Raw genomic sequence first — 57671 nt, 5'->3', positions numbered from 1 at the left:
GGCTCAGAAACCAGTCCGAGGGCGCTTCATGCAGGCGGCTCAGCGCGTTATCGCGGATCTGGCGATCCAGGCGACGCAGGGCGATGGCGGGCGTTCGCGGGTCGGCGAACAGCGGCCCCACCGAGGCCAGTTGACCGTCGGCCAGGCGCAATCTTCCCAGTGCCTCGACACCAGCGATACGGCCGGTGGCGGTATCGATGAATGGTTGAAAACAGGCGAGCGGTTGCCCGTCGATCACGAGGCCTCCTTGGTCAGGTCTTGTTATTGGATAAAACCTGTTCACCGGGTAGGCACGCAGGATTGAACCCCTCGATAAAGAGGTCCAATCCCGATGTTGCAAGAATGCAGCCAGATAACGGCCTTAGTGGTTACGCGAAGAGCCTTGCATGACCAGCTTGATCAATGGCCCCAGCGTGGCGCCCAGACGAACCAGTCGAGTGAGGCTGCTGACGCCACCGCTCTTGGCGCCCCTACCCGTCAGAAAGCCCAGCAAGGTAACGGCTGCCACGCCCCAGAGTGGAGCGTGCTTGATGCCGAAGCCATCCTGCAGGTTTTGCGTCATCCCGCGCACGCGCTGCAAGGGTTGCAGCAGTTGCGCGGATTCGTGGCGGATTTCCTGGCGATGCATTTCCATGCGCAGGCGAATCAGCGCCTTGCGCATTTCGGTGCGTGAGCTGTTGTGAGGCAGTTCAGGCAGGCTCATGGCAGCAGGCGCTCCCGATCGTTGGCCAACTCTTCCAAGGTGCCGTGGAAGGGCGAGGATTCATCGAAAATCGCCGCGCTCAAGCGCATCGCACAGAAAATGGCCGCGAGTGTGTAGAAAACACAGAGCCCGATGATGGCCGCCAGGCGATAGGTGTCCCAAAACAGGATCAACACCAGCGTCGACAACCCCACCAGCAACAGCAAGGCAAAAACCAGCGCCAGGCCTGCGAATAGCAACAGGCTTACCGTGCGGGCTTTTTGTTCCTGCAATTCGATGCCGAACAGTTCGACATGGCTGTGCAACAGTCCAAGAAAAGCGGCACCCAGGCGCCGCGGTGAGGAGCTTGGGCCCGTCGCGGACGAGCCGGATTCGCCGATCGCCATATCAGCGCCGAGTGGCCAGCAAGCCAAGCAGGAAACCCACGCCGGCCGCGATCCCGACCGATTGCCATGGGTTGGCCTGGACGTAGTCTTCGGTGGCGGTAACGGCGGCCTTGCTGCGTTCGCGCAGGGAGTCTTCGGTCAATTTCAAGGTTTCGCGGGCACGCAGCAGACTGTCGTGGATTTGCTCGCGCAACTCATCAGCCTGATCGCCGGCCAACGTTGCGGTGTGTTCCAGCAAGCGTTCGGTGTCGCTGACCAGAGTCTGAAAATCGTTCATCAGAATTTCTTGAGCAGTCTTTGCCTTGATACTGGCCATGGGTGGATCTCCGTAAGTGGCTTCTGAAACGTTCGAGTATGAGCCTTGCGCGAAGGTTCAGTACAAATGACTGGTACAACTTTTGCTACGTCGTGGTGCGCCTGCCTGCGCCGTTGCGCTGTTGCTGGGCAGGATTCGAGCAAAACCTTATCTCAAATAATGAAAACTCGCGCAAAGGTTCCAACCTTGTGCGCCAAAGCGGCTCACCGGGATCAATCTGCGGATCCCGGCAAGTCGCAACTTGGTGCATGAATTGTCTGCGCGAACTGCTTTGGTGCTTTTTTAGCCTTCAGGTCTGCCAACCCCATGGATAATCTGCAAAGCGCTGTGGACAGTCTGGTCCATAGCTCCAATACGTTGTTCATTTTGATCGGCGCGGTCATGGTGCTGGCGATGCACGCCGGTTTCGCCTTTCTTGAAGTCGGCACGGTTCGACAAAAGAACCAGGTCAATGCCTTGTCGAAGATCCTCAGCGATTTCGCCATTTCGACCCTGGCCTACTTCTTTATAGGCTATTGGATTTCCTATGGGGTGACCTTCATGCAACCGGCGGCCGTGATCAATGCGGATCATGGCTATGGGCTGGTGAAGTTTTTCTTCCTGCTGACGTTTGCTGCGGCGATACCCGCGATCATTTCCGGTGGCATCGCCGAGCGTGCCCGCTTCGTCCCGCAGTTGTGTGCAACGGCACTGATCGTGGCGTTCATCTATCCGTTCTTCGAGGGCATGATCTGGAACGGCAACTTTGGCCTGCAAGCCTGGTTGCTGGAGCGCTTTGGCGCCAGCTTCCATGATTTCGCCGGCTCGGTAGTGGTTCACGCCATGGGCGGTTGGCTGGCCCTGGGGGCGGTGTTGTTGCTCGGGCCGCGCAATGGTCGTTATCGCGAAGGGCGACTGGTGGCGTTCGCGCCCTCGAGTATTCCCTTTTTGGCGCTGGGGTCGTGGATCCTGATCGTTGGCTGGTTCGGTTTCAACGTGATGAGCGCGCAAACCCTGCAAGGTGTCAGCGGACTGGTGGCGGTGAACTCGCTGATGGCCATGGTCGGCGGTACCGTGTCGGCGCTGATCGTCGGGCGTAATGACCCGGGCTTTCTGCATAACGGCCCGCTGGCCGGACTGGTGGCGATCTGTGCCGGTTCCGATCTGATGCACCCGGTGGGCGCGCTGATCACTGGCGTCATCGCCGGCGCATTGTTTGTCTGGTGCTTCACTGCGGCTCAAGTCAAATGGCGCATCGACGATGTGCTGGGGGTTTGGCCGTTGCATGGTTTGTGTGGCGTCTGGGGCGGAATCGCCTGCGGCATTTTCGGCCAAAGCGCGTTGGGTGGGCTGGGCGGCGTGAGTCTGATCAGCCAGTTGATCGGCACTGCGTTGGGGGTGGTTGTGGCGCTGGCTGGTGGCTTTGCCGTGTATGGCACGATCAAGGCGTTCCATGGTCTGCGTCTGAGTCAGGAAGAAGAGTATTACGGCGCTGACTTGTCGGTGCACAAGATTGGGGCTGTGAGCCACGACTAGGTCTCTTCGTCGTCAGCGCCTGGATAGAAACCGTGCAGCAGACGATAGCGGTCGTGCCGTATCTGGTCAGCCCGCTCCTGCACTTGATGCGCAGGTAATCCCAGCATGATCAGCGCATGGGAGGCGAGCATCAGGCTCGACTCCAGCAGTTCAGGCACGACTTCGCTGGCGCCGGCTGCCTTCAACTCGGCCAACTGGCTGTCGTCGCGCGTGCGCACCAGAATCGGCACGGCCGCGTTGAGTCGCCGCGCTTCCTTGAGGATCAGCAACGCGATGTCGGCCTGATCCACGGCGATCACCAACAGCCTGGCGCGCTCCAGCCCTATCGCGACCAGCAGTTCACCGCGACGTGAGTCGCCATAATGCACACAGGTTTCACCAGCGGCGGCTTCGTGCACACGCACTGGATCAGTATCCAGTGCGATGTAGGGTTGCTGCGCGTTGCGTAGTGCGCGTCCGATTGACTGACCTACACGACCGTAGCCACATATAACGACATGGTTGTGTAACCCGGCATTGAGCGCGCTGATTTCTTCAAGTTTTGCTTCTTCGTTGGGTTTGCGATGCAGGCGTGTAGCGATGTGGGGGGCGGCGCGCAGCAACAACGGCGTAACGAGCATCGAAAAAAAGGTCGCCGCCAGCAACAGGCCGCCAAAATCCGCGGGCATCAGTTTGTTCTGCTGCATCTGTGCCATCAGCGCAAAGCAGAACTCGCCGCCCTGGGCCAATGCCAGGCCGCTGCGCCAGGCGGTTTCGCCATCGCTGCCACGCCATTTGACCAGCAGTGCAACGACGCTGCCCTTGAGCAGCAGCAACCCCAGGGTCAGGCCGAGAATCAGCAGGCCGTGGCTGACGAACAACTGCAAGTCGATCAGCATGCCGATACTGACGAAGAACAGCCCGAGCAGGATGTCGCGGAACGGGCGGATGTCGGCCTCGATCTGGTGCCGGTAATGGCTTTCCCCCAGCAGCATGCCGGCGAGAAACGCACCCAGGGCAGGGGAGAGACCGAGCAGGTGCGTCAGCCACGCCGTCAGCAGAACAATGACCAGCGCCAGTAGCACGAATAGTTCCGGGGAACGGGCAGCCGCCACTTCATGGAACAGCCGCGGCAGCAACCAGCGACTGGCCAGCAGCAGGCCGACGAACAATACGACGGTTTTACCCAGCGTCAGTGGCAGCGCCCAATACCAGGCCTGGTCGCTGCTGCCAGCGAACACCGGCACCAGGGTCAGCAGCAATACCGCCACGACGTCCTGGAACAGCAACACGGCGATGGCATTCTGGCCGTGGCTGCTGAAAATCTCGCCGAGACTGCTCAGCTCTTTACTGACAATGGCCGTGGAAGACAGCGACAGGCCGGCGCCGAGTAACAGCGCAGGCGTGATCGGCATACCGAGCAGTATCAGCAAACCACCTAGCAGCATCCCGGAGCACAGCACCTGCAGACTGCCAAGCCCAAACACCACTCGGCGCAACACGAGCATTTTCGACAGGGAAAATTCCAGTCCAAGGGAGAACAGCAGAAACACCACGCCCAACTCGGCGAGGTCCGGCAGCTCTTCGCTTTCATCCACCCAGTTGAATGCTGTCGGCCCGATCATCAGTCCCACGCACAGGTAACCCAGCACCGGTGGCAATCGCAGGCGCTGGAACAGTGCAATCATCACCAGGGAGGAGGCGAGGATGATCAGCAGGTTGGCGAACACAAAAAAACTCCGGTGATGGGCGCGGGCAATTCAAGCGTAGAGGCAAATAATCCGTGAGCATCGCGCAATGGGTATTGAAGACGAATGATGTGCGTCAGCGTATTGCCGCGATCCGTTGCCGTTATGGCTCAAGGGTAGAGTATTCAATGGCTCGACGGCTTTTCGGGGCAGGCCTAGAATGATGACTTAATTTTTTCGGTTGAGCGCTCATGCTTCCTGAATGTCAGCTGTTCGGCACCCTTGGGTGTCATCTCTGTGAAGTCGCCGAAGCCATGCTGATGGAATTTGTCGAGCGCGGTCTGCTGGTGGAACTGGTGGATATCGCGGACGACGAAACATGGTTCGAAGCTTACAGTCTGCGTATTCCGGTATTGCGGCGGGTCGATACTGGTGCTGAGCTGGGCTGGCCGTTCAGTGCCGATCAGGTAGTAGCGTTCCTGCGTTAAGCGGTTGTTGCGGTGGCGATGTTCCGCCTGTCGAACTTTGCGATGGATCCCCTTGGCTTTACCGGTGCTGATCGGATACTGTATGCGTATACAGTTATTCGTGATGCCTGCCTTGCTCCTCTGGTTCTCGGGTTTGGGCAGGCGGTCCGGGCGTGAGAGGGATGAATCGTGGTCAATGTCGAACAATTGAAGAACAGCGTGAACCGGATGTCGGCCGACGTGGTACGCGAGGCTGTCCTCGAATTGCGTCTGGATGGTCTGGTGACAGAAGGAAAAACTCCCTTCAATAAACTGCATTTCAATACCTGTTTCGCCGAAATCGAAGCCTTGTTCCAGCGTGCGGGCTATCACCGGCAGCTAGATGTCGTGGGCTATCAGGGTTTGTTGTATGCGCTTTATGACCCTGGTCGCTGGGAGGCAGTCGATGTGCTGCGCTGGCTCAAGGAGTTCACCGAAGCGGCAGCGCGCACGCAGATACCGGCTTGAGGATTCTCTTCTAGGTTCGTTCCGGCCGCTGTTGGATAATGCTGCCCTGTATTGAGGGTTAGAGCTTTCGTATGTCCACTTCATCTTTTTCTGCTGCACACAACCAGGCCAGCACGCTCTACTTGCCGCCTGGTCCGTGGCAGACCGTACTCGATTGTCTGTGCGAACACTTCAGCGCCATCGGTCGTGAACAATGGCTGGACAGAATCGCTCGCGGTCGTGTCCTCGACGGTCACGGCATGCCGATCGCCCTTGATCTGCCTTATAAGGAAGGCTTGCGGATTCATTATTTCCGTGAGGTGCCGGACGAAAAGCCGATCCCGGTGGTTGAGTCGATTCTGTACGCGGATGAGCATTTGGTCGTGGCGGATAAGCCGCATTTTCTGCCAGTGACTCCGGCGGGTGAATACGTGGAGCAGACCCTGTTGCGACGGCTGATCCGTCGACTCGATAACCCGCATCTGGTGCCTTTGCATCGCATTGACCGGCACACAGCGGGGCTGGTGCTGTTTTCCGCCAACCCTCAGAGCCGTTCTGCCTATCAGTCGTTGTTTCCTACGCGGCAGATCGAAAAGCGCTACGAAGCAATTGCCCGAGCGTTGCCTGAACTCTCTTTTCCATTGGTCCATAAGAGCCGGCTCATTGATGGTGAGCCTTTCTTCCGCATGCAGGAAGGTCCGGGCGTCAGCAATACCGAGACGGCAGTCGAGGTCAGGGAGAAGAACTGTGACCTCTGGCGTTATGCGCTTTACCCAGTGACGGGCAAGAAACATCAGTTGCGGGTGCACATGACCGCCTTGGGCGCCAGTATCTGCAACGATCCGTTTTATCCGCAGGTACTCAAGGATGTTGAGGATGACTACGCCAACCCTTTGAAACTGCTCGCTCAGGGGCTACGGTTTGTGGATCCGGTCACCGGCCAGGAAAGAGTATTCGAAAGTACCATTACTCTGCAGTGGTGATCTCGAGTTCAGCAAATCTGCTGATATTCAGCCACGAAAAAGCCCGCATAAAGCGGGCTTTTCCATATCCGGTTGTCACCGCAAAAATTACAGCTCTTTAACGGTACGAACCTGATCCTTGTTGATGCGGGTCTGCTTGCCATCCAGTTGTTCGAATTCGTAGAAACCCGAATCTTTATCGAACTGTGGTGCGTCGACAGCCTGGATTTCTCGACCGTCATTCAAGGTGATCACTGTAGGCGATGCGCAACCGGCGAGGGTAGCGAGGCCCAGTGCGAGCATGAAAGTGGCGAGGGTCCGTTGAGTCATGAGTGTGTCTCCGAATATGAATTCTTTTGGTTACTGAGCTTGAGACGTGTGCAGCGCGCGCAAGTTCCTTCTCCTGTCAGTCTGACACAGTGTTGTGTGCACTTAATAGTTCTGGTGTGTTGAGGTTGGCCAGGCGCGGGTCATTGTCGGGGCATTGCAGGGCAGTAGCGCCCAGTTTGCGCATGAGGCGACCCGGGCTGCGTTCGCCTTCGTTCCAGGCACTGTCGAAATCTGCCAAGAGTGCCACGGGGATAATGCACAACAAGGGTTCCCAGTGTTGACCATGGCGCAGCATCAACGGTAGGTCCGGGTGCTGGCTGGCTGCTTCGCGCATGTTATCGAGCAGCGCGGCATCGATGCGCGGTACATCACAAGGCAGCACCAGCAGATGCGTATGGCGGGCGGCTTTCAGGCCTGCGCGAATACCGGCCAGGGGGCCAGGAAAGTCGCCTTCATCGTCATGAACCAGCTGGTCGGCGTAGGGCGCGTATTTTTCCAGGTTTCTGTTGCAGGAGATGATCAGGTCATCGCTCAGTGAACGGGTCTTGCGGTGCAAGTGGGCAATCAATGGCTCGCCGTGCCATTCCAGCAGCCCTTTGTCCTGACCGCCCATGCGTTGGCCACGACCACCTGCCAGGAGCAGAATGGAGCAGGGCGGCAAATGTGTATTCGAGGTCATGGCAGGTCTCCATGGGGGCGGCGAAAAAATGAGGCGCTGTGATATAACACCGGGCTGTTTCTCCTACAACTGGATGAGCCTATGAAAGCCAAGGCTGATGTACCTTTCGCACCGCTCAACATCGCGGTGCTGACGGTCAGCGACACCCGTACCCTGGAAACCGATACCTCAGGCCAGGTCTTCGTCGACCGTTTGAGCGCTGCCGGCCATAACCTGGCGGCCCGGGTTCTGCTCAAAGATGATCTCTACAAAATTCGCGCGCAAGTCGCCAACTGGATTGCCGACGATGTCGTGCAGGTGGTGCTGATCACTGGCGGTACCGGTTTCACGGGACGCGACAGCACTCCGGAAGCGGTGAGTTGCCTGCTGGATAAACAGGTCGACGGTTTTGGTGAGCTGTTCAGGCAGATATCGGTGGCGGATATTGGCACTTCTACTGTTCAGTCCCGTGCCCTGGCCGGCTTGTCCAATAGCACGCTGGTCTGCTGTTTACCGGGTTCGACCAACGCCGTGCGCACCGGTTGGGATGGCATTCTTGCCGAGCAACTGGATTCGCGGCACCGCCCGTGCAACTTCGTCGCTCATCTCAAACAGGCGGCACCCTGTGAATCCCGCGGGTAAGCCAGGCAAGACTGGCAGTCTGATGGCTGTCGAAGTGGCACTGGCACGCTTGCTGGCAATGGCCGAAGCCTCACCGATTCGTGAGCGTGAACGCTTGTCATTGGGGCAGGTTCATGGCCGGGTGCTGGCCGATGATCTGATCTCGACGCTTGATCTGCCACCTTGGCCCAACAGTGCCATGGATGGTTATGCCTTGCACGTGGCCGACTGGACTGGAGAGCCACTGGTGGTCAGCCAGAAGATTTTTGCCGGTCAGGCTCCAGAGCCCTTGAAGCCTGGCACCTGTGCACGAATCTTCACCGGTGCGCCAGTGCCCGCTGGTGCAGATTGCGTCGAGATGCAGGAAAACACCGAGGTTCAGGCGGATGAGCGAGTACGTTTCACCGAAACCATGGCCCCAGGACAAAACATTCGTCCTCAAGGCCAGGAAGCTACTGTTGGTGAATTGATTCTGCCAGCCGGCACGCGCCTCGGGCCGATCGAACAGGGGCTGGCCGCATCGCTGGGATGTGCAGAGCTGGACGTGATTCGCAAGGTTCGTGTTGCTGTTCTGTCCACCGGGGATGAACTGATTGAACCAGGTCAGCCTCTGGGGCCGGGACAGATCTACAACAGCAATCGAGTGTTGCTGTGCAGTTGGTTGCAGCGCCTGGGCTGTGAGGTGATCGATGCCGGAATTCTTCCGGATGATTTAGCGACCACCCGCACTCGCCTTAGTGAATTGAAAGATGTCGACCTGATCCTTTCCACCGGTGGTGTCTCGGTGGGAGAGGCTGACTTTCTGGGCATTGCCTTGCGTGAAGAGGGCGAGTTGACGTTGTGGAAACTCGCCATCAAACCCGGAAAACCGCTGACATTTGGGCATTTTCGCGGCGTACCTGTGATTGGTTTGCCTGGCAATCCGGCTTCAACGCTGGTGACCTTCGCTTTGTTGGCAAGGCCCTATCTCCTGCGCCGACAGGGTGTAAAAGAGGTTGAGCCCCTGAAGTTTCAGGTGCCTGCAGGGTTTGCATGGCCAAAAGCAGGCAATCGACGCGAGTACTTGCGCGGTCGTCTGGAGAATGGCCGGGCAATTATCTACAGGAATCAGAGCTCGGGTGTACTGCGTAGCGCTGCCTGGGCTGATGGTCTGGTTGAGGTGATGGAGGATCGCACGCTGATCGAAGGTGACTACGTGGGCTTCATCCCGCTGAGCGAAGTCCTGAGCTGACTCCTGTCGCTGGCTTACTGCGCAAACCCGGTTGATCGAACCGGGTTTTGCGTTCATGGCTTACCCTTAGTGAGCCAGGAGTGTTACGACCTGGTCGAAACGGCTATTGGCGATCCAGGCCAGAACCCCGATGACGACGGCTGTTCCGATAGCCGAATAGGCAAGCCTGTGTTTTATGGATTTGACGTCACTACGGACTTCATCCATGTCTCGTCGGATGTATTTGAGGTGTGTCTCCAATTCAACGACGCGAGATTCCATAGCAGCTTCTCCAATGGGCTTTGCGCTGTTTTTGAATTCAGCTTGATGATTGGCGCGTTTTTCTGCGAACGGTACAACCGGAATGACCGGTGACCTGATCTCTTGGCTTTGCATGGCACGTCCCTGTGTAGTTCCTGCTGATGTTTGGTAACTGCAGGCGCCAAGGTGTACCAATCGCATGGGTCGGTCAATTGAGCCGATTCCTCACATCTTGTAAGAAAAAGTCCCGCCTTGTAGGACGCCATGCTGCTCGACTTCAAATAATTCAAATTTTTGCGACTTTTATGTGGCGAGATGAGGTCAACATCTCCCATACGGAATTCAATCATGGGAGTGACAACTAATGAGCGAACGCAAAGCGCTGTTGATTCTGCATGGCAAGCAAGCGCTCAATGAGGCGGTTCGTTCTGCCGTTGCGGACAAGCGCAAACAGGGGTGGGAGCTGGCCGTTCGAGTGACCTGGGAAGCGGGTGACGCACAGCGGCTGGTAGATGAAGCACTGGCGGCAGGCTACATGCAGATCATCGCCGGTGGCGGTGACGGTACTTTGCGCGATATTGCCGAAGCCATGGCGGCGCATTCGACGCAGGCCAGTCTGGTACTGATGCCGTTGGGGACCGCCAATGATTTTGCGCGTGCCGCCGGCGTGCCTCTGGAGCCCGCGCAGGCGCTGGAGCTTCTCGACATTGCACCGTGCGCCATTGATCTGGGGGAGGTCGGCGGGCAGGTGTTCCTGAATATGGCCACGGGCGGTTTTGGCAGTCAGGTCACGGCAAACACCTCGGAGGACTTGAAAAAAATCCTTGGGGGCGCGGCTTACCTGTTCACCGGTTTATCACGCTTCAGTGAATTGCACGCAGCCTATGGCGAGTTGCAGGGGCCTGATTTCCAGTGGAGTGGCGAGCTGTTGGCATTGGGCATCGGCAATGGCCGGCAGGCAGGCGGTGGACATGTGTTGTGTCCAGAAGCGCTGGCTGACGACGGTCTGCTGGATATCAGTATTCTGCCTGCGCCGCAGGAAGTCGTCGGCACCTTGAAAACCCTGCTCGCCGATGGCTTCGGCATCGACAACATGTTTGTGCGAGTCCGGTTGCCATGGGTCGAAATCAAGGTCTCGGAAGGCCTCTACATCAACCTCGATGGCGAACCTCTGGAAGGTGACAACATGCGTTTCTCGACACGTCCAGCGGCACTGCGCGTGCATTTACCTGAAAACTCGCCGCTGCTGGGGTCATCGCAATTGATCAATCATCCAGGCTGATGATCTGCTCGCGCACGGCGAACAGCACCAGACCCGCCACATCGTAAATCTGCAAGCGCTTCATGATCTGCGAGCGGTGGGTTTCAACGGTCTTGATGCTGAGGCCCAGGCCATTGGCAATTTCCCGGGTGGATTTTCCGCGAACGATCAGCCGAAGGATTTCCAGCTGACGCGCTGTCAGGTTGTGCGAGTCTGCAGGTTCCGGTTGGTTTTTCTGAGTTCGGGTCAGCGCCTGGTTGATGACGGTGTGGGCGATGGCCGGGCTCAGGTAGCGTTCGTTGTTACGCAAGGCATCCAGGGCATGTTCGAGCTCGGTAGCCGTGGTGTCCTTGAGCAGGTAGCCATGTGCACCGGATTCCAGTGCTTGCATGATGAGTGCTGGATCGGTGTGCATAGACAGGATCAGCACCTTGCTCTGCGGGCGTACTCGCTTGAGTCGCTGCAATGCGTCAAGGCCACTGGTTTCCTTCATGGAAATATCCAGCAGGATAATGTCGGGGGACAGCTGCTCGACCATCTCGAGCAACTGCGAGCCGTCATTGGCCTCACCGATTACCGCGTAGCCGGAAATATCCAGCACCAGAGCGCGCACGCCTGCCCTGATAAGCGAGTGGTCATCCACCAGAAGTAAGTTACAAGTCAACGCATAACCTTATTCGTACTGGCCCGTTCGAGCGCACGAGGCGCCCAGGGGAAGAGTGCTTCGATTTGAGTGCCTTTGCCCGGCTCGCTGGTCACGCTCAGTGTGCCGCCCAACTGATTGATCCGTTCCGACATCCCCGCCATTCCGCGTTGCCCCTCACGACCTGGATCGGTCGCTGGCGCGAATCCCTGGCCATCGTCACTGATCAACAGTGTCAGGCCCTGAGGCAGACGTTGCAGGCGGACCAACAGATTTTTCGCTTCGGCATGGCGCAACATATTGGTCACCGCTTCCTGGGTGATTCGAAAGGCGGCCAGCGTCATTTCCTCCGGTATACCGGCCAAACGCTGCTGGCATTCCAGGCTCCAGTGCACTGGCGTGTTGGCCAGCGTCTTGAGTAAATGGGCCCGCAGACTGGCTTCCAGCCCGAGACTGGTCAGTTGCCTCGGATTGAGAATGGCCGATACGTCTCGCACTTTGGCCAGGGTTTCTTCCAGCGTGTCGCAGAGCACCGCACACTGGCCCTGAAGTTCTTCGGGCATTCGGCGTTTGAGCCAGTCGCTTTGAAGTTTTGCCGCGGTCAGCAATTGGCCTATGTCGTCATGCAGTTCCCGACTGAGCCGGCGACGTTCGTTTTCCTGAACCTCCAGCAGCCGGTCAGCCAACTCCTGTGGTTGAAACTTTATCGACGTGCGCGAAAGACAATACTGCACCCAGACGCAGGTCAATGCCGCAGTATTGAGTACCAGAAGACTCAGCGGCAGGGGAGTGGACAGGCTATAAATCAGCAGGCAGCCAAGCGCCGAACAGGTACACAACACAAGCGTGACCAGACGCGCGTTTTTTCGGGAGGGTGGCTTTAGGGTGATCGACTTGAGGCTGGCGTACATAGCGGATGGAGCCAATGGATGTTCGCTGCGGGAAGACCGGGCATCGTGGATGACGGGTCTCTGTCTGGAGTCACTCTGCCATTAATTGACGTCAACTAATGGGCGGCATAATACCACTTAAGATACCGTTGGTCGCAATTGGTATATAGGTCTGCCGAGTCAGCAAATAAGTGTTTATGGACAGCAGTTCCATAATGGAAAAAGTTGGGTGGCAAGAGTGGTTTATTTGTTTTGAGTTGTCGTAAGCAGGTATGGAATATTCAAATGCGACATGAACCCGCTAAAGTTAGAAGGGCAGTCATGGCAATAAAAATTCCCAGCACGGCATAGGGGCCCGATAATTCAGGCTTGCCGACCTGCAAAGGAAACGAGTGTGAGCGGTTTGGAATTAGCGGGGGGCTGAAACTGACTTTGTCCGACCTGAAAGGCGAAGGCTTCGATCAGGGATGTCTGTTCGCTGTCATCAAGGCTGAGTTGGCCGGTCTTCTGATCGATAAGCTCGAGTTGCCAGGCGATCAACGTCAGGCAGTCTTTCAGCGCGCTCAGGGCGTGGTCGTGTAAATCCATGTGATTCTGAGCATGGCTCAGCAAACCATGAATGTGCAACGAAAACTCCGAAACGGCTGCCAGAGCGAGGGCATCAGCCTTGTTGGCCAGTTTGAGCAGGGTGCTCAGCATGCAGTCGATGGCATCCTTGTCATTGCTGATCAGTTGCAAATGACTCAGGCATTCCTCGGTTTTAACCAGGAGTGTCTCTGCTTCGACGAGAAACTCCGGGAGCCGTTGAGCCCACTCTTTACGATCGTTCGGCATGCTTATCTCCAAAACGTCATGTCAAATGCGGGAATGTCGTGTGTGTCGACGGGGACGATCAGAGTCCCCGCATTGCCATGCTGTCGTGAGATCGCGCGCCGGCCTGTCTGGCTGCAGGCTGGGGAACTCGATAGGGTGGATGGCCACTTACCTGCGATCGCACACAAAAGCCTGACTCCGTTCATGCAATGAGAATGGCGTCACATTAATGGCTATTGGATATTGCGAATATCAGGTTGGGCCTGATTGCTACTAGGGGAATCCCTTACACGGGGGAGCCAACCGAACGAAACGAGGTCTCGCGGCAGGCAATGATGCAGATGAAATCACCTGGCCAGTAAAGCATGATGTTAATGTGACATCAATGTTTGGTCATGGCATTTTACAGGGGGTCAAGGTCCGGCGAAAACAGCCGATAACCCCCTTTAGTGAATTCATCAGAACAAGCCCAGGAGTCATTGATGGCCGGCATTCTCGACACGGTAGACCAACGCACGCAACTGGTGGGTGAGAATCGCCTGGAAATTCTCATGTTCCGGCTGGCCGGACGGCAATTGTTCGCGATCAACGTCTTCAAAGTGCAGGAAGTGCTGCAACTGCCGAAGCTGACCCTGATGCCCCAGCGTCATCCGTTTGTCTGCGGTGTGGTTAATTTGCGTGGCCAGACCCTGCCGGTGATCGACCTGTCCCAGGCCATCGGTATGCGTCCGCTGGTGCCAAGCCCGACCAGTACGATCATCGTTACCGAGTACAACCGTTCGGTGCAGGCGTTCCTGGTCGGTGGTGTGGACCGTATTGTCAACATGAACTGGGAAGCCATTCTGCCGCCACCGGCCAGCGCCGGTCGTCAGCATTACCTGACGGCCATCAGCAAGGTCGACGACCAGTTGGTGGAAATTATCGACGTCGAAAAAGTCCTCGCGGAAATCGTCCCGTACAACGCCAAGGTCTCGCGCGACAAACTCGACGATCCGGTTCTGGAACGTGCCCGTGGCCGTGAAGTGCTGCTGGTGGACGACTCGAATGTGGCGCTGTCGCAATTGCGTGACACCCTGGGTCAGCTGGGCGTGAAGATGCACATCGCCAGCGATGGCTTGAAGGCACTGAATATGCTCAAGGCCTGGGCCGATACCGGTGTGAACATGACCGACAAACTGCTGATGATCTTCACCGACGCGGAAATGCCGGAAATGGACGGCTATCGCCTGACCACCGAAATCCGTAACGACCCGCGTCTGCGTGGCCTTTATGTGGTTCTGCATACCTCGTTGTCCGGCAGCTTCAACGACTCGATGGTGAAGAAGGTCGGCTGCGACAACTTCCTCTCCAAATTCCAGCCGGACAAACTCGTCGATGTGGTGCGCCAGCGCTTGATGCTCGATGAAGTGCCTGCCTGATAACGGTGCAAGAGGCTGGCCTGAAGTCAGCCTTTGATTCGGCGATCAAGCTCGTATAGGGTGGCGTTTTTTGCCCACCAGGGAGCTGGCCATGTTGCGTCTGAGCGCGCTTTATCGTTATCCGTTGAAATCCGGCAAGGGCGAGATCCTGCAGCAGGTCAGCCTCGACAAGCTGGGCCTGGACGGTGATCGACGCTGGATGCTGGTGGACGAGGCCAGCGGGCGCTTTCTGACTCAACGTGCAGTGGCGCAGATGAGTCAGCTGTCGGCGTTGTGGAATGCCGACGGTGCCTTGACCCTCAGTGCGCCGGGCCGCTCACCGATCGATATCGCCTTGCCCGCCAGCGACGCGGAACTGCGTGGCGTGACCATCTGGCGCGACACACTGCGTGTGCCGGATGCCGGCGACGAGGCGGGTGCCTGGGTCAGTGAATTCATGGGCAAACCGACTCGCCTGGTGCAAGTCCCTCTTGATCGTGCACGCACCACCCAGGCCGGCTACGGCAAGGACGACGATCAGGTGGCCTTCGCCGATGGCTTTCCGCTGTTGCTGATCGGACAGGCCTCACTGGAGGACTTGTCGCAAAAAGTCGGCCGCCCGCTGGAAATGCTGCGCTTTCGGCCGAATCTGGTGATCGAGGGAAGCGAAGCGTATGCCGAAGATGGCTGGAAGCGTATCCGCATCGGCGATGTCGAGTTCCGCGTGGTCAAGTCGTGCTCACGCTGCATTCTGACCACTATCGATCCGCAAACCGGTGAGCGCAGCGAAGATCGCGAACCTCTGGCTACGTTGCAGAAATACCGTACCGAGGCCGATGGTGCGATGTTCGGACAGAACCTGGTCAACGACAGCAATGGCCAGCTTGAAGTCGGTATGCCGGTGACGGTTCTGGAATAAGGCAATCTGAATGACTGCCCTTGAACAAAAAGTGCCCGTGTCCAAGGACGCGGGCAATTTTTTGTCGCTGTGAAAACCCAGGGTTTTAGCCGCGGTATTCGCACAGGTAAGCGGTGTCGACGGCCACTTTCAGCTGGAACTTGCTGTTGGCGGGCACGTTGAACTGGCTGCCGGCGGCGAAGGTTTCCCAGCCGCCGCTGTCCGGCAGTTTGACGGTCAGGGCGCCGGACACCACGTGCATGATTTCACGCTGGCTGGTACCGAATTCGTATTCGCCCGGTGCCATGACGCCGATGGTCGCAGGACCTTCAGCGGTGCCAAAGGCGATCGACTTGACGGTGCCGTCGAAGTACTCGTTGACTTTAAACATGGGCGATTCCTCGAAAAGGGCTAAAAAGGGCTCGCCAGTATGCACAAGGCCCTTGGCGCCGTCACCTCTCTAGACGGGGAGAACCAGTGGTAACAGACGCGCTGTATTGCGCGCGTCTTCCAGCGCCCGGTGTTGCTGCCCGGTAAACTGCATGCCCGCAAGTTGCAGAGCGCCATTGAGCCCCAGCGGGCGTTCCAGCCGACGAGCCTTGGCAAAGCGCTGCTTGAGGTTCATGTGCGGCACTCGGCTCAGGGCGCTGTCGAGTTGCAGTTTCTGCCATTCCTGAAGCAGCTGTTTACGATCGTAATCGCCCCAACTGGCCCAGCCTTCGAGGCGCGAGTGATGCTGGCCGAGCCAGCATTCGAACGATGCCCAGACCTCGCTCAGAGGCTGCGCAGTATCGATGTTGGCCTGGGTGATGTGGGTCAGTTCCCGGCAAAACGGCGTCAGCAAAGGTCGACGCGTCGGGCGCACGAAGCACTGATAGCTATCCAGTTCTCGACCTTTTCGGTCCACCAGGGTGGCGCCGATTTCGATAATTTCCATTTCAGTTACTGGCCAACCACCTTCATCGGTGGTGGCTTCGAGATCAATGACCAGCCAGTGAGGCATCGCAGGGTTCCTGGTATCCGCGTCCTGATAGGGCTTGAGCGTAGCCAAAGCCAGCGGATCCGCCTAGCGGCTTATTCGACCTCCAACAAAATCTGACGATTTTTCACCTGATCACCGACCCTGACCTGCAAGCGTTTGAGCACGCCGTCGATGCCCGACTTGAGCGGATGCTCCATTTTCATGGCCTCCAGCACGACCAACAACTGGCCTTTGCTGACCGGACTGCCCTCAGTGACCAGCACGTCGACGATCGCCCCGTCCATCGGAGCCTTGAGGGTGCCGGTACTGACGCTGACCTGGCTGCCGACCAAGGCCTGGGTCCGATCCACCAGCTGTAAACTGCCAGGCCGGGTGAACAGCCAGAGTTGTCCCGCCTCAAGACGGTAGGCATGGCGTCGCCGGATACCGTTGATTTCCAGGCTGGCCCAGTGTCCGTCGCACTGGATGATCGTTAATTCAACGTTTTGCTCAGCGACTTGAATCCGATACGGTTCCCCCGGCACAGCGTTCAATTCCACTGACCAATCCTGATCATCAAGGCCGATTCGATAGTGCAACGGCACGCTGGCGTTGTTGCGCCAACCGGCGAGTGGCGCGGGATGAACCTGCGCCGAGGCCTGATAGAACAACGCTGCGGCGATTGCCAGTTCTTCGGCGTCGGGTACTCGGGTGTGCAGGCAGGCATGGTCGGAAAAATACGTCGGGATGAACCCGGTGTTGAACTCGCCACTGATGAACTGCGGATGTTCCAGCAGACTGGCGAGCAAGCGCTGATTGCTTTGCACGCCGAGCAGCACGCTGTCCTGCACTGCCCGCAGCAACTTACGCCGGGCTTCTTCGCGGGTGGCGCCGTGGGCGATGATCTTGCCCAGCATCGGGTCATAAAACGGGCCGACTGTCTGACCTTCGATCAAGCCATGATCGATCCGCACGCCGCGCTGCAACGCAGGCTCCCACGCGGTGATGCAACCGGTTTGTGGGAGAAAATCGTGTGCCGGATCTTCGGCGTACAAACGGACTTCCATGGCATGGCCGCTGAGCTGAACCTGCTCCTGTCGCAACGGCAAAGGCAGTCCTTCGGCGACGTGCAACTGCCAGGCCACCAGATCGAGGCCGGTAATCAATTCGGTCACCGGGTGCTCCACCTGGAGTCGGGTGTTCATCTCGAGAAAATAAAACTGCCCGCGCGCATCCAGCAGGAACTCGACAGTGCCAGCACCGACGTAATTCACTGCGCGACCCGCCTTGAGCGCCGCTTCGCCCATGGCCTGACGCAACTCGGCGGTCATCACCGGGCAGGGCGCTTCTTCGATGACTTTTTGATGGCGACGCTGGATCGAGCAGTCGCGCTCGCCAAGGTAGATCAGGTTGCCATGCTGGTCGCCAAACAATTGAACTTCGACGTGACGCGGGTCGATCAGCGCTTGCTCGAGAATCAGTTCGTCGCAGCCAAACCCATGCAGCGCTTCGGAGCGGGCGGTGCGCAGTTGTTCGAGCAAATCATTGGCCTCGTGCACCAGGCGCATGCCACGCCCGCCACCGCCGGCGCTGGCCTTGATCATCAGCGGATAGCCGATGCGTGCGGCTTCGCGGCTCAGGGTTGCGTCGTCCTGTTCTTTGCCCTGATAACCCTTGATGCACGGCACACCGGCATCGAGCATGGCGAGTTTCGACAGGCGTTTGCTGCCCATCAGTTCGATGGCTTCGGGACTGGGGCCGATGAAGGTGATGCCGGCATCCTGGCAGGCGCGGGCGAAGCCGGCGTTTTCCGAGAGGAAGCCGTAGCCCGGATGGATTGCGTCAGCGCCCGTGCGCCGGGCGGCGTCGAGGATTGCCGGGATATTCAGATAGGACTGCTGCACCGGGGCCGGGCCGACGTTCAAGGCTTCGTCGGCCATCTGCACATGCAGCGCATCGGCGTCGGCATCGCTGAACACCGCGACCGTGCGATAGCCCAGGACCTGGGCGGTGCGCTGGATGCGGCAGGCGATTTCACCGCGGTTGGCGATCAGGATTTTGCTGAAGGCGGGCATTGTTTCTTCCCTTGGTTTTTGCGGTGAATGTGACGGCCTCTTCGCGGGCAAGCCTCGCTCCTACAGGTTCAGCGTCCATCAAACCTGTAGCAGCGAGGCTTGCCCGCGAAGCTTTTAAGAGGCCCAACCCGGTTTGCGTTTCTGCACGAAGGCCATGGTCCCCTCAATACCTTCAGCCCCGGTCACCGCCTCGCTGAACCAGTCGGCCGCTTCATCCAGCAACGCACTCGATGGCTGGCCGGCGCTCGCCAGCAACAGCTTTTTGGTCATCGCATTGGCCTCCGGCGCGCAGCACAATACGTGGGCCAGAATTTCATCGAGACGCTCGGCCAACGCTTGCGCGTCATGCTCGACAAAATGTACCAACCCCATGCGCCGTGCGTGTGTGCCATCGAAACGTGCCGCGGTCAGCGCCAGTCGGCGCGTCTGGGTCAGGCCGATGCGCTGCACCACGAACGGCGCGATTTGCGCAGGCAGCAGACCAAGGCTGGTTTCCGGCAGACCGAATTGCGCCTGGTGATCGGCCAAGGCGACGTCGCTGACGCAGGCCAGACCAAAACCACCGCCGAGCACCGCGCCTTGCAGCACCGTGATTACCACTTGTGGTGCGTGTTGCACCTCTTGCAGCAGCGCACCGAATGCGCGATTCAAGTCGCGATAGGCGCTCGGGCCTTGAGCGCGTGCGTTGGCCATGTCCTTGATGTCGCCTCCGGCGCAAAAATGCCCGCCCGCCCCCCCGATCACCAGCGCGCGAATGGCTCGGTCGTCACGCACCGCCGCCAGTACCGCACGCAGTTCGGCGACCATCTGCAAGCTCATGGCGTTGCGGCTTTCGGGGCGGTTGAGGGTTATGTGCAGGACACCGTTATGCGGTTCGAGCAGCAAGGTCTGGCAAACCGGTACGGTGCTCATTTCTTTTTCCCCGGCAGGATGCCCATGAGTTTGCAGATGATCCCCAGCATGATTTCGTCGGCGCCGCCGCCGATCGACACCAGCCGCACGTCACGGTAAGCGCGGGCCACCGGGTTGTCCCACATGAAGCCCATGCCGCCCCAATATTGCAGGCAGCTGTCGCTGACTTCCCGGCCCAGACGCCCGGCCTTGAGTTTGGCCATCGACGCCAGACGCGTGACGTCCTGGCCTTTGATGTATTGCTCGGTAGCCTGATAGACCAGTGCCCGCAGGCATTCGATTTCGGTTTGCAGTTCGGCCAGGCGGAAGTGGATGACCTGGTTATCGATCAGCGCACTGCCGAAGGTTTTGCGCTCCTTGCAGTACTCGATGGTGCTGTCGACGCAGTACTCCAGGCCCTTGATCATGTTCGCCGCGCCGAACAGTCGTTCCTCCTGGAACTGCAGCATCTGCATCATGAACCCCGCGCCTTCATGGCCGATGCGGTTGCGTTGCGGCACGCGCACGTTGTCGAAAAACACCTGAGCGGTTTCCGAGCTGCGCATGCCGAGCTTGTCCAGGTGCGAGCTGAGGCTGATGCCTGGCGTGTTCATCGGCACCATGATCAGCGACTTGTTGATGTGCGGTTTGTCGTCCGAGGTGTTGGCCAGCAGGCAGATGAAATCGGCGCTCGGCGAGTTGGTGATCCACATCTTGCTGCCGTTGATCACGTAGTCGTCGCCGTCCTTGCGGGCGGTGGTTTTCAAGCCGGCCACGTCGGAACCGGCACCGACTTCGGAAACACCGATGCAGCCGACCTGCTCGCCAGTGATCGCCGGTCGCAGGAATTCTTCACGCAGTTCATCGGAGCCGAAACGCGCCAACGCCGGGGTGCACATGTCGGTCTGCACACCGATGGACATCGGAATCCCGCCGCAGTGGATGGTGCCGAACTCTTCAGCCGCGACGATCGAATAGCTGTAATCGAGCCCCATCCCGCCAAACTTTTCCGGTTTGGAAATCCCCAGCAAGCCGAGGGCGCCGGCCTTGCGGAAGATCTCGTGGATCGGAAAGCGTCCAGCCTTTTCCCATGCCTCGACGTGAGGATTGATCTCGTGATCGACGAATTGGCGGACGGTGCGGCGCAGTGCTTCGTGTTCCTGGGTGAAGATCATTTTTATTGTTCTCCTTAGCGCCCTTAGAAACGGGCTACGCCAAAACTGTTGGTTTGCAGCGGCCGCACTTCAGCCTCATGACAGATATCCAGCAAGTACCCGAGCAAGGTCCGGGTATCCCGCGGATCAATCAACCCGTCGTCCCACAAACTGGCGCTGCCATAGAGCGCGGTGGACTGGCTGTCGAGTTTCTGCGCGGTGACCTGTTCCAGCATGTCGAGCATTTTCGGGTCGGGCACCAGACCGTCCTTGGCCTGTTTGGCCTCGGTGACGATCCGCAGCACTTTGCCGGCCTGGGCGCCGCCCATTACCGCCGTGCGGCTGTTGGGCCAGGCGAAAATGAAGCGCGGGTCGAGGCCGCGGCCGCACATCGCGTAGTTGCCGGCGCCGTAGGAGCCACCGACGACAATGGTCAGTTTAGGCACCCGGGCGTTGGCCACTGCTTGAATCATTTTCGCGCCGTGTTTGATCACGCCTTGCTGCTCCGACTCGGTGCCGACCATGAACCCGGTGGTGTTGTGAAAAAACAGCAGCGGCGTCTGGCTCTGGTCACAGAGCTGAATGAACTGCGCAGCCTTGCTCGCACCCTTCGGCGTGATCGGCCCATTGTTGCCAATGAACCCGCAGGCACGGCCTTGAATCTGCAAATGGCCGCAGACGGTTTGCTGATCGAACTCGCCCTTGAATTCGAGAAAGTTCGAGCCGTCGGCAATCCGCGCGATGATTTCGTGCACGTCGTAAGGTTTTTTCGCGTCGTCAGGAATCAGCCCGAGCAACTCGTCGATGGGGTAGAGCGGCTCTTCCCACCGACGTTCGGGTACCCATGGCAGCTGATCATTCCACGGTAACAGGCTGACAATCTCGCGCACCTGCCGCACGCCATCGGCATCGTTCTCGGCCAGGTATTCAGCAGTGCCGGCGATTTGCGCATGCATCTCGGCGCCGCCCAGTGCTTCATCGGTGGCGACTTCGCCGGTGGCAGCCTTGAGCAGCGGCGGGCCGGCCAGAAACAATTTGGCCTTGCCACGCACCACCACCACGTAATCCGACAACCCTGGCTGATAGGCGCCGCCCGCCGTGGCCGAGCCATGGACCACGGTGATTTGCGGCAGGCCCATGGCCGACATCCGCGCCTGATTGGCAAAACTGCGGGCGCCTTCGACGAAAATCTCCGCCGCGTAATTGAGGTTGGCGCCACCGCTTTCGGCCAGGGTAATGACCGGCAGTTTGTTCTCCATGGCGATCTGTTGCAGGCGCAGGGATTTTTTCAAACCGCTGGGGGAAATGGTCCCGCCCTTGATCGCACTGTTGTTTGCCACCACCAGCATCCGCACGCCGGACACATAACCGATCCCGGCGATCAATCCGCCGCCTGCGGAGCTGCCATCCTTGTCGTCATGCAGTTTGTAGCCGGCCAGGCTGGCCAGTTCGAGGAACGGGGCGCCAGGGTCCAGCAGCAGATTGAGGCGTTCGCGGGGCAACAATTGGCCGCGCTTGTCGAACCTGGGTTTGGCTTCGGCCGCCTTGTTCAGCAAGTTCTGTTCGAGCTGGCGGACGTGCTCGATGCCGACCAGCATCGCTGCGCGATTGCGGGCGAACTGTTCGCTGAACGGGTCCACTTGCGACTGAATCACCGGCATGGCTTATTCCTTATCCTTGAGGACGTCTGGACTGAGCACGTCTGGTAAGTACGCGCGGTGAAAACCGTTATACGACGTACTGATCTGCGCCTTGTGTATCGGCCAGGCGCGCCCGCCCAGGCTGGCAGCGCCGTCGATGCGCAAGGTGCTGCCACTGACAAACGCCGCGGCCGGGCTGAGCAGGAAAACGATCGCCGCGCTGACTTCCGATTCGGTGCCGATGCGTTTCAGCGGTACGTGCTCGCGCAACGTCGGGATCACCGCTTTGAACGCGCCTTCGTAGGTGTCCATGCCACTGGACGCGATCCAGCCCGGCGCCACGGCGTTGACCCGCACCCCGGCATAACCCCATTCGAACGCGGCGGTCTTGGTGAGGTTGTCCATGCCTGAACGCGCCGCGCCCGAGTGGCCCATGCCGGGCATGCCTCCCCACATGTCGGCGAGCATGTTGACGATGGCGCCGCCGTGCGTGCTCATGGACTGGTTGAACACTTCACGGGCCATCAGGAAGCCGCCCATCAGATTGGTGCGCAACACCGTGTCGAAGCCTTTTTGATTGATCGACGCCAGCGGCGACGGGTACTGCCCGCCGGCGTTGTTGACCAGACCGTGAATCGGTCCGTGCTTGCGGATCAACTCGCTGACCACATGCTTGACCGCTTCTTCCTCACGAATATCGCAGACCATCCAATCCGCCTTGCCGCCATCCTCGGCAATCTCGGCGGCGACGTTTTTCAGCTTGTCTGCCGTGCGCCCGAGCAGCAGGACATGGGCGCCGAGGGCCGCCAGTTCGTGAGCGGTGCAACGGCCGATGCCGCTGCCGCCACCGGTGACGATGATGTTTTGGCCTGCAAACAAATCGGCTTTGAAAATCGAATCGTAAGCCATGGCGACAGTCCTCTAGTTGACCTGGTCGGCGATGCGCTGAGGCACCGGTATCTGGATTTCCAGCAGTTGCTGGGCGAAGGCTTTGCCTTGCGGATCGATCCGCAGGCTGGCCACGCCACCGCCTCCCAGGGCGTTCTCCAGCAGAAAATTAAGGCTGTGGGTGCCCGGCAGGTACCAGCGTTCGACACGTCCGTGGATCGGGTCGAGGACGTGACTCATCCAGTCGACGATCACTTCCGGCGTCAAGGCTTCGGCAATCCACGGCAGGTACTCCGGCTCGCGAGCCATGACGCCGATGTTGCTGTGATTGCCCTTGTCACCGGAGCGCGCCACCGCAAGTTTGACCAGGGTCACGCTGGCATCGGCCCGGCCTGAGGGTTTCGGTGGGGCGCATGCCACAGGCAAGTCGGCGGTGTCGAGCACATCAACGGCGGGCAGGGCGCAGGGGTGGCGCTGGCCATTGAGATCAATTTCCAGCGTGCAGGCGGTTTTGTCGATAAGGAACGAGAACAGCCGGATCAGCGGATACACCGTCGGCCGTCCACCGACAATCCCGGTCAGTCCCGGCGCCATGCCGGTGGCGGCCTGGGCGATTTCCCGGGAGAACACAATCAATGCCTGTTTACCGGGATGGCGCACCGCGAGTTTGATCACCACTTCGCGGCTGTCCTGACGCTGACCGTGGGGGCCGTAAGTGGCCTCGCTGCCGAGCAGTTCGATGTTCACTTCGCTGTAGGGTGGCCAACCGTGCTGACTGAAGATTTCCGAGGTCTTGTTGATGATGGCTTCGCTGACTCGACGCGCCTTGTCGACCGCATCGATCCCGGCGATCAGGCAACTGGCGGTGCAGCGGAAACCGTCCGGGTACGTCGCGCTGACCTTGTACTGATCGGTCGGCGGCAAGCCTTTTGCGCCGTGCACCCGAACCGCGTTTTTGCCTTGTTGTACGAGTTTGACTTCAGTGAAGTCGCAGACCACGTCCGGCAGCAGATACGCCTGCGGGTTACCGGTTTCATACAGCATCTGCTCGCCGACCGTCAGCGATGTGACCAGCCCGCCGGAGCCTTCGGGTTTACTGACAATGAACTGGCTGTCGGCGCTGACTTCGACGATGGGGAAGCCGATGTGTTCGTAGTCGGGCACCTCGCGCCAATCGGTGAAGTTGCCGCCGGTGCATTGGGCGCCGCATTCGATGATGTGCCCGGCCAATGCGGCCTGGGCGAGTTTGTCGTAGTCGTGCCACGACCAGCCGAACTCATGCACCAGCGCGGCACTGACCACGGCGCTGTCGACCACGCGTCCGGTGATGACGATGTCGGCGCCCAGACGCAGGGCTTCGACGATGCCCGGTGCGCCGAGGTAGGCGTTGGTCGAGACACACATCGGCGGCAAGGGCGCGCCGCTGAACATTTCATGGATACCGCTCAGCTGTTTGAGTTGCGGCTGCAGGTCATCGCCCAGCAGCACGGCGATTTTCAGTGTTACCCCGGCCTTGTCGCAGGCCGCTTGCAGGGCGGCGGCGCAAGCTTGCGGGTTGACCCCGCCGGCGTTGCTGATGACGCGGATTTTCTGTTCGGCAAGTTGACCCAGCAGCGGGCTGAGGACTTCGATGAAGTCGCTGGCGTAACCGGCCTGGGGATCTTTCATCCGCGCGCCGGCCATGATCGACATCGTAATCTCGGCCAGATAATCGAAGACCAGATAATCCAGACGCCCACCTTCCACCAGTTGCGCGGCGGCGGTCGAGGTGTCGCCCCAGAAGGCACTGGCGCAACCGATGCGGATTGTTTTTGGCACAGTCAACTCCATAGCCACCTCCGATAGAAGTGCATCGAGACTACCAAGCAAGCGCTTGGTTTGTAAACGGCATAAATATCTTCTGCCCGAGCGCTTGCTTGGTCGCTCCGGCCAGCTTAAATTGCCCGCGCAACCCCGCAGTTTTAGCGGCGAGCGGCGTATTTGATTGATCGACTGTAGGAGAGAACGGGTGGACGAGCAAAAAGCCCTGAGGGTGATGCGCGAATTGGTCGACAGCGGCCAATTGACCGACCCGGACAGCGCCCGCGGCAAACTGCTGCAAGTGGCGGCTCACCTGTTCCGCAACAAAGGTTACGAACGCACCACCGTGCGCGATCTGGCCGGCGCCGTGGGGATTCAGTCAGGCAGCATTTTTCATCACTTCAAAAGCAAGGACGAGATCCTGCGGGCGGTGATGGAAGAAACCATTCGCTACAACACCGCGTTGATGCGTGCAGCCCTGGCAGAAGCCGGCAGTGTGCGCGAGCGGGTACTGGCACTGATTCGTTGTGAGTTGCAGTCGATCATGGGCGGCAGCGGCGAGGCCATGGCGGTGTTGGTGTATGAATGGCGCTCGCTGTCCGCAGACGGGCAGGCGCAGGTGCTGGCGCTGCGCGATATTTATGAAGAGCTCTGGCTTCAGGTGCTGGGCGAGGCCAAGGAGGCCGGTTTTATTCGCGGGGATGTGTTCATTACACGTCGTTTCCTGACCGGTGCGTTGTCCTGGACCACCACCTGGTTTCGCGCCGGCGGCAGCATGAGCCTCGATCAATTGGCCGATGAGGCATTGATTCTCGTGCTGGAAGAAAAGCAGTAGTTTTGTTTTGAATCAGAAGGAAACTGGCTAAGTGGCCGAAACCGCCTAGCTTGAATGCATTGATGCGTATTTTTTTGGGGAGTGGGTAGTTTTGATGTCTTCGCCAATCAGGATGGCCTCGCGGCTTTTGCTGGCATCGCTCGCGGCATTATGGGTATTGCCGTCCCAGGCTGCGCAATTGGTGCGGATCGGTGCCGCACACTTTCCGCCTTATACCGTGCGTCCGGAATCCGGTGCCGACACGGGCTTGCTGCCGCAACTGGCCGAGGCACTCAACGCCTTGCAAAGCGACTATCAGTTTGAGTTGGTGCCCACTTCCATTCCCCGGCGCTTCGGTGACTTCAAGCAAAATCGGGTGGATATGGCGATCTTCGAAAACCCCGACTGGGGCTGGAAGGACATCCCGCACACCACTGTCGACATGGGGCTGGAAGACGCCGAGATTTTTGTCGCACAACGCCAGGCAGGGCGGCAGCAAAGCTACTTTACCGACCTCACCGGCAAGCGTCTGGCGCTGTACAGTGGCTACCACTACGAATTCGCCAACTTCAACGCCGAGCCCGCATACCTCGCCAAGGAATACAACGCCACGTTGACCTATTCCCATGACAGCAACTTGCTGATGGTGCTGCGTGACCGCGCCGACATCGCGCTGGTCACGCGCTCTTACCTGAGCGACTACTTTTTGCGCAACGAGAAAGTCGCCAGTCAATTGCTGGTCTCCGAACGCATCGATCAGGTCTATCACCATTACGCCATTCTCCGGCCGACCGCCCCTATCAGCGGCGAGGCATTCGCCAAGTTGCTACAAGGGTTGCGGGACAACGGGCAGATGCTGAAGATTTTCGAACCGTACAAGATTGCGATCGTGCCGGTTGCGCGCAACTGAGATTGCACCGCAGGTCGCGTATCGACTGACTTCTCTTAAATTTCCCGCCTCGGCTCACGTCCCATCGTTGAACTGTCGACGATTATCGTGAGCCCGACCCATGCCCAATCTGAATGTCCTGACTGCCCTGGCCTTGCCGACGCGCAGCCGTCTTGTAGCTGATGAAACCGAAAGCCGTCTGAGTCTCAGCCTGGAAACGCAGCCACTGATCACGCTGCGCCTGAAGCGCGAGCCGGAATTGCTGGTGCAGGTAGAGGAGCGCTTCGATCACGCCGATGATCAGTCCATCCGTGCAGCCTGTTATTGGTTGTTTGCCCGTGACCCGGCCTGCCAGCGCCTGACCTGGCATCTCGATGAAGCCCCCACCGAAGCATTGCTCAGCGGGTTGCTGATCCCTGACGAAATCGGCGGCCAGTATCGTTGCGAACGCACGCTGTTCTGGCAGTTGCCTCAGCCTTGGCTGGGTGCGTCACTGACATCGAGTTATCCGCAGCAAATGGTCATCAGTGGCGGCAAGCGTCATCCGCTGCGCCCGGTGAAACCGCGTGGTGAAGTCTATCGGCGTTTTGATGCGCGCCTCGGTGCCTGGATTTCCCTGCGCACGGTGGACATCGACCTGGACCTGGCGCGTTTCAATCGTTGGCAGAACAGCCCGCGCGTGGCGAGTTTCTGGCAGGAGGAGGGCAGCCTCGAGCAGCATCACGAGTACCTGAGCAAGCTTGAAGCCGATCCCCATACCCTGACGCTGATCGGTTGTTTCGATGATCAGCCGTTCGCCTACTTTGAAGCCTATTGGGCCAAGGAAGATCGCATCGCGCCGTTCTATGACGCCGGCGATTACGACCGCGGTATTCACATGTTGGTGGGTGAGGAAAATCACCGTGGCCCGCACAAGGTGGCGAGCTGGTTATCGGCGTTGACGCATTACCTGTTTCTCGACGATCCACGCACTCAGCGAGTGGTTGCCGAACCTCGCGCCGACAACGCGAAGATGATCGGGCATATGCAGAGCCAGGGTTTCCACTGCGAAAAAGCGTTCGACTTCCCGCACAAGCGCGCGGCGCTGATGGTGCTGGGGCGTGAGCGGTTTTTTGATCGGTGTGCGTTGGCTTGATGCATACGGCTCAAGGTCTGTTTCGGTCTTGAGTCAGCCTTCGCGAGCAGGCTCGCTCCCACATTTGATCTGTGTTCACAGGACCAATGTGGGAGCGAGCCTGCTCGCGAAGGGGGCGACGCAGATTTCAGATCTTAGCGACGAGCAAAGGTATCCACACGACTGCCCGACACCTTGCGGCAGTGCACCAGCGCATCGCGAATCATGAAGTTCACCAGGGTCGGCGAGACGCCAAGCTCCTTGGCGATGTCCTTTTGCGGCACGCCGTGCAGGCGATACATCTCGAAGGCGTAGCGGGTGCGGCTGGGCAGCTCGGTCAGCGCGTCGGCAATGTTTTCCAGCGTCGAGAAGTTGATGTGCGAGGTTTCCGGCGAAGCACCTTGAATCACCACATTCAGGCCTTCCTCTTCAGGGCCCGAATACTTCTGCTCCAGCGCCTGTTTGCGGTAGTGATCGATCGCCAGGTTGCGCACGATCTGGAACAGGTAGCTGAGCTGAGCCTTGAATGAGGACGTGATCTGCGGCGCTGATTGCAGCCGGAAGAACGCATCCTGGACCACGTCTTCAGCACGCGACCGGCAGCCGGTAATGCGGGCTGCGATCTTGACCAGAATCAGTCGATTGTCGACGAATGCCTGAAGTAGCGGTGAATCGCACCTGCCTGTGGACATTTGTTCCGTCATGGAAATCACCTTGCTGCAAATAGGTTAGTGGGACGGCAAGCGGGGCTGAGCCGTCCTACACATCGAGCGACAAATTATTCTTAATGATAATGATTGTCAAATGAGAAGGAGAACTAATGCTTGGCAAAGGTGCAGAGTGAGAACTGCGACACGCTGACGCGCCCGCTTGCGGCACCGCAGCCCCATTGGCGATCTGGCCTTCCGACTAATTATTTCAAGACGTCAACCGTTCTCATTGGTGAATGGTTCCGGGTAGCGGCTGCGGCCAAAACAGCATTCCCAAGCTTTGCGCGGTCGGCGAAGACCGCGTGCTGCACGCCCTCCAAGGGGCGTGACGTCAGAAAACCGATTTCACTTGCAAGCCGAATTCAGGCAGGAAACCTCATGATCGACGCGTTCGAACTCCCCAGCACACTGGTCCAAGCCCTTCAGCGCCGAGCGGCTCTGACGCCGGATCGGGTGGCCTTGCGTTTTCTCGCCGAAACCCAGGATCAGGCTGTGGTGCTCAGTTATCGCGAGCTGGATCAGCGGGCGCGGACCATTGCTGGCGCGTTGCAGGCTGAGGCTGCGTTTGGCGATCGCGCGGTGCTGCTGTTTCCCAGCGGCCCGGATTACGTCGCGGCGTTCTTCGGCTGCCTGTACGCCGGAGTGATCGCGGTGCCGGCCTATCCGCCGGAGTCGGCTCGTCGTCATCATCAGGAGCGTTTGCTGTCGATCATTAGCGATGCCGAACCGCGTCTGCTGCTGACCAGCGCCGGTCTGCGCGATGCGTTGCAGCAAATAGAGGGTGCGCCACCGTTGCTGTGTGTCGACACGCTCGACAGCTCCCTGGCTGAACGTTGGGTGACGCCGAACCTTGCAGACGACCACATCGCGTTCCTGCAATACACCTCCGGCTCCACCGCGTTGCCGAAAGGGGTGCAAGTCAGCCACGGCAACCTGGTGGCTAACGAACTGCTGATTCGCCACGGCTTCGGCATCGATCTGAATCCTGACGACGTGATCGTCAGTTGGCTGCCGCTTTACCACGACATGGGCCTGATTGGCGGTCTGTTGCAGCCGATTTTCAGCGGTGTGCCGTGCGTGTTGATGTCGCCGGCGTATTTCCTCGGCCGGCCGTTGCGCTGGCTGGAAGCGATCAGCGAGTACGGCGGCACCATCAGCGGCGGGCCGGACTTTGCCTATCGGTTGTGCAGTGAGCGGGTCAGTGAATCGGCCCTGGAGCGCCTCGACCTGAGTGGCTGGCGCGTGGCGTATTCCGGTTCCGAACCGATTCGCCTCGATACGCTGGAACGCTTCGCCGAGAAGTTCGCGGCCTGCGGTTTCACCCAAGACAGTTTCATGGCGTCCTACGGGTTGGCCGAAGCGACACTGTTCGTGGCCGGCAGCCCTCGCGGCCAGGGCATTGGCAACCTGCGCGTGGACGATCAAGCCCTGGCACAAAACCGTGCGGAGCCAGGCGAGGGCAGCGCGATCATGAGTTGCGGTATCAGTCAGCCGGATCACGCGGCGCTGATTGTCGATCCAACAGCTCTTAACGAGTTGACTGACAACACGGTCGGCGAAGTCTGGGCCGCCGGGCCGAGCATCGCCCACGGCTATTGGCGCAACCCCGAGGCCAGCGCCAAAATCTTCGTTCAGCACGCTGGCCGTACCTGGCTGCGAACCGGCGATCTGGGCTTTATGCGCAACGGTGAACTGTTCATCACCGGACGCTTGAAAGACATGCTGATCGTCCGTGGCCACAACCTTTATCCGCAAGACATCGAACAGACCATCGAACGCGAAGTGGAGGTGGTGCGCAAAGGTCGTGTCGCCGCTTTTGCCGTGAACATCGAGGGTCAGGAAGGCATCGGCATTGCGGCGGAAATCAGCCGCAGCGTGCAAAAGATCCTCCCGCCCGACGCCCTGATCAAAGCCATCCGCCAAGCTGTGGCCGAGGCGTATCAGGAAGCGCCAAACGTAGTGGTGCTGCTCAATCCGGGCGCGTTGCCCAAGACCTCCAGCGGCAAATTGCAACGCTCGGCATGCCGCAATCGTCTGGCGGACGGCAGCCTCGACAGCTATGCGCTGTTCCCGTCGGCAGACATCGAAAGTAAATCCGCGACTGAATCAGGTTCCGAACTGCAAACCCTGATCGGCCAAATCTGGTGCGAGCAGCTGAGCGTCAAACAGGTCAGCGCCGACGATCACTTCTTCCTGCTGGGCGGCAACTCCATCGCCGCCACTCAGGTGGTCGCGCGTCTGCGCGAAGCACTCGGTCTGGAGCTGAACCTGCGCCTGCTGTTTGAAGCGCCGACCCTTGGCGCGTTTGCTGTCGCGGTGGCTCAGCAACAGCAGGACGGCGGACTCGCCCAAGGCGCGATCATCCCGCTGTCGCGCACCGAAGCCATACCGCAATCGCTGGCGCAAAACCGTCTGTGGATCACCTGGCAACTCGCCCTGCAAAGCAGCGCCTACAACATTCCCGGCGCCTTGCGCCTGCGCGGCGAACTGGATGAAGACGCCTTGCGCGCCAGTTTCCAACAGCTGATCGAGCGTCACGAATCCCTGCGTACGCGGTTCTTCGAACGTGATGGTGTGGCGCTGCAACAGGTCGATGCAGCGAGCGAATTTAACCTGCAACTCATCGATATCAGTGACCTGCCGGTTGCCGAGCGTGAAGTCCGTGCGCAACAAATCCGAGAAGACGAAGCCCGTACTCAATTCGATCTGGAGAAAGGCCCACTGCTGTGGGTGACTCTGGTGCGCCTCGATGAAGAGGACCATCAACTGTTGGTGACGATGCACCACATCATCGCCGACGGTTGGTCGCTGAACGTGCTGATCGACGAGTTCTCGCGTCTGTACGCCGCTGCGTCCCAAGGGCAACAAGCAACGCTCGCGGCATTGCCCACGCAATACGCCGATTACGGCAGCTGGCAGCGTCAATGGCTGGCGCAAGGGGAGGGCGAGCGTCAGCTGGCTTACTGGAAAGCGCAATTGGGCGATGAGCATCCAACCCTGAGCCTGGCGACCGACCATCCGCGTTCGGCGCACCCCATTCACACGGCTGCCCGCCATTCTGTGAAGCTGGGCGCGACCCTGAGCGATGCCATTCGCCAGACCGCCCAGGCCCATGAATCCACTTCGTTCATGCTGTTGCTCGCCGCGTTCCAGAGCCTGCTGCACCGCTACAGCGGCCAACGCGACATCCGCATCGGCGTACCTAACGCCAACCGTCCACGTCTGGAAACCCAAGGGCTGATCGGCTTCTTCATCAACACCCAGGTGCTGCGCGCCGAGTTGGATTCGCAGCTGCCATTCGCTGAGCTGCTGGTACAAACCCGTCGGGCAGCGTTGGACGCACAAGCGCATCAGGATCTGCCGTTCGAACAATTGCTCGAAGCCTTCCCGCAAGCCCGCGAACAAGGTTTGTTCCAGGTCATGTTCAACCATCAGCAACGGGATTTGAGCGCACTGCGTCGCCTGCCTGGGCTGCTGGCCGAAGAGCTGCCATGGCACAGCCGCGAAGCCAAGTTCGACCTGCAATTGCACAGCGAGGAAGACCAAAAGGGTCGCCTCAGTCTGTCCTTCGACTACGCCAGCGAACTGTTCGACGTGGCGACCATCGAGCGTCTGGCCGAGCATTTCAGCAACCTGCTGCGAGCCGTTTGCGAGCAACCGAAAACTGCGATCGGCGACCTTCCACTGCTGACCCCGAGTGAGCACGATCAGCAAACATCGTGGAGCGCCGCACCGTGTACGTCGGCCAGCGTTTGGCTGCCGGAACTGCTAAACGAACAGGCTCGCCTGACCCCTGAGCGCACTGCGCTGATGTGGGACGGTGGCGCCATGGATTTTGCTGAACTGCACACCCAAGCCAACCGCCTGGCCCATTACCTGCGGGACAAAGGCGTCGGCCCGGACGTCTGCGTGGCCATCGCCGCCGAGCGTTCGCCGCAGTTACTGATCGGCCTGCTGGCGATCATCAAGGCCGGTGGCGCCTACGTGCCGCTGGACCCGGATTACCCGGCCGAACGCCTGGCCTACATGCTCAGCGACAGCGGCGTCGAGTTGCTGCTGACCCAAACCCAATTACTCGAGCGCTTGCCGGCCACCGATGGCGTCAGCGTGATCGCCATGGACGCCTTGCATCTGGAGAGCTGGCCGAGCCACGCACCGGGCCTGCACTTGCACGGCGACAACCTGGCATACGTGATTTACACCTCCGGTTCCACCGGCCAGCCGAAGGGTGTCGGCAACACCCACGCAGCCCTCGCCGAGCGCCTGCAATGGATGCAGAACACCTATCGTTTGAACGACACCGACGTGCTGATGCAAAAGGCGCCGATCAGTTTCGACGTGTCGGTGTGGGAGTGCTTCTGGCCGCTGATTACAGGTGCGCGTTTGCTGATTGTCGGCCCCGGCGAACACCGCGATCCGCACCGCATCGCGCAACGGGTTCAGCAATTCGGCGTGACCACGTTGCACTTCGTACCGCCGCTGCTTTCGTTGTTCATCGACGAACCGCTGACCGCCGAGTGCACCAGCTTGCGCCGCGTATTCTCCGGCGGCGAAGCCTTGCCCGCCGAACTGCGCAACCGCGTGCTGGAACAACTGCCAGCCGTGCAATTGCACAACCGCTACGGCCCGACCGAAACCGCGATCAACGTCACTCATTGGCACTGCACAACGGCCGATGGCGAACGCTCGCCGATTGGTCGTCCGCTGGGCAATGTGCTGTGCCGCGTGCTCGATGAGTCACTCAATCCCGTGCCGGCTGGTGTGCCGGGCGAGCTGTGCATCAGTGGCATCGGTTTGGCCCGAGGTTATTTGGGTCGTCCGGGCCTGACTGCAGAACGTTTTGTCGTTGATCCATTGGGCGAGCAGGGTGCGCGTCTGTACCGCACCGGTGACCGCGCGCGCTGGACCGCCAACGGCGTGATCGAATACCTCGGCCGTCTCGATCAGCAGGTCAAACTGCGTGGCTTCCGTGTCGAGCCGGAAGAAATCGAAGCGCGTCTGCTGGCTCAGGAGGGCGTCGCTCAAGCCGTGGTGCTGGTGCGCGAAACGGCGGCCGGTGGGCAGTTGATCGGTTACTACACCGCAACCGATTCCACAGAAGATGTTGATGCTCAAACCGCCCGCCTGAAAGCTGCGCTGGCCGCCGAGTTGCCGGAATACATGGTTCCAGCGCAACTCATGCGCCTGGAAGAAATGCCCCTGAGCCCAAGCGGAAAACTCGATCGTCGCGCCTTGCCGGAACCCCAGAGGCAAGTCCGCGAACACGTCGAGCCGGTCACTGCCCTCGAGCAACAAATCGCCGGCATCTGGCGCGAAGTGCTGGGCCAAACACAGATCGGCCTGCGTGACGATTTCTTCGCTCTCGGCGGCCATTCCTTGCTGGCCACGCAAATCATTTCCCGCACCCGTCAGGCCTGCGACGTCGAGTTGCCGCTGCGCGCGCTGTTCGAAAACAGTGAACTGGGCGCGTTTGCCGAACAGGTTCAACTGATCCAGGCCAGCGGCAAAACCAACCAGCAGCCGCCGATCGAGAAAGTCGACCGCAGCCAACCGGTGCCGCTGTCCTATTCCCAGCAGCGCATGTGGTTCCTCTGGCAGATGGAGCCGGACAGCCCGGCCTACAACGTTGGCGGCATGGCGCGGTTGCGCGGGGTGCTCGATGTCAGGCGCTTCGAAGCCGCATTGCAAGCACTGATCATGCGTCATGAAACCCTGCGCACCACGTTCCCGAGTATCGATGGCGTGGCCCGGCAGCAGGTTCACCCGCAAACCGGGATGCGCATGGACTGGAGGGATTTCACCGCGCTGGATGCCGATGGCCGCGAGTGGGCGGTGCAGCAACTGGCCGACGACGAAGCCCATACATCGTTCGATCTGGAAACCGGACCCCTGCTGCGCGCCTGCATGGTCAAGACCGCCGAGCACGAACACTACCTGGTGCTGACCCTGCACCACATCGTCACCGAAGGTTGGGCGATGGACATCTTCGCCCGAGAGCTGAGCGCGCTTTACGAAGCCTTTGTCGATGACCGTGAATCGCCGCTGCAACCGCTGCCGGTGCAATACCTGGATTACAGCGTCTGGCAGCGACAGTGGCTGGAATCCGGCGAGCGTCAGCGCCAACTCGACTACTGGACCGCGCAACTGGGCCGCGAACATCCGCTGCTGGAATTGCCCGCCGACCGTCCGCGTCCACCGGTGCAAAGCCATCAGGGCGAACTGTTCCGTTTCGACCTGAGTGATGATCTTGCCGCGCGCGTTCGTGCCTTCAATGCACAAAACGGTCTGACCCTGTTCATGACCATGACCGCCGCGCTGGCCGTGCTGCTTTACCGCTACAGCGGCCAGACCGACCTGCGCATCGGCGCGCCCGTGGCCAACCGGATTCGTCCGGAAAGCGAAGGGCTGATCGGTGCGTTCCTCAACACCCAGGTGCTGCGTTGCCAGCTCGACGGGCAGATGTCCGTTAGCGAATTGTTCGAGCAGGTTCGCCATACCGTGATCGAAGGCCAGTCCCATCAGGACCTGCCGTTCGATCACTTGGTGGAGGCTTTGCAGCCACCGCGCAGCGCCGCTTACAACCCGTTGTTCCAGGTGATGTGCAACGTGCAGCGCTGGGAATTCCAGCAGAGCCGCACGCTCGCCGGCATGACCGTCGAATACCTGGCCAACGATGCGCGAGCGACCAAGTTCGACCTCAACCTGGAAGTCACCGACCTCGACCATCGCCTGGGTTGCTGCCTGACCTACAGCACCGATCTGTTCGATGAACCGCGCATTGCACGGATGGCTGGACATTGGCGCAACCTGCTGGAAGCGCTGCTGGCCAATCCGCAGCAGCGCCTCAGTGAGCTGCCGCTGCTGGAAGCCACCGAACAGCAAAAGCTGCTCGACAGCCTCGGCGTCGAGCCGGGCGAACATCGCCTCGACCAGTGCATTCATCACCTGTTCAGCGAGCAGGCGCTGGCGCGCAAAGATGCGCCAGCATTGACCTTCGCCGGGCAAACCCTGAGCTACGCCGAGCTCGACAGCCGCGCCAATCGCCTGGCCTGGATGCTTCGTGAACGTGGCGTTGGGCCGCAGGTTCGGGTGGGTCTTGCACTTGAGCGTTCGCTGGACATGGTCGTCGGCCTGTTGGCGATCCTCAAGGCGGGCGGCGCCTACGTGCCGCTGGACCCGGAATACCCGCTGGATCGTTTGCACTACATGATCGAAGACAGCGGCATCGGTCTGCTGCTCAGCGATGCGGCAACGTTCGACGCGCTCGGCGAACTGCCGGCAACTGTCGCTCGTTGGTGCCTGGAGGAGGACGCAGTAGAACTGGCCAATTACCCGGCCACCGAGCTGCCGTTTATCAGCCTGCCGCAGCATCAGGCGTACCTGATTTACACCTCGGGCTCTACCGGAAAACCGAAAGGCGTGGTGGTGTCCCACGGTGAAATCGCCATGCATTGCCAAGCGGTCATTGACCGTTTCGGCATGCGCCCGGACGATTGCGAACTGCATTTCTATTCCATCAACTTCGATGCGGCCACCGAGCGTTTGCTGGTGCCTCTGTTGAGTGGTGCTCAGGTTGTGTTGCGAGCACAGGGCCAGTGGGACGCGGAAGAAATCTGCGGACTGATTCGCCGTCACAACATCAACATCCTTGGCTTCACCCCGAGCTACGGCAGCCAATTGGCGCAGTGGCTGGCGACTCAGGGAGAAATCTTGCCGGTGCGCATGTGCATCACCGGTGGTGAAGCACTGACCGGCGAACACCTAGCGCGAATTCGTGCGGCGTTCAAGCCGAGCCTGTTTTTCAACGCCTACGGCCCGACCGAAACCGTGGTCATGCCGCTTGCCAGTCTGGCGCCCGAGCAATTGGAAGAAGGCTTGGGCAGCGTGCCGATCGGCAGTGTGATTGGCGCGCGCGTTGCCTACATCCTCGACGCTGATCTGGCGTTGGTGCCGCAAGGCGCGACCGGCGAGTTGTACGTCGGCGGCGCCGGTCTGGCGCAGGGTTATCACCAGCGTCCGGGTATGACGGCCGAGCGGTTTGTCGCCGATCCTTTTGCTGCCAACGGCGGGCGTCTGTACCGCACCGGCGATCTGGTGCGCCAGCGCGCCGATGGTCTGGTGGAATACCTCGGACGTATTGACCATCAGGTGAAGATTCGTGGTTTCCGCATCGAGTTGGGCGAAATCGAAACCCGTCTGCTGGAACATGAATCGATCCGTGAAGCCGTGGTGCTGGCGCTGGATGCCCCGAGCGGTAAACAACTGGTCGGCTATTTAATGACTGAAGTCGCCGAGCAGGATGAAGCGCGACAACACACTCTGCGAGAAGCGTTGAAGGCACATCTCAAATCCCAGCTGCCGGATTACATGGTGCCAACGCATTTGATCCTGCTGGCCAGCATGCCGCTGACCGCCAACGGCAAACTCGACCGCCGCGCATTGCCGGCACCGGACCCGGAGCTGAACCGTCAGCAGTACGTGGCACCTAGCAACGAGCTTGAACTGACGCTGGCCGGCATCTGGTGCGAAGTGCTGAACGTTCTGCAGGTCGGCCTCAACGACAACTTCTTCGAACTGGGCGGCGACTCGATTCTGTCGATTCAGGTGGTCAGCCGTGCGCGGCAGCAGGGCATTCACTTCAGTCCGCGTGACCTGTTCCAGCACCAGACTGTACAGACCCTGGCCGCCGTGGCGACCCGCACCGAGCAGATCACCGCCGAACAAGGTTTGCTGACCGGCGAATCGCGTCTGACGCCGATTCAACACTGGTTCTTCGACACCGACATCCCCCAGCGCCAACACTGGAACCAGGCGTTGCTGCTGGAACCGACCGTGGCGCTGGAACCTCATCGTCTGGAGCAAGCGCTGCTGGCAGTGATCGAACAGCACGACGCCTTGCGTTTGCGTTTCACCGAAGTCGCTGGTCAATGGCAGGCCGAGCACCAAGCGGTTTCCGACGCGCCGGTATTGTGGCAAGTGCGCGTTTCGTCCATGGACAAATGTGCGGCACTGTTCGCCGATGCCCAGCGCAGCCTCGACCTCGAAGCGGGGCCGTTGATGCGGGCGCTGCTGGTCGACGGTCCCGAGGGCCAACAGCGGCTGTTCATCGCCATTCACCACCTGGTGGTGGACGGCGTTTCGTGGCGGGTGCTGCTGGACGATTTGCAAACGGTGTATCGCCAACTGGACGCGGGGCAGTCGGCAAAACTGCCGGCAAAAACCAGTGCTTTCAAGGACTGGGCGGCACGTTTGCAAGCGTATGCCGGCAGCGAATCCCTGCGTGAAGAACTGAGTTGGTGGCAGTCGCAACTGGCCGGTGAAAGCGCCGAATTGCCGTGTGATCGCCCCGAGGGTGGCCGGCAGAATCGTCATGCGCAAACTGTCAGCGTGCGCCTTGATATCGAGCGCACTCGCCAACTGCTGCAACAGGCACCGAGCGCCTATCGCACCCAGGTCAACGACTTGCTGCTGACCGCATTGGCCCGCGTGCTGTGCCGCTGGAGCGGTCGCGAATCGGCGCTGATTCAACTCGAAGGCCACGGCCGTGAAACGCTGTTCGACGAGATCGACCTGACCAGAACCGTCGGCTGGTTCACCAGCGCGTATCCGCTGCGGCTGATGCCAGCGGATGGGCAGGGCGACTCGATCAAGGCGATCAAGGAACAACTGCGCGCGGTGCCGCACAAAGGTCTGGGTTATGGCGTGCTGCGTTATCTCGCCGATGACTCGACCCGGCAGACCATGGCTGCCTTGCCGGTGGCGCCAATCACCTTCAACTACCTCGGTCAATTCGACCAGAGCTTCGGCGCGGACGCCTTGTTCCGTCCTCTCGATGAAGCAGTCGGTGCGGCCCATGATCCTTGCGCGCCGTTGCCCAATGAGCTGAGCGTCGACAGTCAGGTCTATGGCGGTGAGTTGGTGCTGCGTTGGACCTTCAGCGCCGAACGTCACGACTCGCAGACCATCACCGACCTGGCGGACGCCTATCTCGGCGAATTGCAGAGCCTGATCGAGCATTGCCTGCGCGACGATGCGGGCGGCCTGACGCCGTCGGACTTTCCGTTGGCGAAACTGACCCAGCCACAACTCGACGCGTTGCCCATCCCGGCCGCTGCCATCGAAGACGTCTACCCGCTGACCCCGATGCAGGAAGGCATGCTGCTGCACACTTTGCTGGAACCGGGCACCGGCCTCTACTACATGCAGGATCGCTACCGCATCAACAGCGAGCTCGACCCGCAGCGTTTCGCCCAGGCCTGGCAAGCGCTGATCGCCCGTCACGAAGCCCTGCGCGCGTCGTTCTGCTGGAACGTCGGCGAAGACATGCTGCAAGTTATCCACAAGCCGGGCAGCACGCCAATCGAGTATCTGGACTGGACCGCAATCGCCGAAGCCGAGCAGGAGCCGAAGTTGCAGGCGTTGCTCAAAAGCGAGCGCGAGGCCGGGTTCGATCTGCTCAATCAGGCACCGTTCCACCTGCGCCTGATCCGGGTGGGCGCGGCGCGCTACTGGTTCATGATGAGCAACCACCACATCCTCATCGATGCCTGGTGCCGTTCGCTGCTGATGAACGATTTCTTCGAAATCTACACCGCCCTCGGCGAAGGCCGGGACGCGCAGCTTGGGCTTGTGTCGCGTTATCGCGACTACATCGGCTGGCTGCAACGCCAGAGCCTGGCCGAGGCGCGGCAGTGGTGGAAAACCAACCTGCAAGGCTTCGAGCGGACCACGCCGATCCCGAGCGACCGGCCATTCCTGCGTGAACATGCCGGCGAAAGCGGCGGCATGACCGTCGGCGACCGCTACACACGGCTCGATGCTCGTGACGGTGCGCAACTGCGCGAACTGGCTCAGGCGCATCAACTGACCATCAACACTTTTGCCCAAGCGGCGTGGGCGTTGGTGCTGCGCCGTTTGAGCGGTGATCGCGACGTGCTGTTTGGTGTCACGGTGGCCGGGCGTCCGGTGGATATGCCGGAGATGCAACGCACGGTCGGGCTGTTCATCAACAGCATCGCGCTGCGGGTGAAAATGCCGGAAGACGATCAGCGTTGCAGCGTTCGTCAATGGCTCAGTGGCTTGCTCGACAGCAACATGCAACTGCGCGAGTACGAGTACCTGCCGCTGGTGAGCATCCAGGAAAACAGCGAGCTGCCCAAGGGCCAGCCGTTGTTTGACAGCCTGTTTGTGTTCGAAAACGCCCCGGTGGAAGTCTCGGTGCTGGACCGTGCGCAAAGCCTCAACGCGACCTCGGATTCGGGCCGAACCCACACCAACTTCCCGCTGACGGCGGTCTGCTACCCGGGCGATGACCTGGGCTTGCACCTGTCTTACGACCAGCGTTATTTCGATGAGTCGACCGTCGAGCGCATGCTCGGCGAGTTCAAGCGGTTGCTGCTGGCGCTGGTCGAAGGTTTCCACGGCGACATGGCCGATCTGCCGCTGCTGGGTGCCGAGGAGCAAGATTTCCTGATTCACGGCTGCAACCAGAGCGAACACGATTACCCGCTGGAGCAGAGTTATGTCTCATTGTTTGAAGCGCAGGTTGCTCGGCATCCACAGCGCATTGCCGCCAGTTGCCTCGATCAGCAGCACAGCTACCTTGAGCTGAATGAGCGCAGTAACCGTCTCGGTCACGCCTTGATCGCCGCTGGCGTGAGGCTGGATCAACCGGTGGCGTTGCTGGCTGAACGTAACCTCGATCTGCTGGGCATGATCATCGGCAGCTTCAAGGCTGGCGCGGGTTATTTGCCGCTGGATCCGGGGCTGCCGAGTCAGCGTCTGAGTCGGATTATCGACCTGAGCCGCACGCCGTTGCTGGTGTGTTCTCAGGCCTGCCGCGAGCAAGCGCTGGCGCTGCTGGATGAGTTCGGTTGCGCCAGCCGGCCCACGTTGTTGGTCTGGGAAGAGGTGCAAGCGAGCGATGTTTCGGTTGCGAATCCGGGCATCTACAGCGGCCCGGACAACCTCGCCTACGTGATCTACACCTCGGGTTCGACCGGCCTGCCGAAAGGCGTGATGGTCGAACAGCGCGGCATGCTCAACAACCAGTTGAGCAAGGTGCCTTACCTGAACTTGAGCGATGCCGATGTGATCGCCCAGACCGCCTCGCAAAGTTTCGATATTTCGGTCTGGCAGTTCCTCGCCGCACCGCTGTTCGGTGCTCGGGTGGACATCGTGCCAAACACCATCGCCCATGATCCGCAAGGGTTGCTGGCGCATGTGTCGGCCCAGGGCATCACCGTGCTGGAAAGCGTGCCGTCGCTGATTCAGGGCATGCTCGCCCAGGAACGCATGAGCCTCGACGGCTTGCGCTGGATGCTGCCGACCGGTGAGGCAATGCCGCCGGAGCTGGCGCACCAGTGGCTGCTGCGCTACCCGGAGATCGGGCTGGTGAATGCTTACGGCCCGGCGGAATGCTCGGATGACGTGGCGTTCTTCCGCGTCGACATGGCGTCGACGCGTGGCAGCTATTTGCCGATCGGTACGCCGACCGACAACAACCGCTTGTACCTGCTCGATGGCGCGCTGGAACTGGTGCCGCTGGGTGCGGTGGGCGAGTTATGCGTCGCGGGTACCGGTGTCGGCCGTGGCTACGTCAGTGATCCGTTGCGCACCGCTCAAGTGTTTGTCCCGAACCCGTTTGGTGAACCGGGGGATCGTCTGTATCGCACCGGCGATCTGGCCCGTCGTCGCAGTGACGGCGTGCTGGAATACGTCGGGCGGATCGACCATCAAGTGAAGATCCGCGGCTACCGCATCGAACTGGGTGAAATCGAAGCGCGTCTGCATGAGCAACCGCAAGTGCGCGAAGCGGCGGTCGGTGTACAGGAAGGCGTCAACGGCAAACATCTGGTCGGCTATTTGGTAGCGGCTGATTCTTTGATCAATCCAACCGAGCGACTGGAACGCATCAAGCAACGCCTGCGCGCTGAACTGCCGGAATACATGGTTCCGCTGCACTGGCTATGGCTGGATCGCATGCCGCTCAACGCCAACGGCAAGCTTGATCGCAAGGCTTTGCCGGCGCTGGAAATCGGCCAGTTGCAGAGTCAGGACTATCAGGCGCCGCGCAATGAACTGGAGCAGACGCTGGCGGATATCTGGGCCGAGGTGCTGAAGGTCGAGAAGGTCGGTGTTCGCGACAACTTCTTCGAGCTGGGCGGGCATTCATTGCTGGCGACGCAGATCGCTTCGCGGGTGCAGAAAGCCCTGCAACGTGATGTGCCGCTGCGGGCGATGTTCGAATGCAGCACGGTGGCGGTATTGGCCGAATACATCGACGGATTGGCGGCGAGCGACATCACCGAGGAGAAGGTGGATCGTCTTAATGATCTGATGGCGGAGCTGGAGGGGCTTTGATTCTCTAGCGTCTGTAAGGGACTCTGCACGAGCAAGCCCACACACACATCTGATCTGTGTACGCAGGACTAATGTGGGGCTTGCTCGCGAAAGGGCCAGTACAGACACTGCAAGGTTGACTATGGATCGACAGCGGCACAGTCTGCCTGCTCCATTTTTTGGGAGAGGAGACAGTCGATGCCCTTCGTAACGGTTGATGGACAATCACTTCACTACATTGATCAAGGCGCCGGCCCTGCCGTTCTGCTGGCCGGCAGTTATCTGTGGGACCAGGCCATGTGGGCGCCGCAGATTGCCGCTCTGTCGCAACACTACCGGGTAATTGCTCTGGACCTGTGGGGCCATGGTGAATCCGGGTGGATGCCCGAGTACACACACTCGCTGGATGACATTGCGCGCCATGCACTGGCGCTGCTCGATCATCTGGACATCGACCGTGTCACGCTGGTCGGTCTCTCGGTCGGCGGCATGTGGGGCGTGCGTCTGGCGCTATCAGCGCCGCAGCGGATCAATGGTCTGGTGCTGATGGACACCTACGTCGGTGTCGAGCCGGAATCGACCCGCCAGTACTATTTCTCGCTGTTCAAACAGATCGAAGAGACCGGCGTGATTGCGCCGCCGCTGCTCGATATCGTTGTGCCGATCTTCTTCCGTCCGGGCATCGATCCGCAGTCGGCGTTGTATCAGGACTTCCGCGCCAAACTGGCCGCACTGCCGCCGGAGCGTCTGCGCGAGAGCATTGTGCCGATGGGGCGGATTACGTTTGGGCGTGATGATCTGTTGCCGCGCCTGGGCGAGTTGAATCCTGACACCACGCTGCTGATGTGTGGCGATCAGGACAAACCGCGGCCGCCGTCGGAGACAAGAGAGATGGCCGAGCTGATCGGCTGCCCATCTGTGCTGGTGCCGGAGGCGGGGCATATCTCCAATCTGGAGAATCCGCAGTTCGTGACAACGGCTTTGCTGAAGTTTTTGGCTGAGAGAGCTTAGTCGGTTCTGCTGACGCCTTCGCGAGCAGGTCGAATCGTCGCACCGTCGCTCCCACATTGGAATGCATTTCCCTGTGGGAGCGAGCCTGCTCGCGAAGGGGCCGGTGAATTCACTTCGGCCCGAGAATTTGCACCAGCTTGTCCGGCGACGGCGCGCCTTGCTGTTGTTGCAGCTCGCCCTTGTCGTCCATGTAGAAAATCGCCGGGGTGGCCTGCAGCTCCAGGTCTTCCATCAACTGCATGTTGGCCGCCAGCTTCGCCTGAATCGCCGGGGGCACGTTTTTCAGGGCTTTTAGCGAGCTTTTCTTGCCTGACTTCTCATGGTCTTCCAGCGCTTTCTGCGGATCCTTGGCGGCCAGCAGCGCAGCCGATTTCCCCGGACTGTCTTCGCGAATGATGCCGACCATGATGTGCCGCAGCTGCACCTTGCCCGCCTTGACCCATGGCCGCGCCTGTTCCCAGAACATGTTGCAATAAGGGCAGTTCGGATCGCTGAACAGGTACACGATCCGCGGCGCATCTTTCTTCCCGTCGCCGATCCAGTTGCTGGCTTCCATCTTGCCCCAGACTTCCTTGGACATCGGTGCGTAAACCAGCTTCTGCAACGGCGCGCTGGTCAGGTCGTTGCCGTCGGCGTCGTACAGATTGCCGAGCAGTACATGCTTGCCATCCGGGGTCAGGTACAGCGCCATGCCACGGTTCTGGTACTGCGCCGCATAACCGCGCAAGCCGTCGGGTGCGTCGAATTGGCCGACGATTTTCGCGCCCTTGGCTTCGATTTTCTTGATCGCTTCGGGCAATTCTTCGGCGGCCTGCACCGACGGTAGATGCAGCAGGGCGGCGCCCAAGGTCAACGTCAGCAGGTGGCGGAGGAGGGGCATGGCAATTTCCTTGAAGAGGTGGCCGGTACGGCAGGATTCGGGGTGTCGAAGTTTTCCAGGGCGCGGGCCAGGCTGGCTTCCGACAGCTCACCCAGATGGCTGCCCAGCAGGCGACCGTCGGGACTATAGAACAGCGTAGTCGGCAACGCCATGGAGCCGACGGCCTGGCCCAATCGGCCACTGCCGTCGAACAGCACGTTGGACAGGCTCAGGCCCTGGGTTTCCAGAAAAGTACTGACGCTTTGCATGCTTTCAGCCTGATTGACGAACAGGAACGTCAGGTCCGGGCGGTGTTGCTGGGCGTTTTCCAGCACCGGCATTTCTCGACGGCACGGCGGACACCAGGTGGCCCAGAGATTGATCACCAACGGGCCGCCCTTGTAGTCCGCCAGTTGCACGGTTTCACCGGCGGCATTGCGCAGGGTAATTTCCGGCAGGCGTGTGCCTTGTTCGTAAATAGTCAGGGAGAAGGTCGCCAGCAGCCAGAACGCCAGGCCGCTGGCCACGCCAAAGCCCAACGGCCGGCGCAAGCCCGGACGACGCCAACCTCGATACAGCGCGGCAAGCAGCAGCACGATCACACCAGGCCAGGCGAGGAAACCGCCGTCGCGCAGGTCGATGATCTGCCAAAGGTCATCGCGATAATGGGCCCAGTAAACGGCCACAAAACCGACCCGGGCGGCCAGCATGCCCAGCAGGAACAGGCTGAACAGCACCGACTCCGGATTCTCGCCGCCACGCTTGGCCACCCGCCAGCCGATGAAGGTTGCCAGCGCCAGGGCACTGATCAGCAGCAGGTGATTAAGCGCGATGGCAAAAGTGCCGAGGGTAAAGGTCAGCATTAACGGGCGTCTCGGGTGGTGGTCCAGCGTTGCAGGAAGGTGTCGGCATCGACCTGACCGGTGATGCGCTGGCTGCGACGCTCGATGCCGTCGGTGCCGATCCACAGCAGGCTCGGTGGCCCCGGCACTTTATAACGGCCGAGCAGTTCACGGCTGGCGGCATTGTCGGCGGTGACGTCCAGCCGTAGCAAGCGCACATCGCTCAAGGCTTGCAGTACGTGAGGTTTGCCGAACACCTGTTTTTCCATGACCTTGCACGACACGCACCAGTCGGCGTAGTAGTCCAGCAGCACCCACTGGCCTTGAGCCTGTGCCGCGTCGAGTTCCCGTTGCAGAGCTGCCGGGTCCTTGATCGTGGTGAATGCGTCGTGGCCGACCGGGTTTGCGGTGCTGCTCGAGTTTGAAGCGCTGTAGACCTGCAATGGCTTCAACAAGTCGTCGCCGCCGCCGGCGGCACCGATCATCAGCAGGCTGCCCCACACACCCAGCAAGAGTGAGCTGGCGCCGAACACAGGGGCGACGCGACCGAAACCTTCCGACTGCTTCCAGGCGCTGTACGCGGCAATCAGCAGCAACGCACCGCACAAACCAATCCACAGTGATTCATCCAGCACCGGACGCAGCATCAGCAACGCGGTGGCGAGGAACAGGAAGCCGAACACACCTTTGAGCAGGTTCATCCACGCGCCGGGTTTGGGCATGAAGCGATTGCCGACGGTGACCAACAACAGCAGCGGCACACCGATGCCGATGCCCATGGCGAACAGAATCAATCCGCCATGCAGCGCATTGCCGCTTTGCGCGATGTAGAGCAAGGCGCCCGCCAGCGGGGCGGTCATGCACGGACCCACCAGCAAACCGGACAAGGCTCCCAACACACCGGCACCGAACAGGCTGCCGCCGCGTTGATTACGCGAAACATTTTCCAATCGATCACGCACGGCCACCGGCAGTTGCAACTCGAAGAAGCCGAACATCGGCAACGCCAGCAACACAAACACAGCCGCGAAGCTGCCCAGCAACCAAGGGTTCTGCAACAACGCCTGGAGATTCGCCCCGAGCAGCGCGGCCAGAACGCCCATCGCCGCATACACCAGCGCCATGCTCACGACGTAACTAGTGGCCAAGGCGAAACCGCGCTTGGGCGTGGCGCCACTGCCGACGATCAAACCGGCCAGAATCGGCAGCATCGGCAGCGAGCAAGGCGTGAAGGCTAGCAACAGCCCCAGACCGAAGAACACCAGCAAGCTCCAACCCAGCGCCCGCTGTTGCAGGTCGCTGGCCAAGGCTTGGTCCGGCGCTTCGTTTATCGCCGCGGTAGTCGATTTGCCGCCCAGATCCACCACCTGAGTTTGCGGCGGATAACACAAACCGGCATCGGCACAGCCCTGGAAACCCACTTTGATTTGACCCGTGGCACCTGCCGGGATCTTCAGTTCCAGACCTTGACGATAGACCTGTTGTTCGCCGAAGAACTCATCGCTGTGCGCTTCGCCTTCAGGTAAAGCGGGATGGTGCTCAGCGGGCAAGCCATCGAATTTCAGGCGTTTCTGATAAAGGTAATAACCGTCAGCGATCTGCCAATAGAGCTGGGTTTCACCGGACTCAAGACGTTCGGAGGTGAAGATGAACGCCTTGCCGACGGGAAGAAAGTCGGGTTTTGTCGCGAACGGATCAGTCCCTGCCTGGGCCGCACCCGAGATCAAGAGAACCAAAAATAGAAACAGTCGACGCATGGGTAAGCCTTATCCCTGTACAAGTGAGGTGCAGAATGGGAGGCGGCGATTAACCGATGATTAACCACAGTGGCCTTGTGGCAATGGCGCTTGCGGCATAATGTCCGCTTAATCGGCCACCGGCCTAATCACCTTTTTTCAACAGGTCTCACCATGCACGTACTGGTTTGCGAAGACGACGAGTTGATCGCCAGCGGCATTGTCGCCGGCCTCACCGCTCAGGGCCTGACGGTAGAGCATGTCGCCACCGCATCGTCTGCCCGGGCGATGCTCAAGGTCGCCGAGTTCGATGTGATGGTGCTCGACCTCGGTCTGCCCGATGAAGACGGTTTGAAGCTGCTGCAGCAGTTAAGACACAACGGTCTGGAAATCCCGGTGTTGATCCTCACCGCCCGGGATTCAGTCACCGACCGCGTTGATGGCTTGCAGGCCGGCGCCGACGATTACCTGCTCAAGCCTTTCGACCTGCGCGAACTTGCCGCGCGTCTGCACACGCTGCTACGACGAGTGGCGGGGCGCAGCGTCAACCTGATCGAGCACGGTCGCCTGACCTACGACCCGAGCAGCCGCGAAACCATGCTCGGCGGCCAGCCGGTGGACCTTTCCCGTCGTGAGCAGTCGCTGTTGCAGGCCTTGCTGCATAACCGGGGCCGGGTGCTGTCGACCGAGCAACTGAAAGACAGCGTTTATGGTTTTAACGATGAGCTGGAAAGCAACGCTCTCAATGTGCATATCCATCACCTGCGGCGCAAACTCGGCAATGGCATTGTCGAGACGGTGCGCGGCCTGGGCTATCGCCTGGGGCCGGCCGATGGCGCAGAGGAATTGAAAAAGTGATGAGCCTGCGTTTGCGCCTGAGCCTGACACTCGGCGCCGCTTTTACCCTGATCTGGGCCCTGGCGGCGGCCTGGATGCTCAGCGACCTGCGCAATCAGATGATGTTTTCCCTCGACCAGCGCCTGGTGGCGTCGGCACGGATGGTCGCTGGCCTGATGGAGCAGTTGCCGCCATTGCCGAGCAAGGGCGAGGGCACCCATTTCAGCGCTGAACAACTGAACCTCCCCGGCGGCATGGCCTGCCAGGTCAGTTCATTGCGCGGCGAAATCCTCGCCCGCAGTCACACCGATCCGCAACAAACCCTGGAGGCCGAAAAAATGGGCTTCCACGACCAGATGATCGACGGTGCACCGTGGCGCAGTTTCACCCTGGCACGCGGTGACGTGCGCATCACCACCGCCGACCGGCAGATCGAGCGTGAGGCCTTGAACATGTCGATCCTGCTGGCGGCTTCGGTGCCGGTGGGCGTGGCCTTGCTCGGTTGCCTGTGCCTGCTATGGCTGGGGATCGGTCAGGGGCTGGCGCCGCTCAACCGCATGCGCGATGCCTTGATGCGCCGCAGCGCCGATTCTCTCGAACCCTTGCAAATCCAGCCGCTGCCCAGCGAACTGCAACCGTTGCTGGACACCCAGAATCAGCTGTTCCAACGGATCGGCAAGACCATCGAACGGGAACGCCGCCTGACCGGTGATGCCGCCCATGAATTGCGCAGCCCGCTGACGGCGATCAAGACCCACCTGCAAGTGGCGCGCATGACCGACGGCGCGGCTCGGGATCAATCCCTGGCCCGGGCCGAAGAGGGCGCCGATCGCCTGCACCGGACCCTTGAACAATTGCTGTTGCTGGCGCGGGTCGAGGGCAGCCTGTCGTTCGATGACGGCGTGCAATGCAGCGCCGAGCAGGTGGCGAAACTGGCGATTCAGGACGCCGCCAGCGGTGATCGTCAGCGGATCAAATTTCAGATGCCGCCGAAAATTTCCCATGCACCGGTGCAAATGCCCGCGGTGCTGTCGATTGCCGCGCTGCGCAACCTGCTGGACAACGCGCTGCGTCATACCCCGGGCGACGGCGCGGTGGAGCTGAGTCTGGAAACCACCGGCAACCGCGTGCAGTTTGTGGTACGCGACCACGGCCCGGGGATTGCTGAAGAGGATCTGCAACACCTGACCCAACGCTTCTGGCGCAACGGCCAGAGCACTGGCTGCGGCCTGGGTCTGGCGATTGTTCAGGCGATTGTCCAGCGCTGCGGTTGTACGTTGCATTTCGACAGTCGGCCGGATGGGTTGCGAGTCGAGCTGACCATGCCATTGCAACCGGTCTAACAAACACCACCGATTCCGGTAGGAGCTGTCGAGTGAAACGAGGCTGCGATCTTTTGATCTTTTCTCCGGATTCACTCGAGTATCAAAAGCAAAATCAAAAGATCGCAGCCTCGTTTCACTCGACAGCTCCTACGGAGCGTTTATGTTGCACATCAAATGTAACTCCTCTCCATTGGCATTCGAGCCACCACCAGCGCTATCGTCCCCGGCAGCTTTTTCTCAATGGATTGAGGTAACAGCGCCATGGATGCCCCCATACAAATCTGCAAGGCAACCCCCGCCGACGCCGGCATCATCAGCCGGATCGTCGAGCGCTCCATCCGCGTGGGTTGCGCGCTCGACCATCGCAACGATCCGCTCACCGTCGCCACCTGGACCCACAACAAAACCATCGAACACGTGCAGCCCTGGCTGACCGACGAGCGGTTGTACCTGAACATCGCCCTGTTGCACGACAAACCGGTCGGCGTCGCGATGGCTGCGATCAGCGGCAAGGTCGCGTTTTGTTACGTGCAACCGGAATGGTTTCGTCGTGGGGCCGGGCAAGCGCTGGTGCGCGACCTCGAAGGTTGGCTGACCGATCAGGGTTTGCGCCAGGCACGACTCAACAGCACCCGCACCAGCGAAGCGTTTTACTGTCATCTGGGTTACCAGCCTTGCGCCGAAACCTTCGCCGTAGCCGGGCTCCACGCGATTCCCATGCACAAAGCGCTGACACCACCTTTATAGAAAGCTGATTGAGGGTCTAAATCCTCGGCGCCCTGATGCGTTTCCAGAACAGGAAAACCTTATTGAGGGGTCGAGAGATGTCAGTCGCTACCAGCCTTGTGGAAGATCAGTCGGCCCGGATCACTCCGACGCTGACCGAGACGCTTTATCAGTTCAACGAATCGCCACTGCTGGCCCGTCAAAACCAGCAGGAATCGAATGCCCGCAGCTATCCGCGACGCATTCCCCTGGCCCTCAAACGTGCCAAGGGCATTTATGTCGAAGACGTCGAAGGCCGCCGTTTCATCGACTGCCTGGCTGGCGCAGGGACGTTGGCCCTTGGGCACAACCATGCGGTGGTGATCGAAGCGATCCGGCAAGTGCTGACCGATGAACTGCCACTGCACACTCTCGACCTGACCACCCCGGTCAAGGATCAATTCGTCCAGGACCTGTTTGGTCTATTGCCACAGGCATTGGCCGTCGAAGCCAAGATCCAGTTCTGCGGCCCGACCGGCACCGACGCGGTGGAAGCCGCGCTGAAACTGGTGCGCACCGCCACCGGGCGCAGCACCGTGCTGTCGTTCCAGGGCGGTTATCACGGCATGAGCCAGGGCGCGCTGAGCCTGATGGGCAGTCTGGGGCCGAAAAAACCCTTGGGCGCCTTGCTCAGCAGCGGCGTGCAGTTCATGCCGTACCCCTACGATTACCGCTGCCCGTTCGGGCTCGGCGGCGCGCAAGGTGTGCAGGTCAACCTGAACTACCTGGAAAACTTGCTGAATGATCCCGAGGCTGGTGTGCAATTGCCGGCCGCGGTGATCGTTGAAGTGGTGCAGGGCGAGGGCGGGGTGATCCCGGCCGATCTCGACTGGCTGCGAGGCCTGCGGCGGATTACCGAAAAGGCCGGTGTCGCGTTGATCGTCGACGAGATTCAGAGCGGTTTTGCCCGCACCGGCAAGATGTTCGCCTTCGAACACGCCGGGATCATCCCGGACGTGGTGGTCATGTCCAAAGCCATCGGCGGCAGTTTGCCGTTGGCCGTGGTGGTCTATCGCGACTGGCTCGACACCTGGCTGCCGGGCGCCCATGCCGGAACCTTCCGCGGCAATCAGATGGCCATGGCCGCAGGTTCTGCGGTGATGCGTTACCTTGCCGAACACAAGGTCTGCGAGCACGCTGCCGCCATGGGCGAACGCTTGAGCGAACACCTGCGCATCCTGCAACGGGACTTCCCGCAACTGGGCGATATTCGCGGTCGCGGCTTGATGCTTGGCGTCGAATTGGTCGATCCGACGGGCGCGCCGGATGCCTTGGGTCATCCACCGATCTTCGGTCGTCTGGCGCCGCTGGTGCAGCGTGAATGCCTCAAGCGCGGTTTGATTCTCGAACTGGGCGGGCGTCATGGCGCTGTGGTGCGTTTCCTGCCGCCGCTGGTGATCACTGCCGCGGAAATCGATCGGGTAGCCGAGATTTTCGGCAGGGCCATGGCTGCTGCCACCGCCAGCCTCTAAATTTTTCAGCCTCTGACACGTTCCTTCTACATAACGGCTGCGCACGCAGTGCAGCCCACCCTACAGCGATGGAGAAACACCATGACTTCAGTATTCGACCGCGAGGACATCCTCTTTCAGGTCGTGGTCAACCACGAAGAGCAGTACTCGATCTGGCCCGACTACAAAGCCGTGCCTGCTGGCTGGCGCACCGTGGGCAAGAGCGGCTTGAAGAAGGAATGCCTGGCTTACATCGAAGAAACCTGGACTGACATGCGTCCGCTGAGCCTGCGCCAGAAGATGGAAGAACAGGCGGCTGTGGCGAATTAAGTCACCGTTCATGAAAAAGCCCGCTGAACCGGTAACGGTCAGCGGGCTTTTTCAGATCTGGTCCTTGTGTCGTTTGTCGGGCCGCTTTCGCGAGCAAGCCCGCTCCCACACTTGACCGAGTTGTCCGGGCGGACGCGGTCAAATGTGGGGCTTGCTCGCGAAGAACGATAACGCGGACCAACTGACGTTTAAGCCCCGCTCAACCCCTTGATCAGCAAATCCACATTCCCTTCCAGCTCGGCCACCGGATCCGCCGCATCCACACTCAACACCACCAACCGACTCCCAGCCTCAGCAATCTTCGCTTTCACCGCCTCCGACGGTTGTCGATGATGCAACACCACCGCCACCTCATTGTCCTTGAGCGTCGCACCCAATTGCTTGAGCGCTTCAGGTGTCCACTCGGCATCGGGGCGTGCATCGAGGCCGATCAGCTCCAGGTTAAGGCCACCAATCAGATAGCCAAAGTGATCACTCAGGCTCATCAAGCTGAGGTTGTCGGCACTGGCCAGCCGCGCTTCGCTGTCGGCGCTGAACTTGAGCAAGCGCTGTTTGAGCGCCGCCAGGTTCGCCTCGATCTTCGGCTTGGCCTCGGGCGCCAGACGCACCAGGTCCGCCGCCATGACGTCCGCCATCCGCCCCATATTGTTGCTGGAAAACCACGGCTGACTGTTCAACCCATCAACTTTGTTGGCAGGCTGCACGGCGATGCCGGGCAGGGCGCCGTCCACCGGGCGCGCGGCGTCGACCTCGACGATGCGGATGTTGCTACGCCGGGAGATCGGGTAAAGCGGATCATCCGCCCACAGCGAACGCAGACCAATCACTGCATCGGCGTCGGTCGCCAGTTTGGCCAGCGCCGGAGCGCCACGACCTGTGAAGTACGCGGTCTGACGGCTACCGGGCAGGTTCGCCGGCGCGGCACGTTCAAGGTTGACGTCGGTGCCTTTGAGCAAGACTTCGCCCAGACCATAAGTGATCGGCAAGGACGCTAGCACGCGCAGCGGTTTGACGCTGTCGGCCGCGAACAGCGGGGTATTGACCAGCCCGCACAGGGCCACAGCCAGGGTCAATTGACGCAGAGAAAAAGACATTTATCCGAGATTCCCTTTCAGACTGGGGACAACGCCACGCGCAATGGCGGCGAGAGCGAAGGCGATACCGGCTACTAGAATGATCGCGGCGCCGGACGGGATAGGCAGGTCGAAGACAATCGGCGCGAGAATCCCGCACAGCGTGCTGACCGTGGCGATCAGCACTGAACACCAGAAGAAACCCTTCAGCGACTGACTCAGCAAACGCGCCGCCGCCGCCGGAATCACCAGCAGGGCGCCGACCAGAATCGCGCCGATGACTTTCACCGCCGCTACGGTGATCAGGGTCACCAGAATCACAAACAGATAATCCAGCGTCTTCACTGCCACGCCACGGACCGCCGCCAGTTGCGGATTGAAACTGGCCAACATAATGCGGTTGTACAGTGGCAAGGCCAACGCCATGACCAGCGAACCGACGATGGCCAACACCATCAGGTCATTGCCGTTGACGGTCAGCACCGAACCGAACAGTACGTTTTCGAGGATGTGTACGTTGATCTTGCCCGCCAGAATCAGCAGCAGACTGGCACCCAGCGCCAACGACACCGACAGAAACACACCGATCAACGTATCCGGCGCCAGACCCGTGCGGTTGCGCAGGTAGTTCAGCAAGATGCCGAACAACAAGCAGTAGCCGAACAAACTGCCGTAAGGCCCGGTGTACGGTTCGCCCAGCAGAATGCCAATGGCCACGCCGGTCAACGCCGCGTGGCCCACCGCTTCAGAGAAAAAAGCGAAACGCTTGACCACCACCAATGTCCCCAAACCGCCCAGCACCGGGCCGATCAGCAAGCCGGCGAGCAGCGCGTTGACCACAAATCCATAGGCCAGCGCCTCGGGCAGATAACCCGACGAGGCCCAACCCTGGACCATCAAACGAAAGGTTTCGTAACTCATCAGGCAGCGCTCCGTGGATGGGTCGAGAACAGGGTCAGCAATCGTTCTGGAGTGAGTGCCTGTTTCGGCGTGGAATCGAACAGCACCCGGCGATTAAGCCCGGTGACCCGGTCCGCCAGCCGTCCAACTGCTTCCAGATCATGCTCGATCCATAGCACGGTGATCCCGCTCTGGCGCCAGTCACCGAGCAGGCGTTCGAACACCTGAATACCGGCCTCATCAAGCGCCGACATCGGTTCGTCGAGCACCAGCAACTGCGGCGCTGGAATCAGTCCCTGAGCCAGCAACACCCGCTGGCGCTCGCCGCCGGACAACGCACCCATGCGCCGCTTGCGTTTGTCCTGCATGCCGACCCTTTCCAGGGCTTCGCCAATCGCGGCGGCGTAATGCTTGCTCAACCCGAGAAACGCCGGACGCCGCTGGCACATCGCGGCCATGAAATCGTCGACGGTCATCGGCAAACCCCGATCGAATTCCAGGGCTTGAGGCACGTAGCCGATGGTTCCAGGTGTGCCGGGCCATTGCAGGCTCAAGCGACCCTGATGCGGCATCTGCCCGAGCAGGGTCTTGATCAGCGAACTCTTGCCGCCGCCGTTGGGGCCGACCAGCGCAAGCACGCTGCCGGGCTGGACCTGAAAAGTGACGTTGTCGAGGATCGTCGTGCGGCCCAGCGTCAGGCTGACTTCCGCGAAATCCAAGGTCGGCCCCGAAACCTGTGGGAGTGACGGTGCGACGATTCGACCTGCTCGCGAATGCGGTGTGTCATTTAACGATGATGTTGACTGACTGGACGCCTTCGCGAGCAGGCTCGCTCCCACAGGGGATTCGCTGATGGTTTCTTTCGCAGTCATTTACCGGACTCCTGAATCGCCCGGACCACGGTGTTGAGGTTGCCGGTCATTTCCTTTTCATACTTGTCGGCGGTGTATTCGCCATAGGAAATGTGCGACAGCGGGTACAGCTTCACGCCGGACTCACGCTGGATGGTGTCGACGTAGGTGGACGGAAAATCCATCTCCGAGAAGATCACTTTCACGTCCAGTTCACGCAGTTGATCGATGGTTTTTTTCAACTGGCTCGGGCTTGGCTCGATGCCGTGGGCTGGTTCGACCACGGCGGTCACTTCCAGGCCGAATTCGCGCAGCAAATAGTCGTAAGCCGCATGAACCGTGGCCACTCGCAGTTCGGCGTTCGGCGCCTGGGTCAGTTTCGCCAGGGCGTCGGCGCGCATCTGCCGCAGGCGTTTGCCGTAGGCGCGGGCGTTCTGGGTGTAGGTTTTGGCGTTGGCCGGGTCGAGCTTACCCAGTTCCCGGGCGATGTTGTTGACCTGGGCAATCGAGGCACTGATCGACAGGAAGGTGTGCGGGTTTACGACCTTGCCGGCGCCGCGAGCGGCAACGCCGGTGGCGGCCAGCAACGGCACGTTTTCGTTGGCTTCGATCACCGGGACGTTCGGCGTTTCGCTGGCGGCGATCATGCGGTCGGCAAAGTCGTCATGGCCGACTCCGTTCAGCACGACCACGTCCAGACCGCTGATGCGCTTGATGTCTTCGGCGCGCGGCTCGTAGGCATGCGGGTTGAAACCGGCCGGAATCAGCGGCACCACCTCGGCCTTGTCACCGACGATGTTCGCCACGTAGCTGTAATAAGGGTGCAGGGTGATGCCGATGCGCAGGCGCTTGGCCTCGTCGGCACTGGCCAGCGGGGTCAGCAGACAAGCCAGTAAGCCGACCAACATCAGGCGCAAGAAAGAACGTTGAGATGAAATAGGCATGGGAAAGCGGTCTTCTCTCGGGTGAAGGCGAGGGTTCAGTGCCGGTGCTGGCGGGTCACGCCGGCATCGAATTGCGCGACGATCTGCTGCCAGCCGGCGCTCTCCAGCGCAGCGTCGGTGAGGTCGGTCGGGGCAGCGAGGGCGTTGCCGCGGTTGAGCCAGACGTCCGGTGCATCGTCGTCAGCGGCCAAGCGCATCAGAAACGAACCCGCCACGGTGGGCGTCTGGCTCTGGCCGAAGTAAGCCTTGGCGTCGAGTAATTGCCAGGCATGGCCGCCGCGGCTGACGGAACTGGCGTCCTGGGCGAACGGCGCAAAACCTTCATCGGCGAGGGCTGCGGGGGCGGGTAGCGCTTGTTGCTCCTGACGCAGCAGATGAATTTCGTCGAGCGTCACCCGCAGGTCGGCGTAGATGCCTTGCTCGGAGGCGCTCAAGTCACGACGGGCATCCAGTTGATGGCTGGCAACGCTGCTGACTTCCTGAGACTCGCCGCGCCAGGCGACTACCGAGCCGGCAACCGCGAGGATCATCAGGCACAACAACAGCACATAGAGGGTTTCATGGCCGGCACCGGCCGGGCGGACGACTTGCGTGGTTGGCGTACTCATGGGGCTTCGATGTCCGCTTGGTCGATCTCGACGACGTGGCCGGGGCCGGCATCGAACAGTACGTAGAACTCGGCGCCGGGCTTCTTGAAAGTCAGGGTCGAATCGGCACCGAGCTTGCCCGGCACCAGGATGGTTTCGTCATAGCCGATCACGTCCAGGGTCACCCCCGGCGCGCCGCTGCCGTCGGAGAAACCGCCGGTGCATTTGATCTGCTCGGCGTCGATGGCTTTGCATTCGCACATCGGGTTGTGGGCCAGGGCGCTGGCGCTGAAACCGGCGCACAGCACCAGCAGCGTGGCGCTTAGAGGACGTATTACGTTGATCATGGTTTGCCTCCTTGTTGGTTCAGCCAGGCGAGGGTGGCCGGGGATGCCTGGCTCAGGGGGACGGAGGCCTGATGCATGGCGCCATCCCAGCCTTCCATGGTGATCCACAGCTCGGCGTCGGCTTTGGTCTTTTCGGGAATCGGCAACATCGCGCCCATGCGGTACGGCGTGCCGAAGAAAATCACCCCGGCAGCGCGCAGGCTGCGCGGTTTGCCAATACGCAGGTACGTCGCCTTGACCTGATCCCGGCAGCTGTCGCACAGCGCCGCGTTGAAGCTCTTCATGTAGCCGGCCGGACCATCGAGGGTCGGTGCTTCGTTGCGCAACTCGGCCAGGCGCAGGCTCCAGGGGCCCACCTGAACCTCTCCGATTTCCCGCTCACCCAGACCGGTGTCACCGCGAAACAGCGCGGCGTCGGCGAAGTACTTGGGCATGAACCCCAGCGGCACCAGCAACAGCAGAACGTTGATGTGGAAGCGCCATTTGTGCCAGAAACGGCTCAGTTTCGAAGTCGGTTTTTCCGCAGCGAACAGGCTCATTGGCTGACCTCCGTGGTTTCACGGCTGTTGGCCGGAACGGTCTGACTGCGCGGGCGTTTATGGCTGCGCTTGAGGGCATTGGCCGTGGCCAAGGCAGTGCGTTTGGTCCAGATCAACAGGCCGCTGAGAACCATCATGCTGAGGATCAGGCCGAAGAAGAACCAGATCAGCTTGATCCAGATGCCGCCAAAATCCCCGGTGTGCAGAGGACGCATGGACTCGGTCACCAGCTCCAGGCCGGAACGGTCCGACAACAGGCGGGTGGCGGCGATGTCGCCGGTATATGGGTTGATGTCGGCGGTCTGGAACATCAGCGGATACCAACTGCGCCCGCCCACCGAAAGGTAGCTGTAGGCGTTGGCGGGCATACTGACAAAGCTGTCGTCCAGGCCGGGAATACGTTCCTTGGCTTCGCTGATCGCCGTCTCCAAGCTGATCATCGGCGCTGGCGAACCGTCGGCAGTCAACGGGACACTTTCACGCGGGACCACGGCAGCGACCGGCGCGGTGGAAATCGAAATCTGGTTATCGAACATGAACGCTTGAATCAGAAACCAGGTGCTGGTGATGGAGATCACCGCGATAAACCAGATCGACCAGATGCCGCTGAGGCGGTGAAAGTCGCCCCAGAAAATCCGTGCGCCGTGACGAATGCGCAACGTCGGTCGCAAGAAACCTTTCCAGAAACGCTTGTAGACCACCAGCCCGGTGACCAACGAAGCCAGCAGTGGCAGGCTGAGAAACGACACCAGGTACCAGCCCCAGCTGTAACCGTTGGTGAACGGCACCAGCCACCAGCCATGCAGGGCACGGGTAAACGCCTTGAAATTGAATTGTGGGGCAGTGCCCTGAATGACGCCGCTGTAAGGGTTGACGTAGACCGTCACCGAGCGACCGTCGGGGTAGCTGACGTCCACGTCGAGGGCGAAGTGCGATTCATCGGGCCGACTGATGCCTTCGACCAGTGTGTTCGGCTCCGCTTTTTTGATCGCGGCGATGATCTGGTCATAACTGAGCAGCGGCGCATCGTCCGAAGGTTGGCTGGCGCGCATTTGCGGGTTGGCCAGCCAGACGATTTCCTGGCTGACCACCGCCAGAGTGCCGGTCACGCAGACGATCAGTACGAAAAACCAGATCGGCAATGCCAGCCAGCTATGGACCAGAAACCAGAGTTTTGAACGGGATTTCTTCGACATGATTAAAGGTCTTGTTTCGATGAGAGGGCCTCTGCTGCGGGCTTCCCAGCGATGAGGTCCATGAAGGGCCGGGCCGTGGCTTTTGCCTACGCGGGCCGACTGCATCTAAATAAGACGGATGAGCATCGAAAATCCCGAAGGGGGATATGAAAGAAAATGTTTCGTATTGCAATGAAGCCTGCCCTTTGTGGGAGCGAGCCTGCTCGCGAAGGCGTCATATCAGTCAATTTCAACGTTGACTGACACACCGCTTTCGCGAGCAGGCTCGCTCCCACAAGGGATGTTCATTCACTTCGCGGGATCATTGTGTCAACTCT

Annotated in this window: 51 protein-coding genes (2 of these 51 running past the window's edge); 19 read left to right on the top strand and 32 right to left on the bottom strand. The window is 60.3% G+C overall.

Annotation, left to right across the window (positions count from 1 at the left end):
* The 4 genes from QFX16_RS20635 to QFX16_RS20620 form a co-directional block, all read right to left on the bottom strand.
* On the bottom strand, nt 1-238 hold the 5' portion of the coding sequence (locus tag QFX16_RS20635; protein WP_283181139.1) for an EAL domain-containing protein. 926 nt of this gene lie to the left of the window's left edge; only the first 238 of its 1164 coding nucleotides appear in the window; the start codon lies at nt 236-238; the stop codon falls past the left edge of the window.
* Nucleotides 239-361: 123 nt separating this feature from the next.
* Nucleotides 362-703 (bottom strand): hypothetical protein, encoded by a 342-nt coding sequence (locus QFX16_RS20630; RefSeq protein ID WP_283181138.1) that lies wholly within the window; start codon nt 701-703, stop codon nt 362-364.
* Entirely contained in the window at nt 700-1089 is a 390-nt protein-coding gene (locus QFX16_RS20625; RefSeq protein ID WP_283181137.1) for a phage holin family protein, read from the bottom strand. Before QFX16_RS20625 ends, QFX16_RS20630 begins: the two co-directional genes overlap by 4 nt.
* Before the next feature lies 1 nt (nt 1090).
* Entirely contained in the window at nt 1091-1405 is a 315-nt protein-coding gene (locus QFX16_RS20620) for an ElaB/YgaM/YqjD family protein (RefSeq protein WP_046049174.1), read from the bottom strand.
* Between the two features lie 306 nt (nt 1406-1711).
* Between QFX16_RS20620 and QFX16_RS20615 the strand changes: the two genes are divergently transcribed.
* The gene (locus QFX16_RS20615; protein ID WP_283181136.1) at nt 1712-2920 is read left to right on the top strand and encodes an ammonium transporter; all 1209 of its coding nucleotides are present in this window, start codon (nt 1712-1714) and stop codon (nt 2918-2920) included.
* Here QFX16_RS20615 and QFX16_RS20610 read toward each other — a convergent pair.
* Nucleotides 2917-4629 (bottom strand): cation:proton antiporter, encoded by a 1713-nt coding sequence (locus QFX16_RS20610; protein ID WP_283181135.1) that lies wholly within the window; start codon nt 4627-4629, stop codon nt 2917-2919. The genes QFX16_RS20615 and QFX16_RS20610 overlap by 4 nt on opposite strands.
* 209 nt (nt 4630-4838) lie before the next feature.
* On the opposite strand from QFX16_RS20610, the gene QFX16_RS20605 reads away from it, so the two are divergent.
* From QFX16_RS20605 to QFX16_RS20595, 3 genes are all read left to right on the top strand, one after another.
* Nucleotides 4839-5075 carry a glutaredoxin family protein gene (locus QFX16_RS20605; protein ID WP_111452360.1) on the top strand — a complete coding sequence of 79 codons (237 nt, stop codon included), beginning with the start codon at nt 4839-4841 and terminating at the stop codon, nt 5073-5075.
* A gap of 168 nt (nt 5076-5243) precedes the next feature.
* On the top strand, nt 5244-5561 hold the full coding sequence (locus tag QFX16_RS20600; protein WP_008145883.1) for a hypothetical protein: 318 nt from the start codon (nt 5244-5246) through the stop codon (nt 5559-5561).
* A 71-nt stretch (nt 5562-5632) separates the two neighbouring features.
* Nucleotides 5633-6523 (top strand): pseudouridine synthase, encoded by an 891-nt coding sequence (locus QFX16_RS20595; protein ID WP_283181134.1) that lies wholly within the window; start codon nt 5633-5635, stop codon nt 6521-6523.
* An 87-nt stretch (nt 6524-6610) separates the two neighbouring features.
* Here the strand turns inward: QFX16_RS20595 and QFX16_RS20590 are convergent, their stop codons facing one another.
* The gene (locus tag QFX16_RS20590) at nt 6611-6832 is read right to left on the bottom strand and encodes a YgdI/YgdR family lipoprotein (RefSeq protein WP_282380102.1); all 222 of its coding nucleotides are present in this window, start codon (nt 6830-6832) and stop codon (nt 6611-6613) included.
* Between the two features lie 76 nt (nt 6833-6908).
* Nucleotides 6909-7511, bottom strand: coding sequence for a molybdenum cofactor guanylyltransferase MobA (gene mobA / locus QFX16_RS20585; protein WP_283181133.1), 603 nt, complete (start codon nt 7509-7511; stop codon nt 6909-6911).
* Nucleotides 7512-7592: 81 nt separating this feature from the next.
* Here mobA and moaB point away from each other — a divergent pair, with 81 nt between their 5' ends.
* Nucleotides 7593-8132 (top strand): molybdenum cofactor biosynthesis protein B, encoded by a 540-nt coding sequence (moaB, locus tag QFX16_RS20580; protein WP_149629239.1) that lies wholly within the window; start codon nt 7593-7595, stop codon nt 8130-8132.
* Nucleotides 8116-9342, top strand: coding sequence for a molybdopterin molybdotransferase MoeA (locus QFX16_RS20575; protein ID WP_283181132.1), 1227 nt, complete (start codon nt 8116-8118; stop codon nt 9340-9342). The genes moaB and QFX16_RS20575 overlap by 17 nt, the downstream gene beginning before the upstream one ends.
* 66 nt (nt 9343-9408) lie before the next feature.
* On the opposite strand, the gene QFX16_RS20570 is transcribed toward QFX16_RS20575, so the two are convergent.
* Nucleotides 9409-9717, bottom strand: a complete 309-nt coding sequence (locus QFX16_RS20570) for a hypothetical protein (RefSeq protein WP_283181131.1) — start codon at nt 9715-9717, stop codon at nt 9409-9411.
* Between the two features lie 229 nt (nt 9718-9946).
* Between QFX16_RS20570 and yegS the strand changes: the two genes are divergently transcribed.
* Nucleotides 9947-10864 carry a lipid kinase YegS gene (gene yegS / locus QFX16_RS20565; protein WP_283181130.1) on the top strand — a complete coding sequence of 306 codons (918 nt, stop codon included), beginning with the start codon at nt 9947-9949 and terminating at the stop codon, nt 10862-10864.
* Here yegS and QFX16_RS20560 read toward each other — a convergent pair.
* The 3 genes from QFX16_RS20560 to QFX16_RS20550 form a co-directional block, all read right to left on the bottom strand.
* Nucleotides 10848-11507, bottom strand: coding sequence for a response regulator (locus tag QFX16_RS20560; RefSeq protein ID WP_283181129.1), 660 nt, complete (start codon nt 11505-11507; stop codon nt 10848-10850). The two genes, yegS and QFX16_RS20560, sit on opposite strands and share 17 nt — an antisense overlap.
* The gene (locus QFX16_RS20555) at nt 11504-12397 is read right to left on the bottom strand and encodes a sensor histidine kinase (protein ID WP_283184608.1); all 894 of its coding nucleotides are present in this window, start codon (nt 12395-12397) and stop codon (nt 11504-11506) included. Before QFX16_RS20555 ends, QFX16_RS20560 begins: the two co-directional genes overlap by 4 nt.
* Nucleotides 12398-12739: 342 nt before the next feature.
* Nucleotides 12740-13210, bottom strand: coding sequence for a hypothetical protein (locus QFX16_RS20550; protein ID WP_283181128.1), 471 nt, complete (start codon nt 13208-13210; stop codon nt 12740-12742).
* A 461-nt stretch (nt 13211-13671) separates the two neighbouring features.
* On the opposite strand from QFX16_RS20550, the gene QFX16_RS20545 reads away from it, so the two are divergent.
* Together QFX16_RS20545 and QFX16_RS20540 are read left to right on the top strand one after the other, a co-directional pair.
* Nucleotides 13672-14607: a chemotaxis protein CheV gene (locus QFX16_RS20545; protein ID WP_046049189.1), complete on the top strand. Its 936-nt coding sequence runs from the start codon at nt 13672-13674 to the stop codon at nt 14605-14607.
* 91 nt (nt 14608-14698) lie between these two features.
* Nucleotides 14699-15505: an MOSC domain-containing protein gene (locus tag QFX16_RS20540; RefSeq protein ID WP_283181127.1), complete on the top strand. Its 807-nt coding sequence runs from the start codon at nt 14699-14701 to the stop codon at nt 15503-15505.
* Nucleotides 15506-15590: 85 nt separating this feature from the next.
* Here the strand turns inward: QFX16_RS20540 and ppnP are convergent, their stop codons facing one another.
* From ppnP to QFX16_RS20500, 8 genes are all read right to left on the bottom strand, one after another.
* Nucleotides 15591-15875 (bottom strand): pyrimidine/purine nucleoside phosphorylase, encoded by a 285-nt coding sequence (ppnP, locus tag QFX16_RS20535; RefSeq protein WP_283181126.1) that lies wholly within the window; start codon nt 15873-15875, stop codon nt 15591-15593.
* A gap of 69 nt (nt 15876-15944) precedes the next feature.
* Nucleotides 15945-16487, bottom strand: a complete 543-nt coding sequence (locus QFX16_RS20530; protein ID WP_283181125.1) for a 3'-5' exonuclease — start codon at nt 16485-16487, stop codon at nt 15945-15947.
* Between the two features lie 71 nt (nt 16488-16558).
* Complete coding sequence (locus QFX16_RS20525; protein WP_283181124.1) at nt 16559-18520, bottom strand: acetyl/propionyl/methylcrotonyl-CoA carboxylase subunit alpha; 1962 nt, start codon at nt 18518-18520, stop codon at nt 16559-16561.
* A gap of 114 nt (nt 18521-18634) precedes the next feature.
* Nucleotides 18635-19432 carry an enoyl-CoA hydratase/isomerase family protein gene (locus QFX16_RS20520; protein WP_283181123.1) on the bottom strand — a complete coding sequence of 266 codons (798 nt, stop codon included), beginning with the start codon at nt 19430-19432 and terminating at the stop codon, nt 18635-18637.
* Nucleotides 19429-20586: a citronellyl-CoA dehydrogenase gene (gene atuD, locus QFX16_RS20515; RefSeq protein ID WP_283181122.1), complete on the bottom strand. Its 1158-nt coding sequence runs from the start codon at nt 20584-20586 to the stop codon at nt 19429-19431. Before atuD ends, QFX16_RS20520 begins: the two co-directional genes overlap by 4 nt.
* 23 nt (nt 20587-20609) lie before the next feature.
* Nucleotides 20610-22226, bottom strand: coding sequence for a geranyl-CoA carboxylase subunit beta (atuC, locus tag QFX16_RS20510; protein ID WP_283181121.1), 1617 nt, complete (start codon nt 22224-22226; stop codon nt 20610-20612).
* Between the two features lie 3 nt (nt 22227-22229).
* Nucleotides 22230-23114 (bottom strand): SDR family oxidoreductase, encoded by an 885-nt coding sequence (locus QFX16_RS20505; RefSeq protein WP_283181120.1) that lies wholly within the window; start codon nt 23112-23114, stop codon nt 22230-22232.
* Between the two features lie 12 nt (nt 23115-23126).
* The gene (locus QFX16_RS20500) at nt 23127-24911 is read right to left on the bottom strand and encodes an acyclic terpene utilization AtuA family protein (RefSeq protein WP_283181119.1); all 1785 of its coding nucleotides are present in this window, start codon (nt 24909-24911) and stop codon (nt 23127-23129) included.
* Nucleotides 24912-25101: 190 nt separating this feature from the next.
* Between QFX16_RS20500 and QFX16_RS20495 the strand changes: the two genes are divergently transcribed.
* The 3 genes from QFX16_RS20495 to QFX16_RS20485 all read left to right on the top strand — a co-directional run bounded on the left by QFX16_RS20495 (nt 25102) and on the right by QFX16_RS20485 (nt 27731).
* Nucleotides 25102-25728 (top strand): TetR/AcrR family transcriptional regulator, encoded by a 627-nt coding sequence (locus tag QFX16_RS20495; protein ID WP_008145910.1) that lies wholly within the window; start codon nt 25102-25104, stop codon nt 25726-25728.
* A gap of 94 nt (nt 25729-25822) precedes the next feature.
* Nucleotides 25823-26617, top strand: a complete 795-nt coding sequence (locus tag QFX16_RS20490; protein ID WP_283181118.1) for a substrate-binding periplasmic protein — start codon at nt 25823-25825, stop codon at nt 26615-26617.
* A gap of 100 nt (nt 26618-26717) precedes the next feature.
* Nucleotides 26718-27731 carry a GNAT family N-acetyltransferase gene (locus tag QFX16_RS20485; protein ID WP_283181117.1) on the top strand — a complete coding sequence of 338 codons (1014 nt, stop codon included), beginning with the start codon at nt 26718-26720 and terminating at the stop codon, nt 27729-27731.
* Between the two features lie 134 nt (nt 27732-27865).
* On the opposite strand, the gene QFX16_RS20480 is transcribed toward QFX16_RS20485, so the two are convergent.
* Nucleotides 27866-28414, bottom strand: coding sequence for an RNA polymerase factor sigma-70 (locus QFX16_RS20480; protein WP_282380058.1), 549 nt, complete (start codon nt 28412-28414; stop codon nt 27866-27868).
* A gap of 384 nt (nt 28415-28798) precedes the next feature.
* Here QFX16_RS20480 and QFX16_RS20475 point away from each other — a divergent pair, with 384 nt between their 5' ends.
* Nucleotides 28799-41782: a non-ribosomal peptide synthetase gene (locus QFX16_RS20475; RefSeq protein WP_283181116.1), complete on the top strand. Its 12984-nt coding sequence runs from the start codon at nt 28799-28801 to the stop codon at nt 41780-41782.
* Between the two features lie 177 nt (nt 41783-41959).
* The gene (locus tag QFX16_RS20470) at nt 41960-42772 is read left to right on the top strand and encodes an alpha/beta fold hydrolase (protein ID WP_283181115.1); all 813 of its coding nucleotides are present in this window, start codon (nt 41960-41962) and stop codon (nt 42770-42772) included.
* A 109-nt stretch (nt 42773-42881) separates the two neighbouring features.
* Here the strand turns inward: QFX16_RS20470 and dsbG are convergent, their stop codons facing one another.
* Genes dsbG through dsbD form a run of 3 tightly spaced genes read right to left on the bottom strand, consistent with a single transcriptional unit; the run spans nt 42882 to nt 46230 of the window.
* Nucleotides 42882-43652, bottom strand: a complete 771-nt coding sequence (gene dsbG / locus QFX16_RS20465) for a thiol:disulfide interchange protein DsbG (protein WP_283181114.1) — start codon at nt 43650-43652, stop codon at nt 42882-42884.
* On the bottom strand, nt 43628-44494 hold the full coding sequence (locus tag QFX16_RS20460) for a TlpA disulfide reductase family protein (RefSeq protein ID WP_283181113.1): 867 nt from the start codon (nt 44492-44494) through the stop codon (nt 43628-43630). Before QFX16_RS20460 ends, dsbG begins: the two co-directional genes overlap by 25 nt.
* A complete protein-coding gene (gene dsbD / locus QFX16_RS20455) occupies nt 44494-46230 on the bottom strand; it encodes a protein-disulfide reductase DsbD (protein WP_283181112.1) in 1737 nt (578 codons plus the stop codon). The genes QFX16_RS20460 and dsbD overlap by 1 nt, the downstream gene beginning before the upstream one ends.
* A gap of 153 nt (nt 46231-46383) precedes the next feature.
* Between dsbD and QFX16_RS20450 the strand changes: the two genes are divergently transcribed.
* From QFX16_RS20450 to QFX16_RS20430, 5 genes are all read left to right on the top strand, one after another.
* Entirely contained in the window at nt 46384-47067 is a 684-nt protein-coding gene (locus tag QFX16_RS20450) for a response regulator (protein ID WP_282481350.1), read from the top strand.
* A complete protein-coding gene (locus QFX16_RS20445; RefSeq protein ID WP_283181111.1) occupies nt 47064-48389 on the top strand; it encodes an ATP-binding protein in 1326 nt (441 codons plus the stop codon). Before QFX16_RS20450 ends, QFX16_RS20445 begins: the two co-directional genes overlap by 4 nt.
* Before the next feature lie 243 nt (nt 48390-48632).
* The gene (locus QFX16_RS20440; protein WP_283181110.1) at nt 48633-49118 is read left to right on the top strand and encodes a GNAT family N-acetyltransferase; all 486 of its coding nucleotides are present in this window, start codon (nt 48633-48635) and stop codon (nt 49116-49118) included.
* A gap of 77 nt (nt 49119-49195) precedes the next feature.
* Nucleotides 49196-50608 carry an aspartate aminotransferase family protein gene (locus QFX16_RS20435; RefSeq protein WP_283181109.1) on the top strand — a complete coding sequence of 471 codons (1413 nt, stop codon included), beginning with the start codon at nt 49196-49198 and terminating at the stop codon, nt 50606-50608.
* A gap of 81 nt (nt 50609-50689) precedes the next feature.
* Nucleotides 50690-50917, top strand: coding sequence for an MbtH family protein (locus tag QFX16_RS20430; protein WP_046049211.1), 228 nt, complete (start codon nt 50690-50692; stop codon nt 50915-50917).
* A 188-nt stretch (nt 50918-51105) separates the two neighbouring features.
* On the opposite strand, the gene QFX16_RS20425 is transcribed toward QFX16_RS20430, so the two are convergent.
* From QFX16_RS20425 to QFX16_RS20385, 9 genes are all read right to left on the bottom strand, one after another.
* Entirely contained in the window at nt 51106-52011 is a 906-nt protein-coding gene (locus QFX16_RS20425) for a metal ABC transporter substrate-binding protein (RefSeq protein WP_283181108.1), read from the bottom strand.
* Nucleotides 52012-52911, bottom strand: a complete 900-nt coding sequence (locus tag QFX16_RS20420; RefSeq protein ID WP_283181107.1) for a metal ABC transporter permease — start codon at nt 52909-52911, stop codon at nt 52012-52014.
* A complete protein-coding gene (locus QFX16_RS20415) occupies nt 52911-53762 on the bottom strand; it encodes a metal ABC transporter ATP-binding protein (RefSeq protein WP_283181106.1) in 852 nt (283 codons plus the stop codon). The genes QFX16_RS20420 and QFX16_RS20415 overlap by 1 nt, the downstream gene beginning before the upstream one ends.
* A complete protein-coding gene (locus QFX16_RS20410; RefSeq protein WP_283181105.1) occupies nt 53759-54685 on the bottom strand; it encodes a metal ABC transporter substrate-binding protein in 927 nt (308 codons plus the stop codon). The genes QFX16_RS20415 and QFX16_RS20410 overlap by 4 nt, the downstream gene beginning before the upstream one ends.
* 35 nt (nt 54686-54720) lie before the next feature.
* Nucleotides 54721-55293: a DUF6162 family protein gene (locus QFX16_RS20405; protein ID WP_283181104.1), complete on the bottom strand. Its 573-nt coding sequence runs from the start codon at nt 55291-55293 to the stop codon at nt 54721-54723.
* Entirely contained in the window at nt 55290-55619 is a 330-nt protein-coding gene (locus tag QFX16_RS20400) for a hypothetical protein (protein WP_129437246.1), read from the bottom strand. Before QFX16_RS20400 ends, QFX16_RS20405 begins: the two co-directional genes overlap by 4 nt.
* A complete protein-coding gene (locus tag QFX16_RS20395; RefSeq protein WP_283181103.1) occupies nt 55616-56158 on the bottom strand; it encodes a PA2404 family protein in 543 nt (180 codons plus the stop codon). Before QFX16_RS20395 ends, QFX16_RS20400 begins: the two co-directional genes overlap by 4 nt.
* On the bottom strand, nt 56155-57354 hold the full coding sequence (locus QFX16_RS20390) for a PepSY-associated TM helix domain-containing protein (RefSeq protein ID WP_283181102.1): 1200 nt from the start codon (nt 57352-57354) through the stop codon (nt 56155-56157). Before QFX16_RS20390 ends, QFX16_RS20395 begins: the two co-directional genes overlap by 4 nt.
* A 309-nt stretch (nt 57355-57663) precedes the next feature.
* Nucleotides 57664-57671: the end of a VOC family protein gene (locus QFX16_RS20385; RefSeq protein ID WP_283181101.1), read on the bottom strand. Its footprint extends 451 nt past the window's final position; the window shows 8 of its 459 coding nt (coding positions 452-459); its start codon lies off the right edge, out of view; its stop codon occupies nt 57664-57666.

The sequence above is a fragment of the Pseudomonas svalbardensis genome (assembly GCF_030053115.1).
Classification (GTDB): domain Bacteria; phylum Pseudomonadota; class Gammaproteobacteria; order Pseudomonadales; family Pseudomonadaceae; genus Aquipseudomonas; species Aquipseudomonas svalbardensis.
Note: the sequence above shows the minus strand (reverse complement) of the source record. Positions and strands in the feature narration are given on the sequence as shown.

Excerpts from the sequence above, each read along its gene's own strand:
- QFX16_RS20630 (WP_283181138.1), bottom strand. The coding sequence starts at position 703 with ATGAGCCTGCCTGAACTGCCTCACAACAGCTCACGCACCGAAATGCGC.
- QFX16_RS20625 (WP_283181137.1), bottom strand. The coding sequence starts at position 1,089 with ATGGCGATCGGCGAATCCGGCTCGTCCGCGACGGGCCCAAGCTCCTCA.
- QFX16_RS20620 (WP_046049174.1), bottom strand. The coding sequence starts at position 1,405 with ATGGCCAGTATCAAGGCAAAGACTGCTCAAGAAATTCTGATGAACGAT.
- QFX16_RS20615 (WP_283181136.1), top strand. The coding sequence starts at position 1,712 with ATGGATAATCTGCAAAGCGCTGTGGACAGTCTGGTCCATAGCTCCAAT.
- QFX16_RS20605 (WP_111452360.1), top strand. The coding sequence starts at position 4,839 with ATGCTTCCTGAATGTCAGCTGTTCGGCACCCTTGGGTGTCATCTCTGT.
- QFX16_RS20595 (WP_283181134.1), top strand. The coding sequence starts at position 5,633 with ATGTCCACTTCATCTTTTTCTGCTGCACACAACCAGGCCAGCACGCTC.
- QFX16_RS20590 (WP_282380102.1), bottom strand. The coding sequence starts at position 6,832 with ATGACTCAACGGACCCTCGCCACTTTCATGCTCGCACTGGGCCTCGCT.
- mobA (WP_283181133.1), bottom strand. The coding sequence starts at position 7,511 with ATGACCTCGAATACACATTTGCCGCCCTGCTCCATTCTGCTCCTGGCA.
- moaB (WP_149629239.1), top strand. The coding sequence starts at position 7,593 with ATGAAAGCCAAGGCTGATGTACCTTTCGCACCGCTCAACATCGCGGTG.
- QFX16_RS20570 (WP_283181131.1), bottom strand. The coding sequence starts at position 9,717 with ATGCAAAGCCAAGAGATCAGGTCACCGGTCATTCCGGTTGTACCGTTC.
- yegS (WP_283181130.1), top strand. The coding sequence starts at position 9,947 with ATGAGCGAACGCAAAGCGCTGTTGATTCTGCATGGCAAGCAAGCGCTC.
- QFX16_RS20555 (WP_283184608.1), bottom strand. The coding sequence starts at position 12,397 with ATGTACGCCAGCCTCAAGTCGATCACCCTAAAGCCACCCTCCCGAAAA.
- QFX16_RS20550 (WP_283181128.1), bottom strand. The coding sequence starts at position 13,210 with ATGCCGAACGATCGTAAAGAGTGGGCTCAACGGCTCCCGGAGTTTCTC.
- QFX16_RS20545 (WP_046049189.1), top strand. The coding sequence starts at position 13,672 with ATGGCCGGCATTCTCGACACGGTAGACCAACGCACGCAACTGGTGGGT.
- QFX16_RS20540 (WP_283181127.1), top strand. The coding sequence starts at position 14,699 with ATGTTGCGTCTGAGCGCGCTTTATCGTTATCCGTTGAAATCCGGCAAG.
- ppnP (WP_283181126.1), bottom strand. The coding sequence starts at position 15,875 with ATGTTTAAAGTCAACGAGTACTTCGACGGCACCGTCAAGTCGATCGCC.
- QFX16_RS20530 (WP_283181125.1), bottom strand. The coding sequence starts at position 16,487 with ATGCCTCACTGGCTGGTCATTGATCTCGAAGCCACCACCGATGAAGGT.
- QFX16_RS20525 (WP_283181124.1), bottom strand. The coding sequence starts at position 18,520 with ATGCCCGCCTTCAGCAAAATCCTGATCGCCAACCGCGGTGAAATCGCC.
- QFX16_RS20520 (WP_283181123.1), bottom strand. The coding sequence starts at position 19,432 with ATGAGCACCGTACCGGTTTGCCAGACCTTGCTGCTCGAACCGCATAAC.
- atuD (WP_283181122.1), bottom strand. The coding sequence starts at position 20,586 with ATGATCTTCACCCAGGAACACGAAGCACTGCGCCGCACCGTCCGCCAA.
- atuC (WP_283181121.1), bottom strand. The coding sequence starts at position 22,226 with ATGCCGGTGATTCAGTCGCAAGTGGACCCGTTCAGCGAACAGTTCGCC.
- QFX16_RS20505 (WP_283181120.1), bottom strand. The coding sequence starts at position 23,114 with ATGGCTTACGATTCGATTTTCAAAGCCGATTTGTTTGCAGGCCAAAAC.
- QFX16_RS20490 (WP_283181118.1), top strand. The coding sequence starts at position 25,823 with ATGTCTTCGCCAATCAGGATGGCCTCGCGGCTTTTGCTGGCATCGCTC.
- QFX16_RS20485 (WP_283181117.1), top strand. The coding sequence starts at position 26,718 with ATGCCCAATCTGAATGTCCTGACTGCCCTGGCCTTGCCGACGCGCAGC.
- QFX16_RS20480 (WP_282380058.1), bottom strand. The coding sequence starts at position 28,414 with ATGACGGAACAAATGTCCACAGGCAGGTGCGATTCACCGCTACTTCAG.
- QFX16_RS20475 (WP_283181116.1), top strand. The coding sequence starts at position 28,799 with ATGATCGACGCGTTCGAACTCCCCAGCACACTGGTCCAAGCCCTTCAG.
- QFX16_RS20470 (WP_283181115.1), top strand. The coding sequence starts at position 41,960 with ATGCCCTTCGTAACGGTTGATGGACAATCACTTCACTACATTGATCAA.
- dsbG (WP_283181114.1), bottom strand. The coding sequence starts at position 43,652 with ATGCCCCTCCTCCGCCACCTGCTGACGTTGACCTTGGGCGCCGCCCTG.
- QFX16_RS20460 (WP_283181113.1), bottom strand. The coding sequence starts at position 44,494 with ATGCTGACCTTTACCCTCGGCACTTTTGCCATCGCGCTTAATCACCTG.
- dsbD (WP_283181112.1), bottom strand. The coding sequence starts at position 46,230 with ATGCGTCGACTGTTTCTATTTTTGGTTCTCTTGATCTCGGGTGCGGCC.
- QFX16_RS20450 (WP_282481350.1), top strand. The coding sequence starts at position 46,384 with ATGCACGTACTGGTTTGCGAAGACGACGAGTTGATCGCCAGCGGCATT.
- QFX16_RS20440 (WP_283181110.1), top strand. The coding sequence starts at position 48,633 with ATGGATGCCCCCATACAAATCTGCAAGGCAACCCCCGCCGACGCCGGC.
- QFX16_RS20435 (WP_283181109.1), top strand. The coding sequence starts at position 49,196 with ATGTCAGTCGCTACCAGCCTTGTGGAAGATCAGTCGGCCCGGATCACT.
- QFX16_RS20430 (WP_046049211.1), top strand. The coding sequence starts at position 50,690 with ATGACTTCAGTATTCGACCGCGAGGACATCCTCTTTCAGGTCGTGGTC.
- QFX16_RS20425 (WP_283181108.1), bottom strand. The coding sequence starts at position 52,011 with ATGTCTTTTTCTCTGCGTCAATTGACCCTGGCTGTGGCCCTGTGCGGG.
- QFX16_RS20420 (WP_283181107.1), bottom strand. The coding sequence starts at position 52,911 with ATGAGTTACGAAACCTTTCGTTTGATGGTCCAGGGTTGGGCCTCGTCG.
- QFX16_RS20415 (WP_283181106.1), bottom strand. The coding sequence starts at position 53,762 with ATGACTGCGAAAGAAACCATCAGCGAATCCCCTGTGGGAGCGAGCCTG.
- QFX16_RS20410 (WP_283181105.1), bottom strand. The coding sequence starts at position 54,685 with ATGCCTATTTCATCTCAACGTTCTTTCTTGCGCCTGATGTTGGTCGGC.
- QFX16_RS20405 (WP_283181104.1), bottom strand. The coding sequence starts at position 55,293 with ATGAGTACGCCAACCACGCAAGTCGTCCGCCCGGCCGGTGCCGGCCAT.
- QFX16_RS20400 (WP_129437246.1), bottom strand. The coding sequence starts at position 55,619 with ATGATCAACGTAATACGTCCTCTAAGCGCCACGCTGCTGGTGCTGTGC.
- QFX16_RS20395 (WP_283181103.1), bottom strand. The coding sequence starts at position 56,158 with ATGAGCCTGTTCGCTGCGGAAAAACCGACTTCGAAACTGAGCCGTTTC.
- QFX16_RS20390 (WP_283181102.1), bottom strand. The coding sequence starts at position 57,354 with ATGTCGAAGAAATCCCGTTCAAAACTCTGGTTTCTGGTCCATAGCTGG.